This window comes from Polaromonas sp. YR568 (assembly GCF_943371715.1).
Lineage (GTDB): Bacteria > Pseudomonadota > Gammaproteobacteria > Burkholderiales > Burkholderiaceae_C > Polaromonas.
In genome coordinates this window covers 1-45,550 of sequence record NZ_CALRVW010000031.1, presented here as the reverse complement: position 1 = coordinate 45,550, position 45,550 = coordinate 1, and the positions used below count along the sequence as shown (strand labels likewise).

43 protein-coding genes and 1 tRNA gene are annotated in these 45,550 nt (G+C 64.7%); 35 read left to right on the top strand and 9 right to left on the bottom strand.

The genetic code is table 11. From position 1 onward, the window contains the following. Window positions 1-248 (bottom strand): SulP family inorganic anion transporter (locus tag AAG813_RS17635; RefSeq protein WP_341917139.1); only part of this gene is annotated, 248 nt, incomplete at its 3' end. Between the two features lie 145 nt (window positions 249-393). Between AAG813_RS17635 and AAG813_RS17630 the strand changes: the two genes are divergently transcribed. Next, on the top strand, window positions 394-2,145 hold the full coding sequence (locus AAG813_RS17630; protein WP_341917136.1) for a 7TM diverse intracellular signaling domain-containing protein: 1,752 nt from the start codon (window positions 394-396) through the stop codon (window positions 2,143-2,145). Window positions 2,146-2,312: 167 nt separating this feature from the next. Here AAG813_RS17630 and metG read toward each other — a convergent pair whose 3' ends face one another. Beyond that, window positions 2,313-4,394, bottom strand: a complete 2,082-nt coding sequence (gene metG, locus AAG813_RS17625; protein WP_341917134.1) for a methionine--tRNA ligase — start codon at window positions 4,392-4,394, stop codon at window positions 2,313-2,315. Between the two features lie 362 nt (window positions 4,395-4,756). Here metG and lon point away from each other — a divergent pair, with 362 nt between their 5' ends. From lon to AAG813_RS17600, 5 genes are all read left to right on the top strand, one after another. Beyond that, on the top strand, window positions 4,757-7,126 hold the full coding sequence (gene lon, locus AAG813_RS17620; protein WP_341917133.1) for an endopeptidase La: 2,370 nt from the start codon (window positions 4,757-4,759) through the stop codon (window positions 7,124-7,126). Window positions 7,127-7,136: 10 nt separating this feature from the next. Continuing rightward, a complete protein-coding gene (locus AAG813_RS17615) occupies window positions 7,137-7,307 on the top strand; it encodes a hypothetical protein (RefSeq protein ID WP_341917131.1) in 171 nt (56 codons plus the stop codon). Continuing rightward, window positions 7,307-9,034 carry a DNA polymerase/3'-5' exonuclease PolX gene (polX, locus tag AAG813_RS17610; protein WP_341917129.1) on the top strand — a complete coding sequence of 576 codons (1,728 nt, stop codon included), beginning with the start codon at window positions 7,307-7,309 and terminating at the stop codon, window positions 9,032-9,034. The genes AAG813_RS17615 and polX overlap by 1 nt, the downstream gene beginning before the upstream one ends. 176 nt (window positions 9,035-9,210) lie before the next feature. Continuing rightward, window positions 9,211-9,558 carry a hypothetical protein gene (locus AAG813_RS17605; RefSeq protein WP_341917127.1) on the top strand — a complete coding sequence of 116 codons (348 nt, stop codon included), beginning with the start codon at window positions 9,211-9,213 and terminating at the stop codon, window positions 9,556-9,558. Beyond that, the gene (locus AAG813_RS17600) at window positions 9,555-10,577 is read left to right on the top strand and encodes a hypothetical protein (protein WP_341917125.1); all 1,023 of its coding nucleotides are present in this window, start codon (window positions 9,555-9,557) and stop codon (window positions 10,575-10,577) included. Before AAG813_RS17605 ends, AAG813_RS17600 begins: the two co-directional genes overlap by 4 nt. A gap of 7 nt (window positions 10,578-10,584) precedes the next feature. On the opposite strand, the gene AAG813_RS17595 is transcribed toward AAG813_RS17600, so the two are convergent. Both AAG813_RS17595 and AAG813_RS17590 read right to left on the bottom strand, forming a co-directional pair. Continuing rightward, the gene (locus AAG813_RS17595) at window positions 10,585-11,052 is read right to left on the bottom strand and encodes a YbhB/YbcL family Raf kinase inhibitor-like protein (RefSeq protein WP_341917123.1); all 468 of its coding nucleotides are present in this window, start codon (window positions 11,050-11,052) and stop codon (window positions 10,585-10,587) included. A 24-nt stretch (window positions 11,053-11,076) separates the two neighbouring features. Next, window positions 11,077-11,682 (bottom strand): SagB/ThcOx family dehydrogenase, encoded by a 606-nt coding sequence (locus AAG813_RS17590; protein ID WP_341917121.1) that lies wholly within the window; start codon window positions 11,680-11,682, stop codon window positions 11,077-11,079. A 314-nt stretch (window positions 11,683-11,996) separates the two neighbouring features. Here AAG813_RS17590 and apbC point away from each other — a divergent pair, with 314 nt between their 5' ends. The 17 genes from apbC to AAG813_RS17505 all read left to right on the top strand — a co-directional run bounded on the left by apbC (window position 11,997) and on the right by AAG813_RS17505 (window position 32,863). Further along, a complete protein-coding gene (apbC, locus tag AAG813_RS17585) occupies window positions 11,997-13,088 on the top strand; it encodes an iron-sulfur cluster carrier protein ApbC (RefSeq protein ID WP_341917119.1) in 1,092 nt (363 codons plus the stop codon). 25 nt (window positions 13,089-13,113) lie between these two features. Beyond that, window positions 13,114-14,085, top strand: a complete 972-nt coding sequence (locus AAG813_RS17580; protein WP_341917117.1) for a LysR family transcriptional regulator — start codon at window positions 13,114-13,116, stop codon at window positions 14,083-14,085. Between the two features lie 41 nt (window positions 14,086-14,126). Continuing rightward, window positions 14,127-15,926, top strand: a complete 1,800-nt coding sequence (locus AAG813_RS17575; RefSeq protein WP_341917115.1) for an NADH-ubiquinone oxidoreductase-F iron-sulfur binding region domain-containing protein — start codon at window positions 14,127-14,129, stop codon at window positions 15,924-15,926. Between the two features lies 1 nt (window position 15,927). After that, window positions 15,928-18,804 carry a formate dehydrogenase subunit alpha gene (gene fdhF, locus AAG813_RS17570; protein ID WP_341917114.1) on the top strand — a complete coding sequence of 959 codons (2,877 nt, stop codon included), beginning with the start codon at window positions 15,928-15,930 and terminating at the stop codon, window positions 18,802-18,804. A 69-nt stretch (window positions 18,805-18,873) separates the two neighbouring features. Then, a complete protein-coding gene (locus tag AAG813_RS17565; RefSeq protein ID WP_341917112.1) occupies window positions 18,874-19,461 on the top strand; it encodes a DUF3305 domain-containing protein in 588 nt (195 codons plus the stop codon). Then, window positions 19,454-20,149 carry a DUF3306 domain-containing protein gene (locus AAG813_RS17560; protein WP_341917111.1) on the top strand — a complete coding sequence of 232 codons (696 nt, stop codon included), beginning with the start codon at window positions 19,454-19,456 and terminating at the stop codon, window positions 20,147-20,149. The genes AAG813_RS17565 and AAG813_RS17560 overlap by 8 nt, the downstream gene beginning before the upstream one ends. Further along, window positions 20,079-22,166 carry a 4Fe-4S binding protein gene (locus tag AAG813_RS17555; RefSeq protein ID WP_341917110.1) on the top strand — a complete coding sequence of 696 codons (2,088 nt, stop codon included), beginning with the start codon at window positions 20,079-20,081 and terminating at the stop codon, window positions 22,164-22,166. Before AAG813_RS17560 ends, AAG813_RS17555 begins: the two co-directional genes overlap by 71 nt. Before the next feature lie 9 nt (window positions 22,167-22,175). Next, on the top strand, window positions 22,176-22,796 hold the full coding sequence (locus AAG813_RS17550) for a molecular chaperone TorD family protein (RefSeq protein ID WP_341917109.1): 621 nt from the start codon (window positions 22,176-22,178) through the stop codon (window positions 22,794-22,796). A 238-nt stretch (window positions 22,797-23,034) separates the two neighbouring features. Continuing rightward, window positions 23,035-23,241: a formate dehydrogenase gene (locus AAG813_RS17545; protein ID WP_341917106.1), complete on the top strand. Its 207-nt coding sequence runs from the start codon at window positions 23,035-23,037 to the stop codon at window positions 23,239-23,241. A 31-nt stretch (window positions 23,242-23,272) separates the two neighbouring features. Then, window positions 23,273-26,248 carry a formate dehydrogenase subunit alpha gene (locus tag AAG813_RS17540; RefSeq protein ID WP_341917104.1) on the top strand — a complete coding sequence of 992 codons (2,976 nt, stop codon included), beginning with the start codon at window positions 23,273-23,275 and terminating at the stop codon, window positions 26,246-26,248. A gap of 9 nt (window positions 26,249-26,257) precedes the next feature. Further along, window positions 26,258-26,881, top strand: a complete 624-nt coding sequence (gene fdh3B, locus AAG813_RS17535) for a formate dehydrogenase FDH3 subunit beta (protein ID WP_341917101.1) — start codon at window positions 26,258-26,260, stop codon at window positions 26,879-26,881. Next, the gene (locus tag AAG813_RS17530; RefSeq protein WP_341917100.1) at window positions 26,878-27,099 is read left to right on the top strand and encodes a hypothetical protein; all 222 of its coding nucleotides are present in this window, start codon (window positions 26,878-26,880) and stop codon (window positions 27,097-27,099) included. The genes fdh3B and AAG813_RS17530 overlap by 4 nt, the downstream gene beginning before the upstream one ends. Before the next feature lie 12 nt (window positions 27,100-27,111). Continuing rightward, window positions 27,112-28,311 (top strand): formate dehydrogenase subunit gamma, encoded by a 1,200-nt coding sequence (locus AAG813_RS17525; protein ID WP_341917098.1) that lies wholly within the window; start codon window positions 27,112-27,114, stop codon window positions 28,309-28,311. A gap of 36 nt (window positions 28,312-28,347) precedes the next feature. Beyond that, window positions 28,348-28,737, top strand: coding sequence for a hypothetical protein (locus tag AAG813_RS17520; RefSeq protein WP_341917097.1), 390 nt, complete (start codon window positions 28,348-28,350; stop codon window positions 28,735-28,737). A 65-nt stretch (window positions 28,738-28,802) separates the two neighbouring features. Next, window positions 28,803-29,783: a formate dehydrogenase accessory sulfurtransferase FdhD gene (locus AAG813_RS17515; RefSeq protein WP_341917096.1), complete on the top strand. Its 981-nt coding sequence runs from the start codon at window positions 28,803-28,805 to the stop codon at window positions 29,781-29,783. Between the two features lie 117 nt (window positions 29,784-29,900). Next, a complete protein-coding gene (locus tag AAG813_RS17510) occupies window positions 29,901-32,444 on the top strand; it encodes an FtsX-like permease family protein (RefSeq protein ID WP_341917095.1) in 2,544 nt (847 codons plus the stop codon). 2 nt (window positions 32,445-32,446) lie between these two features. Next, window positions 32,447-32,863, top strand: a complete 417-nt coding sequence (locus AAG813_RS17505) for a group II truncated hemoglobin (protein ID WP_341917142.1) — start codon at window positions 32,447-32,449, stop codon at window positions 32,861-32,863. 216 nt (window positions 32,864-33,079) lie between these two features. Here AAG813_RS17505 and AAG813_RS17500 read toward each other — a convergent pair whose 3' ends face one another. Continuing rightward, window positions 33,080-33,298 (bottom strand): DUF1059 domain-containing protein, encoded by a 219-nt coding sequence (locus tag AAG813_RS17500; RefSeq protein ID WP_341917093.1) that lies wholly within the window; start codon window positions 33,296-33,298, stop codon window positions 33,080-33,082. Window positions 33,299-33,329: 31 nt separating this feature from the next. Continuing rightward, window positions 33,330-33,758, bottom strand: coding sequence for a hypothetical protein (locus AAG813_RS17495; RefSeq protein WP_341917091.1), 429 nt, complete (start codon window positions 33,756-33,758; stop codon window positions 33,330-33,332). Window positions 33,759-33,926: 168 nt separating this feature from the next. On the opposite strand from AAG813_RS17495, the gene AAG813_RS17490 reads away from it, so the two are divergent. After that, entirely contained in the window at window positions 33,927-34,772 is an 846-nt protein-coding gene (locus tag AAG813_RS17490; RefSeq protein WP_341917089.1) for a helix-turn-helix transcriptional regulator, read from the top strand. Between the two features lie 116 nt (window positions 34,773-34,888). On the opposite strand, the gene AAG813_RS17485 is transcribed toward AAG813_RS17490, so the two are convergent. Together AAG813_RS17485 and radC are read right to left on the bottom strand one after the other, a co-directional pair. After that, window positions 34,889-35,560, bottom strand: coding sequence for a Smr/MutS family protein (locus tag AAG813_RS17485; RefSeq protein WP_341917087.1), 672 nt, complete (start codon window positions 35,558-35,560; stop codon window positions 34,889-34,891). Further along, the gene (gene radC / locus AAG813_RS17480; protein ID WP_096669542.1) at window positions 35,560-36,234 is read right to left on the bottom strand and encodes a DNA repair protein RadC; all 675 of its coding nucleotides are present in this window, start codon (window positions 36,232-36,234) and stop codon (window positions 35,560-35,562) included. Before radC ends, AAG813_RS17485 begins: the two co-directional genes overlap by 1 nt. Before the next feature lie 150 nt (window positions 36,235-36,384). On the opposite strand from radC, the gene AAG813_RS17475 reads away from it, so the two are divergent. The 7 genes from AAG813_RS17475 (at window position 36,385) to AAG813_RS17445 (ending at window position 42,072) form a co-directional block, all read left to right on the top strand. Then, window positions 36,385-36,873, top strand: coding sequence for an FKBP-type peptidyl-prolyl cis-trans isomerase (locus AAG813_RS17475; protein WP_341917084.1), 489 nt, complete (start codon window positions 36,385-36,387; stop codon window positions 36,871-36,873). Beyond that, window positions 36,873-37,862 (top strand): 4-hydroxy-3-methylbut-2-enyl diphosphate reductase, encoded by a 990-nt coding sequence (gene ispH, locus AAG813_RS17470; protein WP_341917140.1) that lies wholly within the window; start codon window positions 36,873-36,875, stop codon window positions 37,860-37,862. The genes AAG813_RS17475 and ispH overlap by 1 nt, the downstream gene beginning before the upstream one ends. Before the next feature lie 7 nt (window positions 37,863-37,869). Then, on the top strand, window positions 37,870-38,811 hold the full coding sequence (locus AAG813_RS17465) for a threonine/serine dehydratase (RefSeq protein ID WP_341917082.1): 942 nt from the start codon (window positions 37,870-37,872) through the stop codon (window positions 38,809-38,811). Between the two features lie 48 nt (window positions 38,812-38,859). Beyond that, window positions 38,860-40,200 carry a serine--tRNA ligase gene (gene serS / locus AAG813_RS17460; protein ID WP_341917081.1) on the top strand — a complete coding sequence of 447 codons (1,341 nt, stop codon included), beginning with the start codon at window positions 38,860-38,862 and terminating at the stop codon, window positions 40,198-40,200. Between the two features lie 37 nt (window positions 40,201-40,237). Further along, a tRNA-Ser gene (locus tag AAG813_RS17455) sits at window positions 40,238-40,325 on the top strand. Window positions 40,326-40,463: 138 nt separating this feature from the next. Beyond that, window positions 40,464-41,333 (top strand): hypothetical protein, encoded by an 870-nt coding sequence (locus AAG813_RS17450; protein WP_341917079.1) that lies wholly within the window; start codon window positions 40,464-40,466, stop codon window positions 41,331-41,333. Window positions 41,334-41,571: 238 nt separating this feature from the next. Beyond that, the gene (locus AAG813_RS17445) at window positions 41,572-42,072 is read left to right on the top strand and encodes a hypothetical protein (protein ID WP_341917077.1); all 501 of its coding nucleotides are present in this window, start codon (window positions 41,572-41,574) and stop codon (window positions 42,070-42,072) included. Between the two features lie 33 nt (window positions 42,073-42,105). Here AAG813_RS17445 and AAG813_RS17440 read toward each other — a convergent pair whose 3' ends face one another. Next, on the bottom strand, window positions 42,106-42,330 hold the full coding sequence (locus tag AAG813_RS17440; protein WP_341917075.1) for a helix-turn-helix transcriptional regulator: 225 nt from the start codon (window positions 42,328-42,330) through the stop codon (window positions 42,106-42,108). A 180-nt stretch (window positions 42,331-42,510) separates the two neighbouring features. On the opposite strand from AAG813_RS17440, the gene AAG813_RS17435 reads away from it, so the two are divergent. From AAG813_RS17435 to AAG813_RS17420, 4 genes are all read left to right on the top strand, one after another. Next, window positions 42,511-43,647 (top strand): serine hydrolase domain-containing protein, encoded by a 1,137-nt coding sequence (locus tag AAG813_RS17435; RefSeq protein WP_341917073.1) that lies wholly within the window; start codon window positions 42,511-42,513, stop codon window positions 43,645-43,647. Between the two features lie 365 nt (window positions 43,648-44,012). Continuing rightward, window positions 44,013-44,372 (top strand): hypothetical protein, encoded by a 360-nt coding sequence (locus AAG813_RS17430; RefSeq protein WP_341917072.1) that lies wholly within the window; start codon window positions 44,013-44,015, stop codon window positions 44,370-44,372. Window position 44,373: 1 nt separating this feature from the next. Next, window positions 44,374-44,910, top strand: coding sequence for a hypothetical protein (locus AAG813_RS17425; RefSeq protein WP_341917071.1), 537 nt, complete (start codon window positions 44,374-44,376; stop codon window positions 44,908-44,910). 31 nt (window positions 44,911-44,941) lie between these two features. After that, window positions 44,942-45,259 (top strand): hypothetical protein, encoded by a 318-nt coding sequence (locus AAG813_RS17420; RefSeq protein WP_341917069.1) that lies wholly within the window; start codon window positions 44,942-44,944, stop codon window positions 45,257-45,259. The last annotated feature ends 291 nt before the right edge of the window (window positions 45,260-45,550 follow it).

The window sequence follows — 45,550 nt, the reverse complement described above, 5'->3', positions numbered from 1 at the left end:
GCCGGCCCGCCGATCTGCACGGCCGAGCCGCCCAGCAGGGCAATCAGCCCGCCGGCAATGATGGCCGTCCAGATGCCGGCCTGCGGCGACAGCCCGGAGGCAATGGCAAAGGCCATGGCCAGCGGCAGGGCCACAATGCCGACGGTCATGCCCGCGCCCAGGTCCTTGCTGAAACGTTCGCGCGTGTAGCCGCGCAGCGCTGAAAAGATGCGGGGGCGAAAAGGCGCGAGGTAGGCGGGCAAGTTCATCAGAAGACTCCAGAGTGACACGCCGGCCGGGTGCATCCTCCAACTGTGGGATGGTCAGACCGGGAGTCCCTTGTTAAAGTGGGACACGTCTTTTCTTGTTTCAAATACCTGCGGTTGTCCATCTTAAGCCGCGCACGCACGCTCCATGCCACTTTCCCCCAGCCATTGGTGTTTGTCATGTCGGGTCACGGGCCGTTCCGGCCGGGCACTGCGCGCCTTCGTCGCCTGGGTCCTGGCGGCCTGCTGGCTGGCAGCCGGTCCGCCGGTGCTGGCGCAGACCGGGTCGGCCCCGGCCTCCGGATGGCTGGGTCGGCAAGGCGAAGCGCTGGTCCTGGTGGATACCTCGGGTCAGCAGACGCTGGCGCAGGTTCAGCAGCGTTTTGCAAATGGCGAGGCCACACCGGCCAGCGCCGAGCGCATCATGCCGGCGGGCGGCGCCACCGCCCTGTGGTATCAGCTGGCCCTGCCCGCTGTCCGTGAGCCGACCCCGCTGGTGCTGGCCTTGCCGCACCCCGGCATGAACCACGTGGATTTGTACCGGCCCCAGGCCGATGGCAGCTGGCAGGTCCTGCGCTCGGGTGATTCGATCCCGGTCTCGCAATGGCCCGTGCCTTACCTGCATCCGGCGTTCGAGCTGGTGCAGCAGCCGGGCGAGGCCCGGGCCAGCTATCTGCGGGTGCAGCACAGCCATCCCATCAGCGTGCGCTGGAGCGTCTGGCCGGCGCGCGATTTCCAGGCGTCGAGCAAGCGCTGGCATTTCCTGCTGGGCGCCTATGCCGGGCTGGTGGCGCTGGTGCTGGTGATCTGTACCGTCAATGCCTATTTCTGGCGCGACGCCATCCATTTTTATTACGCGGCCTATGTGCTGGTGATCGCCTCGGGCCAGCTCTCGCTCACGGGGCTGGCCGGCGAGTATTTCTGGCCCGACAACCCCTGGTGGAATGACGTGGCGTCCAATGTGCTTCCCGTGACGGGGGCGGCGCTGGGCCACCTCTTCCTGCGCGGGCTGGTGGTCGGGCGCGGCGGCCGCTGGGCCACCCGCCTGATGCTGGTCATGGCCGGCGTGGGCGCCCTGCTGGCGCTGGGTTTCCTGTTTGTCGGGCGCAACCCGTTTTTTGCGATCTCCGGTCCCTACTACCTGGCCAGTTTCGTCGTGTATCTCGCGGTGGCGCTGTGGTACGCCTGGCGCATTCCGCGCGTCGGCCTGTGGGTGCTGGCCGGCGTGCTGGCGATGCTGGCTGGCGCCGTGTTCCCGGTCCTGCGCAACATGCAGCTGGTGCCGGTGTCCTTCATGACGCAATACGGCGCGCAGCTGGGCGTGGCCCTGGAGATCCCGCTGCTGCTGATTGCCCTGTACCTGCGCAACCGTGAACGGCGTGACAACCGGGCCCGTATCGACACCATGGACCGGATTGACCCGTTGACCGGTGCGGTCAACCACCGGGTGATGCTTGAGCGGCTGCATCAACTGCTCATTCACCAGCTGCGCGAGCCGTCTTCGGGGGCGGTGCTGCGCGTGCGCATCGGCAACATCCAGGCGCTTCGCGACGAATACGGGCTGCAGGTGGCGCAGATGGCGCTGGTGCATGCAGGTGCCTGCATCACCCAGGTGGCCCGCGAGGGCGACACCGTGGCGCGTCACCGCGAAGGCGATTTTGTGCTGATCCTCAAAGGCCGAGTCACGCGCGACCAGCTCTCGGAAATGGGGCAGCGCCTGATCGCTCGGGGCCTCGCGCCCAGCGAGCTGCTGCCACCGGGTGCGGTGCTGCAGCTCAAGGTGGCCATCGCGGCGGCGCCGTTTCAGACGGCGGGGGTGGCGCTGCTGCTGCAGGCGCTGGAGGCCGTGGTGACCGAGATGGCGGCTCGTCCGGGCAAGGCCCTGCGATTTGTCGCCTGAGCTTTAGGAAGCGCCGAACAAGTCCCCTGCGGCGCGCGATCAGCCGGGCTCGGGCGGTCTGCTACGTTGAATTTCTTGCCAATAGCCAACTATTGGCTGCGAAATCCGCCTCGCATCCCATCCCGATCCGGCTGCCGCTCATCCGCAAGGACTCCTTCAGCGCTTCCTTACCTGACGCGCATGCCGGGCTGCGCGCCGGGCAAAGGCTCGAGCACAAAGATGCCCGGCTCGGCTTTTTCATTGGCATGGCTGGCGGCCAGCACCATGCCCTCGCTGATGCCGAACTTCATCTTGCGCGGCGCCAGGTTGGCGACCATCACCGTGTGTTTGCCGATCAGGTCTGCCGGCTGGTAGCAGGAGGCGATGCCGCTGAAGACGTTGCGCAGGGTGCCTTCGCCCACGTCCAGCGTCAGCCGCAGCAGCTTGGTCGAGCCTTCGACAGCCTCGCAGTTGACGATTTTGGCAATGCGCAGGTCGATCTTGCTGAAGTCGTCGATGGTGATGGCGGGGGCAATGTCCTCGCCGCCGGGTGCTATGGATTCGATAGCTGCTGGCGCAGGCGTGTCCTGGGCTGGAGCCTCAAACAAGGCATCGAGCTGCTTGATGTCCACGCGTTGCAGCAGGTGTTTGTAGTCGCCGATCAGGTGGCCGTTGCCCAGGCCGGCAGCGGCATCGGCAAAGCCCAGTGGCCCGGTTTTCAGGAAGTTTTCCACCTCCGCACCCAGCGCCGGCAGCACCGGCTTGAGGTAAATGGTCAACAGGCGGAAAGCCTCGATACACACCGTGCAGACATCCTGCAGGCGCGTGTCCATGCCGTCCTGCTTGGCCAGTTCCCAGGGCTTGTTCTGGTCCACATAGGCGTTGACGCGGTCGGCCAGCAGCATGACTTCACGCAGGGCCTTGGCGAATTCACGGAATTCATACAGCTGCGTGATGGTGTCGCTCTGGGCGCGCAGCACCGACAGCAGCGCATCGCCGTCTGCAGATACCTCGCCGAGTTTTCCACCAAAACGCTTGGCAATGAATCCGGCGGCGCGGCTGGCGATATTGATGTATTTGCCGACCAGGTCGCTGTTGACGCGGGCCATGAAGTCGTCGGCGTTGAAGTCGATGTCCTCGTTGCGTGCATTGAGCTTGGCGGCCAGGTAGTAACGCAGCCATTCCGGGTTCATGCCCAGGCTCAGGTACTTGAGCGGATCCAGCCCGGTGCCGCGGCTCTTGCTCATCTTCTCGCCGTTGTTGACGGTCAGGAAACCGTGCACAAACACGTTGTCCGGTGTCTTGCGGCCGCTGAAATGCAGCATCGCCGGCCAGAACAGGGTGTGGAAGGTGACGATGTCCTTGCCGATGAAGTGGTACTGCTCGAGCCGCGGGTCGGCCATGTAGGCCGCGTAGTCCTCGCCGCGCTTGTCGAGCAGGTTTTTCAGCGACGCGAGGTAGCCGACCGGCGCATCGAGCCAGACATAGAAATACTTGCCCGGCGCGTCGGGGATCTCGATGCCGAAATAGGGCGCGTCGCGCGAGATGTCCCAGTCGCCCAGGCCTTCGCTCTGGCTGCCGTCGGCGTTGTCACGCACCGAGAACCATTCCCTGACCTTGTTGGCCACTTCGGGTTGCAGCTTGCCGTCCTGCGTCCACTGCTCGAGGAACTCAACGCAGCGCGGGTCGGACAGCCGGAAGAAAAAGTGCTCGGAGCTTTTGAGTACCGGCGTGGCGCCCGACAGGGCCGAGTAGGGGTTGATCAGGTCGGTCGGTGCATACACCGCGCCGCAGACCTCGCAGTTGTCACCGTACTGGTCTTTCGCACCGCATTTGGGGCACTGGCCCTTGATGAAGCGGTCCGGCAGGAACATGTTCTTTTCGACATCGAAGAACTGCTCGATGGTTTTGGTTGAAATCAGACCGGCCTTCTGGAGGTCCCGGTAGATCTGCTGGGCCAACTGGTGGTTCTCCGGTGCATCGGTCGAATGCCAATTGTCAAAGCTGATGTGAAAGCCGTCGAGGTAAGGTTTGCGTCCCGCAGCGATGTCAGCCACGAACTGCTGCGGTGTCTTGCCGGCCTTCTCGGCCGCAATCATGATGGGCGCGCCATGGGCGTCGTCAGCGCCGACAAAATTCACCGCATGGCCCTGCATCCTCTGGAAGCGCACCCAGATGTCGGCCTGGATGTACTCCATGATGTGGCCGATGTGGAAGTTGCCATTGGCGTAGGGCAGGGCGGTGGTGACAAAAAGGCGGCGCTGGGGCATGGTGGTGCTTTGGTGAGCTGTTGGAGCTTGCGGAGGCTAACCCGTGATTTTAAGTCGGACCGCCCTGCTGCGTCCGCAGCGCCCGCGTGGGACACCCCCGCCGGTGCTCGATGGGCGGGAAGCGCTTCCTTTGCTTGATGCAAGTCAACATGAAGGCCCGGTGGCCCGTTTTCTGCGCCGCAGGCCGTGGCTATACTGAAATCGGCCCTGTCTCCACCGTGGAGGCAGGTCGCCTTCCCGGGCAATGCGCTGCTGTCCGGGACACACCGGCGGAACGTTCCAACCTCCTGCCGGTGGCCAGCCGCCTGGCCTGTTGCGGCGCCAGCGTACTTGAGTGACATCCCAGCAAGACGAGGTGACCGATGGACTTGCCAGACGCCAATCCGCTGACGCTGCCCGAGGGGGTGGTTGCCCTGGTGCCGATGCGCAACGTGGTGCTGTTCCCGCACGCGCTGGTGCCTATCACCGTCGGCCGCGAAAAATCCATTGCGGCCATCGCGCATGCGCGCAGGAGCGGCACCCCGGTGGGCATCGTGCTACAGCGGGACGCCCGGGTGGATGATCCCGGCCGCGACGCCCTCTGCGATGTCGGCACCTTCGCCAAGGTCCTGCAGCACGTGGATACCGATGAAAAACTGCAGCATGCCGTCTGCCAGGGCGTGGCGCGTTTCCGGATCGAGGCCCTGGTCGAGGGTTACCCTTTTCTGGCCGCGCGCGTGCAGGCCCTTGAAGAGCCGTCCACCGTTTCCACCCAGGCGGAAGCCCTGGGGCTGCAGTTGCGCGAACGGGCCGTGGAAATCCTCTCGCTGTTGCCGGGCGCCCCGGCCGAACTGGCCCACACCCTGCAGACCGTGCGGGCGCCGTCGCACCTGGCTGACATCGTGGCCAGCCTGCTGGATACCGAAATCGCGGAAAAACAGATGCTGCTGGAAACCGTGGACTCCGAGGAGCGGCTGCAGAAAGTGCTGCAGATCCTGTCGCGGCGCATCGAGGTGTTGCGGCTGTCGCAGGAAATCGGCGAGCGCACCAAGGAGCAGATGGATGACCGCCAGCGCAAATACCTGCTGCGCGAGCAGCTCAAGACCATCCAGAAGGAGCTCGGCGAGGACGGCGACGGTGAGGATGTCGCGCGAATCGGCGAGCTGATCACCATGTCCGGCATGCCCGCCGAGGTGGAGGCGCAGGCGCGCAAGGAACTGGGGCGCCTGCAGCGCATGCCGGAAGCCTCCGGTGAACATTCGATGCTGCGCACCTATCTCGAATGGATGACCGAGCTGCCCTGGGCGGCGCCGGAACCCGCCCCGATCGACCTGGCCGAAGCACGCCGCATCCTCGAGGCGGACCATTACGGGCTGGAGCGCATCAAGCAGCGCATTGTCGAGTTTCTGGCGGTGCAAAAACTCAACCCGCAGGGGCGCGCCCCCATCCTGTGTTTTGTCGGTCCTCCCGGCGTGGGCAAGACCTCGCTCGGGCAAAGCATTGCACGCGCGCTGGACCGCCCTTTGGTGCGGGTGTCGCTGGGCGGCGTGCATGACGAAGCCGAGATCCGCGGCCATCGCCGTACCTACATAGGCGCCATGCCGGGCATGATTGTGCAGAGCCTGCGCAAGGCCGGCGCGCGCCACTGCGTGATGATGCTCGATGAAATCGACAAGGTTTCGCCGAGCGCCCAAGGCGATCCGTCCGCGGCACTGCTAGAGGTGCTGGATCCGGAACAGAACTCGACCTTCCGTGACAACTATCTGGGCGTGCCCTTCGACCTGAGCCGCGTGGTGTTCATCGCCACGGCCAATGTGATGGACCACGTGCCCGCGCCGGTGCGGGACCGCATGGAGGTGATCGACCTGCCGGGCTACACGCAGGAGGAAAAACTGCAGATCGCGCAGCGTTACCTGGTGCGGCGCCAGCGCGAAGCCACCGGCTTGCATGAAGGCCAGTGCGAGCTGACCACTGGGGCCCTGCAGGCACTCGTGGCCGACTACACCCACGAGGCCGGCGTACGCCAGCTCGAGCGCGAGATCGGGCGCGTCATGCGCCACGCCGCAGTGCAGATTGCCGATGGTTCGAAAGCGCAGGTGCGCGTCGATGCTGCCGACCTCGACGCGTTGCTGGGTCCGGCGAAATTCGAACACGAAATCGCCCTGCGCAGCAGTTTGCCGGGCGTGGCGACCGGGCTGGCCTGGACACCGGCGGGCGGCGACATCCTGTTCATCGAGGCCACCCGTGTTGCCGGCAGCGGCCGGCTGATCCTGACCGGCCAGCTTGGCGACGTGATGAAGGAAAGTGCCCAGGCCGCCCTGACGCTGGTGAAATCGCGCGCGCCGCTGCTGCGCATTGCGGCGGCCAGTTTCGATGGGGTTGACGTGCATGTGCATGTGCCGGCCGGTGCCATTCCCAAGGACGGGCCGAGTGCCGGGGTGGCCATGTTCATTGCGCTGGCGTCGATGTTCACCGACCGGGCGGTGCGCCACGAGGTGGCCATGACCGGCGAAATCAGCCTGCGCGGCCTGGTGCTGCCGGTGGGCGGCATCAAGGAAAAGGTGCTGGCGGCGCAGCGTGCCGGTGTACGAACCGTGCTGCTGCCAAGGCGCAATGAAAAGGACTTGCGCGACGTGCCCGAAACCACGCGGCAGGCCCTGTCCTTCGTCTGGCTCGATCACGTGGATGACGCCATTGCAGCGGCACTGGGCGGTGATGCGGCGCCGGGTGCAAGCGGCTTCATGCTGGTGTGAGGCCAATCCCATGCCCTGGACGGCTCAGCGTTACCCGGTGTCCATGCGCGGCTTGCCGGAGCCGGTGCGCCTCAAGGCGATAGAGGTGGCCAATGCGCTGCTCGCCGAGGGCATGGACGAAGGAAGCGCCATCCGCATTGCCATCGCCAGGGCCCGGCAGTGGGCCGCGCGCCGGATGTGATGCCAGCGCATAACGCCGACATCGCCGCGGCCCTCAACGACATCGCGGATCTGCTCGACATCGAGGGGGCGAATCCCTTTCGCATTCGTGCCTACCGCAATGCCGCCCGCACCGTCGGCGAACTGGGCCAGCCGGTGCCGGTCCTGCTGGCCCGGGGTGCCGATCTCGACGATCTCCCCGGCATCGGCCCGGACCTGGCGGGCAAGATCCGGGAGATCGCGGAAACCGGCTCCTGCGCCTTGCTCGGGCGCCTGCGCCGGGAGCTTCCGCCTGGCATCACCGAACTGCTGAGAGTGCCGGGCCTGGGGCCAAAGAAGGTGCGGGTGTTGCACCATGAACTTGGGGTTCAGACGATCGAACAGCTGCACCGGGCGGCCCGGGAGGGACGGGTGCAGGCGATTCACGGCTTCGGTCCCAAAAGCCAGCAGGCCATCCTGGAGGCGACGGCCGCGCAGCTGCAGGACGAGCGGCGCATACCGCTGTGGCGGGCGGACCAGACCGCTGCAGGGCTGCTGGCCGACCTGGCGGGCGTGCCCGGCGTGGCGCGCGCCGTGGCTGCCGGCAGCCTGCGGCGGCGGCGCGAGACGGTGGGGGATCTGGACCTGCTGGTCAGCCTGAGCGGCAGCAGTCCGGTGATTGATCGGTTTGTCAGCGGCGGGGAGGTGAGCCGGGTGCTGGCCCACGGAACGACCCGGGCCAGTGTGGTCCTCAGGAGCGGGTTGCAGGTGGATCTGCGGGCTGTGCCGGCGGAAAGTTTCGGCGCGGCGTGGGTCTACTTCACTGGCTCGAAGGCGCACAACATCGCCTTGCGTCGGCTGGCGCAGGAGCGCGGGCTGAAGATCAACGAATACGGCGTCTTCCGCGGCCGGGAGCGCCTGCCCGGCGCCACCGAGGAAGCGCTTTACCAGGCCATCGGCCTGCGGTACATCGAACCCGAGCTGCGCGAGGACCGCGGCGAAATCGAGGCAGCGCGCCAGGGCCGGCTGCCGGTGCTGGTGACCCTGGGGGACCTGGGTGGCGACCTGCACGTGCACACCCGCGAGAGTGACGGCCTGGACAGCCTGGAAGCCATGACTGCCGCGGCCCGTGCCCACGGGCTGCAGTACCTGGCCATCACCGAGCACTCGCGCCGCCTCGGTGTCGCCCGGGGCGTCGATCCGGTCCGGCTGGCGCGGCAGATCGATCGTATCGACCGGTTCAACGAACAGTCGCCGGGCTTCACGGTTCTCAAGGGTGTCGAAGTTGACATCCTCGAGGACGGTACGCTGGATCTGCCCGACACCATTCTGCAGCGGCTGGACCTGGTGGTGGGCGCGGTGCACCACCGTCTCGACCTGCCGCGCGCGAAACAGACCGCGCGGTTGCTGCGGGCGATGGACAGCCGGTATTTCACGCTGCTGGCGCACCCGGGCGGGCGCCTGATCGGCGAGCGGCCCGCCTGCGACTTCGATCTGTTGCGGGTGCTGCGCAAGGCGCGGGAGCGGGGCTGCTTCGTCGAGCTCAATGCCCAGCCGTCGCGTCTCGATCTGACCGATACGGCCTGCCAGATGGCCAGGGACGAAGGCGTGCTGGTCTGCATCAATTCGGACGCCCACAGCACGCTGGAATTCAACCACCTGGCCTGCGGCATCGACCAGGCTCGGCGCGGCTGGCTTGAAAAAGCCGATGTGCTGAACACCCGCGCGCTGCAAGACCTGCGGCCGCTGCTCGCCCGCACCATGCAATGACACCCGGGCGGCGTCGCCGGCCTGTCACCGCAGCCGGGCAACCTGCCACTTGCAGCGGTGTTGATCAACATCACGGCTGGCTTGCCAGCTGGGGCCACACTGCACAAAATGGGGCTTGCCGTCAGCGGGGCTCCGTTGCGGGCAAGTGACCCGCTGTCGCCATGGAAGGAGAATGAATGACACGCAAGACCACCACCCCGGCGGGCGCCCCGCCCCCACAGAATGAGGACGAGGACCAACCCGACGGGTTAGCCGAAGCCGCCGAACCGCCTGAGCCAGCGGGGCGGATCGTGGCCAGGCCGGACGGCTACCACTGGCTGGCGCAGGACGGCAAACAGGAGTTCGGCCCGTTCGAGACGCTGGAACTCGCGCAGCAGGACATGGATGCCGCCGACGGCGGCGAACTGGAGCCCGCCCTCAGCCTGCAGGAGGCTGAACGCGAGATCGGCATCGGCGAATGGCTGGATCCCGAGACCGGCGAGCCCGCCGAAGGCCCGTCGCCGCCCCACCCGGAAGGGCAATGACCGTGGGGCCGGCCGTGGGTCGGCAGATTGACGTCTGCAACGGCGATGCCGACGGCCTGTGCGCCTTGCTGCAATGGCGGCTGCAGCAGCCGGCGTCCGCGGTGCTGGTCACCGGGCTCAAGCGCGATATCGCGCTGCTGGAGCGGGTGCAGGCCGGGCCGGGTGACGAGGTGCTGGTGTGCGACGTGTCGCTGCAGCGCAACCGGGCGGCCCTGCTGCGCCTGCTTGCCGCGGGCGCACGGGTGCGCTACTTCGATCACCACGCGCCGTCCGATGTGCCGGACCATCCGAACCTGGAAACCCATATTGACCTCGACAGCCAGACCTGCACCAGCCTGCTGATGGACCGTTACCTCGGCGGCGCCCACCGGTCCTGGGCGCTGGTGGGAGCGTATGGCGACAACCTGACCGGCGTGGCCGACGCGCTGGCAGCGCAGACGGGCATGACCATCCAGGACCGTGAGCGCTTGCGCATGCTCGGCGAGGCCATCAATTACAACGCTTACGGTGAAGAGGAAAGCGATGTTTTCATCACGCCGACGCGCCTGTACGAGACGCTGCTGCGTTACCGCGATCCGCTCGAGCTGCTGCAACACGAGCCGATCGCGCAGCAACTCGATGGCCGGCGCCGCGAGGACCTGCGCCGGGCGGCAGACCTGCCGCCGCACTGTCAGAACGACCGAGCCCGCGCGATCCTGCTGCCGGATGCCGGCTGGAGCCGGCGCGTGATCGGCTGCCTGGCCAATGAACTCGCCCGTGCCGAGCCGGGCAGGGCGCATGCCGTGCTCAAGGCGGTGCATGGCGATGGCTACGTCGTGAGTGTGCGTGCGCCGCTGGTCGCCGCCGGTGGCGCGCGGGAACTGTGCCGCCGTTTCGGTGGCGCCGGCCGGGCCGGGGCGGCGGGTATCGACCACCTGCCGGCGCAGGAGCTGGACCGTTTCCTGGAGGCCTTTGGTGCGACCCGCTGGGGCGCAGCCTGCCGGGAGGCTGGGGCGGATCAGGCCATCGACATACCGTGAGTCGCGCTCAGGCGTGGGTCTTCTGGTAGGTGCCCACCAGTTCTGCGCTGGCCAGCACATGGCCTTGCATGGCGCGCTCGACGGCCGCCTTGGTCGGTTGCTGCAGCGCCGGCAGTGCCGTATCCAAAGCGTAGAGCTTGAAGAAGTAGCGGTGCCGGCCTATCGGCGGGCAGGGTCCGCCGTAGTCCGCCCGGTGCCAGTCGTTGAGGCCTGGGCGCGCACCGGCCGGCAAGGGCTGGCCACCTGCCGGCAAGCCGGTGCTGTCCGGCGGCAGGTCGACCAGCACCCAGTGCACCCAGGTCTGCCGCGGTGCGGCGGGGTCGGGCGCATCGGGATCGTCCACGATCAACACCAGGCTGCGCGCGGCTGGCGGGACACCCTCCCAGTGCAGCGGCGGGGCGCTGTCGTCGCCTTCGCAGGTGTGGCGCCGCGGTATCTCGCCATTCGGCGCAAAGGCGCTTGAACGCAGTTCCATGGATGTTTCCCGGTCAGGCAGGTTTCATGGCGCCGCCGGGGAACCGACGGTTTGTGCCAGGGCGATGCGCTGGGTCGGAGACAAGCCCAGGGCCGCCGCCAGCCGGCCCCGGTCGATCAGGCCGCGAACCACCGTCGCCAGACCGGTGGCCGCGCAAAACAGGTAGACATTCTGGGCAATGCAGCCAGCATCTGCGCCGGCAAGAAAATGGCGATCCTCGGCACTGGCATCGTGCATGCGGCTGAAGTCCGCCACGTAAACCAGATTCAGCGGTGCGGTGGCCACGAAGTCCTGCGTGCCGGTGGCACTGCGCAGGTCCTCGGCCTTGACCAGCAGCAACTGGTGGGACAGGGCATCGTATCGGTACGCGCCTTCGGGCAGCACGGCGTAAACGTCGATCTCCTGCCAGTTGCGGGCCGACGGTGCGGTGCGGTGGGCGCTGCCCTGCCGGTTGATGCCAAAACCGGCCCACAGCAGCGCTGACAGCGTTTCCAGGGGCAGGGCATCCGGCAGGAAGGCGCGCGAACTGCAGCGCTTCTCCAGGGCTTGCGCCAGCGTGGCGGCAGGCGGCAGGACCGGCGGCGGCAGGACCACCGTGTCGGTTTCCAGATTGAGCGGTATCGTGGACATGAAATCCTCCAGCAGGAAGCAGAACCTGTCAAAACGCGGGCCGCGCAGGGGGCCACGGAGCGGATGCCGTGAGGGCCCATGCCTTCCTTGCATCCCCAAGGCAAATCATTTTCCGCCTGTGTCCATGGCGCGCATTGAGGCAGATCAAGGCTGCACCCCGGCGAAAGCCCGCACGCATGGCCGGGTTGTCAGGTCATCGCCGGCCGGCCGGCACCTGCCCCGGCATTGGCTTAGACTTCAGCCCAACCCGCTGCCGCGCGGCGCGCCCCGGTGCGGCCGGCTTGCCACCCCAGATTCAATCGGAGACTCCCCAGATGGCTGTAGAACAACAGGCAATTTTGAACGCCCTGCAAGGCGTGCTTGACCCCAACACCGGCAAGGACTTTGTCAGCACCAAGGCGCTTAAAAACCTGCAGATCGCCGGCGGCGATGTGTCCTTTGATGTGGAACTCGGTTACCCGGCCAAAAGCCAGCTGGCCGGCATCCGCAAGCTGCTGATCGCCGCCGCCAAGGGCGTGGCGGGCGTCACCAACGTGTCGGTCAACGTCGGTTTCAAGATCGCCAGCCACAGCGTGCAGCGCGGCGTGCAACTGCTGCCCAATGTCAAGAACATCGTGGCCGTGGCCTCCGGCAAGGGCGGCGTGGGCAAAAGCACCACCGCCGTCAACCTCGCGCTGGCCCTGGCCGCTGAAGGCGCCAGCGTCGGCCTGCTCGACGCCGACATCTACGGTCCCAGCCAGCCCATGATGATGGGCATCGAGGGCCGGCCCGAAAGCGTGGACGGCAAGAACATGGAACCGATGGAAAACTACGGCATCCAGGTCATGTCCATCGGTTTCCTGGTCGCGCAGGACGAGGCCATGATCTGGCGCGGCCCGATGGCAACCCAGGCGCTCGAGCAACTGCTGCGCCAGACCAACTGGAAAGACCTGGACTACCTGATTGTCGACATGCCGCCCGGCACCGGCGACATCCAGCTCACCTTGTCCCAGCGCGTGCCCATGACCGGCGCGGTGATCGTCACCACGCCTCAGGACATCGCTCTGCTCGACGCCAAAAAAGGCATCAAGATGTTCGAGAAGGTTGGCGTGCCGATTCTGGGCATCGTCGAAAACATGGCAGTCCACGTGTGCAGCAAATGCGGCCACACCGAACACATCTTTGGCGAAGACGGCGGCAAGAAGATGGCGGCCGACTACGGCATGAGTTACCTCGGCGCGCTGCCGCTGGACATGCAGATCCGCCTGCAGGCCGACAACGGCCGGCCCACCGTGGTGGCCGACCCGGACGGCGAAGTTGCCGGCATCTACAAGGCCGTGGCGCGCCAGGTCGCCATCACGATTGCCGCCAAGGCGAAAGACTTTTCCGCCAAATTCCCGACCATCACGGTCTCGAAAAACACCTGATCTTCCCGCGGGCGGGGGGCTCACCATGAACATGCTCGCTTCGCTGCGTTATCTGGTGGCCCTCAGCGAGCACCGTCACTACGCGCGCGCCGCCCAGTCCTGTGGCATCACCCAGCCGGCGCTTTCCAACGCCCTGCGTGCGCTGGAAAAAGAGTTTGGCATCGGCATCGTCAAGCGCGGCCGCACCTACGCAGGCCTCACGCCGGAAGGCGAGCGCGTGCTGGCGACGGCGCAGCGTATGCTGCACGAACACGAACTGCTGCAGCAGGAGCTGCGCAGCAGTGCCAGCCAGCCGCAGGGCGCCCTGCAGCTGGGCGTGGTGCCGACGGCGGTGCCGGTGGCCACGCTTTTTGCGGCCGGGCTTCGCCAGCGTTACCCCGGTATCTCACCCGTGGTGCGGTCGCTGAGCTCGCAGGACATTGAACTCGGACTGGAGAACCTGTCGCTGGACCTGGGCCTGGGGTTTGTCGAACGCCTGAACCAGCGCGCCAGCCGTTTCGAGCTGCTGCCACAGTACACCGAACACTACTTCCTGGTGCGCCGCGCGGCGGCGCCTGGCCTGTCGGGCGGCGGGCTGCGCGTGGGGCCGGCCATAGGCTGGCGCGAAGCGGCGCAGCTGCCGCTGTGCCTGCTGACGCCCGACATGCACAACCGCAGTATTGTGGACAGCGCCTTTGCCGGCCTGGGGCTCGCGGTCAAGCCGGTCATGGAGACCAACTCCATCCTGGCGCTGGCGCTCAGCGTGGTCGCCGGCGAGGTCTGCAGCGTCTTGCCGGGTGCGCTGGTGGGCGCGGTCCGCAGTTATGCGGAACTCGAAGCCCTGCCGCTGGTCCAGCCGGAGGTGACCACGCCTGTCGGTTTTTTCACGCTGGCCAAGGCCAGCCCCTCGCGCGCCCTGCAAGCCGCGCTGGAATTGGCCCGGGACGCACAGTGGTTGCGCCATGCGGCGCAGCACAGCGGGGCCTTGCATTCAGATCCTGAATCAGCGCATACATGAATTCAATTTGACGCGGGCGGGCCCAGGAGCGACAGTGCGTCATGAACGCTTCACCGGTCCTTCCTGTTCCCGCCGTGGCCCTGGCCACGCTGGACGACATGCGCGAGCGCATCCGCCGCAAGAGCAAGCTCAAGGGTCGCCAGGCCGACGAGGTTTCGCTGGCCGAGGTGCGTGCGCTGATCGGCGGGCGGCCCGACGGTGGTCACCGGCGTGACCTGCTGATCGAACACCTGCACCAACTTAACGACGCCTGGCGCTGCCTGCATGAGCGCCACCTGGTGGCGCTGGCCCGGGAGATGAACATTCCCCTGGCCGAGGTGTACGAGGTCGCGAGCTTTTATCACCACTTCGAGATCGTCAAGGGCGACGGCCAGGCGCCCGGACTCACGGTTCGCGTGTGCGACGGGCTGACCTGCGAGCTGGCCGGTGCACAGGACCTGCTGGCGCGCCTGCCCGCGCTGCTGGGGCAGGAGGTGCGTGTGATTGCCGCGCCCTGCCTGGGCCGCTGCGAGCAGGCGCCGGCCGTGCTGGTGCACCAGCAGGCGTTGCCGCTGGCCACGGTCGAGGCTGTGGTTGTGATGGCAAATCAGCCTCCAGCCCAAGAGGGGAAAGCGCCAGAAGCTATTAATTTCGCAGCATCCGGGTACGCGGAAAAAAGTGTCCCGGGCTCGGCCGACGAAGTACTGCCGGCCTTCACCGACTACGCCACCTACCGCTCCCACGGGGGCTACGCACTCGCGGCGGCGCTGGTCAACGGGGAAGAAGATGCCGGGGCGGTGCTGGCCGCCATGGAAAATTCAGGCCTGCGCGGCCTGGGCGGCGCGGGGTTCCCGGCGGGGCGCAAGTGGCGCATCGTACAGGGCCAGCCCGGCCCGCGCCTGATGGCGGTCAACATCGACGAGGGCGAGCCCGGCACGTTCAAGGACCGCACCTGGCTGGAGCGTGATCCGCACCGTTTTCTGGAAGGCGTGCTGATCGCGGCGCAGGTGGTGGGAATCGAGGCCTGCTACATCTATTTGCGCGACGAGTACCACGATTGCCGCAGCATGCTGCAGGCCGAACTGGCCAAATTGCTGGCGGATCCACCGTGTCCGCTGCCCCTGATCGAGCTGCGGCGCGGTGCGGGCGCCTACATCTGCGGCGAGGAGTCGGCCATGATCGAAAGCATTGAAGGCAAACGCGGCGAGCCGCGCCTGCGCCCGCCCTACATCGCGGAAGTCGGGTTGTTCGGCCGGCCCACGCTGGAGCACAACTTCGAGACCCTGTACTGGGTGCGCGACATTGTGGAAAAAGGCCCGCAGTGGTTCAGCGGCTTCGGCCGCCGTGGCCGCAAGGGCCTGCGCTCTTTCAGTGTCAGCGGGCGCGTGAAGAACCCGGGCGTCAAGCTGGCACCGGCCGGCATCACGGTGCAGGAGCTCATCGACGAATACTGTGGCGGCATGGCCGACGGCCACCAGCTGTATGCCTACCTGCCCGGCGGCGCCTCCGGCGGCATTTTCCCGGCCAGCCATGCCAACCTGCCACTCGACTTCGACACCCTGCAGCCGCACGGCGGCTTCATCGGCTCGGCGGCCGTCATCGTGCTGGGGCAGCGCGACAAGGCCCGTGATGCAGCCCTCAACATGATGCGTTTTTTCGCCCAGGAAAGCTGTGGCCAGTGCACGCCTTGCCGCGTCGGCACGGTCAAGGCGGCGAAGTTGATGCAGGCGTCCGTGTGGGACAACGCCACGCTGGAAGATTTGAATACGGTGATGACCGATGCGTCCATTTGCGGACTCGGTCAGGCGGCGCCCAACCCGGTGCGCTGTGTCCAGAAATACTTTGCTCACGAAATCGCCTGACATGAATGCGCCAGCCAAGCCCGTTGAGGTCACGCCCCAGGTCATCCCCTTTCTGCTGGACGGCAAGTCCGTTGAGGCGTACGAGGGCGAATCCATACTGAAAGCGGCCGCGCGCAGCGGTGTCGACATTCCGCACCTTTGCTACAAGGACGGCTACCGCGCCGACGGCAACTGCCGTGCCTGTGTGGTCGAGATCAAGGGCGAACGCACCCTGGCCCCCAGCTGCTGCCGCAGCGTCACGGCCGGGATGGAGGTGCAGGCCGGCAGCGAACGCGCTGTCAGGAGCCAGAAGATGGTGCTGGAGATGCTGCTCTCCGACATGCCCGACACTGGCTACAAATGGGATGAGATCGATGAATCGCTGCAACACGGCGAACTCAGCGCGTGGGCCGCGCGCATGGATGTTGTCGTGCGACCCGAGCTGAAAGCGTTGCGCCGCGAGCAGCCGGCCGCCGATGTGTCGCACCCGGCCATGGCCGTGAACCTGGACGCCTGCATCCAGTGCAAGCGTTGCGTGACCGCCTGCCGCGAAGAGCAGGTCAACGACGTGATCGGCTACGCCCTGCGCGGATCGCACAGCGAGATCGTTTTTGACCTGGGCGACGCGATGGGCGACAGCAGCTGCGTGGCCTGCGGCGAGTGTGTGCAGGCCTGTCCGACCGGTGCCCTGATGCCCAAGACCCTGGTGGGGTCCCAGGCCGTCGATAAAAAAGTTGATTCGGTCTGCCCCTTCTGCGGCGTCGGCTGCCTGGTGACCTACAAGGTGAAAGGCAACCAAATTGTCAGTGTCGATGGCCGTGACGGACCGGCCAACCATTCGCGGCTGTGTGTCAAGGGGCGTTTTGGTTTCGACTACGCGCACAGTCCCCAGCGCCTGACCCAACCCCTGATCCGCAAGGCCGGTGTCCCCAAGGACCCGGCCGCCTTGCAACATCTGAACCGCAACACGGCGGACTGGTCGGAAGTGTTCCGCGAAGCGAGCTGGGAAGAGGCTCTGGCGCTGGCCGCCGGCCCGCTCAAACACCTGCGTGACACCCATGGCAAGAAGTCGCTGGCGGGCTTTGGCTCCGCCAAGGGCAGCAACGAAGAGGCCTACCTGTTCCAGAAACTGGTGCGCACCGGCTTCGGCTCCAACAACGTGGACCATTGCACGCGCCTGTGCCACGCGTCCAGCGTGGCGGCGCTGCTGGAGGGTGTGGGTTCGGGCGCGGTGAGCAACCAGGTCAACGACGTTGCACATTCGGATCTGATATTTGTGATCGGCTCCAACCCTTCGGCCAACCATCCCGTGGCCGCCACCTGGATGAAGAATGCCGCGCAGAAGGGCGCCAGGATCGTGCTCGCTGATCCGCGCGTCACCGATATCGGCCGGAACGCCTGGCGCACGCTGCAGTTCAAGGCCGACACCGACGTGGCCATGCTCAATGCACTGATCCACACGGTGATCGAGGAGGGCCTGGTGGACCAGGACTTCATCGACAGGCGTGCCAGCAATTACGAAGCGCTCCGGGAAAACGTCAAGGGCTACAGCCCCGAGGCGATGGCGCCGGTGTGCGGGATCCCCGCCGCCACCCTGCGCGAGGTTGCCCGCGCGTTTGCCAAGGCCAAAGCCGCCATGATTCTGTGGGGCATGGGCATCAGCCAGCATGTCCACGGTACCGACAACGCGCGTTGCCTGATCGCCCTGGCCACCGTGACCGGGCAGATCGGCAAGCCCGGCTCCGGCCTGCACCCGCTGCGCGGCCAGAACAACGTGCAGGGTGCCAGCGACGCGGGCCTGATTCCCATGATGTTTCCCAACTACCAGCGGGTGGACAACGCAGCCGCGCACCAATGGTTCGAGAACTTCTGGAATGCGAAACTCGACGAAAAACCCGGTTACACCGTGGTTGAAATCATGCACAAGGCGCTGGCGCCCGACAGCGACCCGCACAAGGTGCGCGGCATGTACATCATGGGCGAAAACCCGGCCATGAGCGACCCCGACCTGAACCACGCGCGCCATGCGCTGGCCAGCCTGCAGCATCTGGTGGTGCAGGACATCTTCATGACCGAGACTGCGTGGCTGGCCGATGTGGTGCTGCCCGCCACCGCCTGGCCTGAAAAGACCGGCACCGTCACCAACACCGACCGCATGGTGCAGATGGGCAGGCAGGCGGTCGAGGCGCCCGGTGAGGCAAGACCCGACCTGTGGATCATCCAGCAACTCGCCAGCCGCATGGGGCTGAACTGGCATTACGCAGGTGCGCAGGATGGCGTGGCCGCTGTCTACGAGGAGATGCGTCAGGCCATGCACACCGCGATTGCGGGCATCAGCTGGGAGCGGCTGCAGCGCGAATCCAGCGTGACCTACCCCTGCCTGAGCGAAGACGATCCGGGGGCGCCCACCGTGTTCATCGACCACTTTGCCACCGACGACGGGCGCGTACATCTGGTCCCGGCCGACATCATTCCTGCCAACGAACGGCCCGACGCCGACTACCCGTTTGTGCTGATCACCGGCCGCCAGCTCGAGCACTGGCACACCGGCAGCATGACGCGGCGCACCTCCGTGCTCGATGCCATCGAACCCCTGGCCACAGCCTCGCTGTGTGGTGCCGACTTGCTGGCGCTGGGGCTGGCACCGGGCGATGTGATCACCGTGCAATCGCGGCGCGGGGCGGTCGCCCTTCATGTGCGGCGCGACGACGGCATGCCGCAGGGGGCGGTGTTCATTCCGTTCGCCTATTACGAAGCCGCGGCCAACCTGATGACCAACGCTGCGCTGGACCCATTCGGAAAAATTCCGGAATTCAAGTACTGCGCCGTGGCAATTCATCGCGGCGGGCAGCTGGCAGGGGCGGCAGGCTACGGCCCCGCTGCTGCCGGAGGTCTTTGACCTTCCAGGCTGTGGGTGACAAAAGAGTTGTGCCGAAAATGGGCATGAAGACAGCCGTACACTGCGGGCATGTCTGAATTTGTCCTGCAGCTTCCCGGTGCCGATACGGCCATTCGCCGTCCCTGTGTGGCGGTGGCCGTGGTCATGCGCCGCGAGCGCATCGACAACCGCTGGCAGCCCTGGCGCTGGTCGCTGGCCGACATCGTGCCGCACGAGGAAGGTTTTGGCGCGCAGCCGCGCCTGCTGCTCAAGGACGATCAGGAAGAGCGCTGGTTGCATCCCGGTTTCAAGGTCGAGCTGTTCACCGATGACGCTGAAGGTTATTACCTCAACGTCACCACGCCCCAGCCCTGCTTCTGGGTGGTCTGGCGGATGGAGGAAGAGGCGGCGCTGGCCGACGAGCCGGTGGCCGTGCCGCAGACCGTGACCCTGAGTTACCACGACGCCGGTCGCTGGCTGGACGCGCAGGAAACCGTGGAACAGGTGGCGGCGCCGCGTGATGTGGTCGAGTGGGTGCAGACTTTTGTCGATGCCCATTACGTGCTGGAGGCCAAGCGCCGCCAGCGCCCGCAAAGCTTCAAGCCGCTGCAGGACCGGTTTGGCAACCCCGCGCGCGTGAGCACCGACAAGAAGTTCGGCGGGGGCGGCCATGGCTGAAGAAACTCCCGGCTTCCTGGGCCGGTGGGCGCGGCGCAAGACGGACGCCCTGCAGGGCAAACCGCTGGACGAACCGGCGCCTGCCGCAGCCCCGCCCGTGAAGGCAGACGCTGCCCGGGCCGGAACGTCAGTCCCCGTTGCCGCCGTGCCGGCTCCGGCCGATGCTGCCGCGCCAGCCGAAAGAAAGCTGCCGACGCTGGAAGACGCGCAGCTGCTGACCAGGGACTCCGATTTCAAGCCCTTCATGGCCGGCGATGTCGGGCCCGAGGTGCGCAACGCCGCGATGAAAAAGCTGTTTGCCGATCCGCATTTCAATGTGATGGACGGCCTGGATATCTACATCGACGACTATTCCAAAGCCGATCCCATTCCCGAGTCCATGCTCCGGCAGATGACGAGCGCCAAGTTTCTCAATCTGTTTGAGGACCAGGAACAGGAAGAGAAAGAGGGCGGGACGGCTGCGCAGGCACCTTCTCCACGGGAAACTGCGAATACCCCCACGGACGAAACCGTGGCACAGTCCCACGAAGGCCCGGGCCTGCCCGATCCGGCCATTTCCCCAGAACATTCCAGCCAACCCGAGCCGCAGCCTGGCTCCGGCGCCAGCCAAGAAAACCATGCCTACACTGATCTGCGACTGCAACCAGACCATGCCGCTCCAGCCCCAGACGCTGGGCACGGCACTTGACGAAAAACTGACCCTGCATTCGGCGTTGTGCCGCCGGGAGGCCGGCGCCTTCCAGAAAGCGGTCCAGTCCGGCGACGACGTGGTGGTGGCCTGCACCCAGGAGACCCGGCTTTTTGCGGAACTGGCGCAGCAGACCGAAGGCGCGACCTCGGTCATCAAGTTCGTCAACATCCGCGAGACCGGCGGCTGGAGCCGGGACGCCGCCAAGGCCAGCCCGAAAATTGCGGCCCTGCTCGCGGTGGCCCACCTGCCGGATGCCGAACCCGTGGCGACCGTGACCTACAAAAGCGCGGGTCGTGTGCTCATCATCGGTGAGCTCGATGCGGCGGAGCGCGCCGCCGGCTTGCTGTCGGACGCGCTGGACGTCACGTTGTTCAGTCTGGGGACGGGCCGCGATGGTGGTTTGCAGGAGCGGCGTTACCCGGTGCTGGCCGGGAAGATCCAGCGCCTGACGGGCTGGCTGGGCGCTTTCGAACTCCATTGGCAGCGCAACAACGCGATTGACCTCGACCTGTGCACGCGCTGCAACGCCTGTCTGGCGGTCTGCCCCGAAGGCGCCATCGGTTTCGACTACCAGATCGACAACGCCCTGTGCAAGTCGCACCGGGCCTGCGTCAAGGCTTGCGGTGTGGCCGGAGCGATTGATTTCGGCCGCGCGCCCGAGGCCTTGAGCGAAAAATTCGATCTGGTGCTGGACCTGCGTGCGACACCGGCCTTCACGCAACATGCCTTGCCCCAAGGGTATTTCTGCTGGGATGGCCAGGACAGCCGCACCCTGCTGCAGCTGCGTTCGCTGGTGGGCGAGTTCGAAAAGCCCAAGTTCTTCAACTACAAGCAAAAACTCTGCGCCCACAGCCGCAACGAAAAAACCGGCTGCACGGCCTGTATCGATGTCTGCTCGGCCTCGGCGATCAGCAGCGAGCGCGACCGGCAGCAGATCGTGGTGAATCCGAACCTGTGTGTGGGCTGCGGTGCCTGCACCACGGTCTGTCCGAGCGGGGCCCTGACGTTCGCCTACCCGCGTCCCGGGGAGCAGGGCGCGAAGATCAAGACCCTGCTGGGCACCTATGCGCGTACCGGCGGCAAGCAGGCGGCCCTGCTGCTGCACAGCCAGGAAGCGGGTACGCGGCTGTTGGGTGACCTGGGTCGCATGGCGCGGCTCGATCCGGCCACGCATGGCGTGCCGGCGCGCGTTTTGCCGCTGGCCTTGTGGCACACGGTGTCGGTGGGACTGGAATTGTGGCTCTCGGCCATCGCCCATGGCGCATCCCAGGTGTGGGTCCTGATGACGGACGAGGAGGCGCCGCAGTACCGCGAGGCCGTGCGCGAGCAGATGGACGTGGCGCAGGCCATCCTCAGCGGTCTCGGTTACCAAGGGGAACACTTCCGTATCCTCGAAGCCCGGGATGCACGTGATCTGGCCGCGCTCGACGCCGAGCTGCAGGCGGCGCCAGCGCAGGGGGTGGCCCAAACGGCCGGCTTTGCCGTGCAGGCCGACAAGCGAGCCACCCTGGAGCTGGCACTGGACCACCTGATAACGCAGGCCACGGCCAGGCCCGAGGCGATTGCGCTGCCGTCTGCCGGCTCGCCACTGGGCACGCTGGTCATCAACAAGGACGCCTGCACCTTGTGCCTGAGCTGCGTCAGCGCCTGCCCGGCCAGCGCGCTGCAGGACAACCCGGAGCGGCCCCAGCTCAAATTCATCGAGAAAAACTGCGTGCAATGCGGCCTCTGCGCGACGACCTGTCCGGAAAACGCCATCACCCTGCAGCCGCGCCTGCTGCTCACGCCGCAGCGCAAGGAGGCACGTGTGCTCAACGAGAGCCAGCCCTACCAGTGCATACGCTGCGCCAAGCCGTTCGGCACCCTCAAGGCGATCGAGTCCATGCTGGGCAAGCTGGCCGGCCATGCGATGTTCCAGGGCGCGGCTGCCGAACGCCTGAAAATGTGCAGCGACTGCCGCGTGATTGACATCTACTCGGCAGACAACGAAATCAAGATCACGGACATTCGCTAAATCCATCCCATGACCCAGCCCGCCCAACTCGTACCGTCCACGCTGGACGAAGAAACCGCCCGCGCCGAAGTGTATGGGCTGCTGGCCGCGCTGTACTACGCGCCACCGCCGGCGGACCTGCTGGGCAATCTGCGGGTGGCCGTGACCGAAGCACCTGCGGCCGGTGCCTTGCTGGAAGCCTCGTGGGCTGAACTGGTCGGCGCCGCCCGCAGGTTGTCGGACGGGGAGATCGCCCGGGAATACGAGGCGCTGTTTGGCGGCGTCGGCAAGCCCGAGGTCTACCTGTTCGGCTCCCATTACCTCAGCGGGTTCCTCAACGAGAAGCCGTTGGCGGCGCTGCGCACCGACCTGGAAGCGCTGGGCCTGGCGCGCGACGAAGCCATGCCCGAAACCGAAGACCATATCGCCTACCTGTGCGAGGTCATGCGTTACCTGATTGCGGGCGACGATGTGGCGGTCGCCAATCTGACGCGTCAGCGCGAGTTTTTTGCACGCCACCTGCAGCCCTGGGCAACAACCCTGTGCGATGCGGTCAGTGCCCATCCGAAGGCGGATTTCTACCGCGGCCTGGCCGGATTCACGCACACGTTTCTCAGTGTCGAAACCCAGGGCTTTGACATGCTGACCTGAGCATGCCGGGCCAATCCCTAGGCACGACGCACCCTCCCCGCGCAGCGGTTTTCTCAAATTGCGACACTTTTTCCTGATTAGTGCAGTCACGGTAAAAACTAAGATGCCCTATCGTTTTCCCCTAGGTGTTGCATTTGGCCTGATCGGCCCGTTGTCGCATACGCAGGTCTGACGTAAAGTAGGCAAGTCAGTAAGTATGCAAACCAGTTCATAACAGCAAGCTTCCTTGGAGACCACTATGCAGGACAGCCAGCCAAAACCCTCGCGCCGGGGTTTCTTCTTCGGCGCTGCCGCTACCGGCGCTGTTGCCGCCGTGGCGGTCGCCCTGCCCGGGGTACAAGCACCCGAGGCGGCCCTCCAGGAGCCCAAGCCTGCGCCTGAAAAAGGCGGCGGCTACAGCCTGTCTGATCACGTCAAGCGTTACTACCAGACCGCGCGTCTCTGATTCTTCCCGTCCCCCTCTTACGGAGAGCTCCATGCTGCTCACGAAAAAAAATCACGGTGTCCATGGCGATACGGCGCAGCGCGCCGGATCGGCTCGTTTTGTACAAAGCCTGTCGCGCGGACTGTCGAATGCGCTGCCCACCATGGACCGCCGCGCCTTCCTGCGCCGCTCGGGCCTGGGAGTCGGCGTCGGTCTGGCGGCGACCCAGCTGACGCTGGTCAAGAAAGCCAAGGCTGCGGCGCCTGGCGCGGGAGACGGCAGCGGAAAAATCGAGGTCAAGCGCACGGTCTGCACCCATTGTTCGGTCGGCTGTGCGGTCGATGCGGTCGTCGAAAACGGCGTCTGGGTCCGGCAGGAACCGGTGTTCGACTCGCCGATCAACCTCGGCGCGCATTGCGCCAAGGGGGCCGCGCTGCGCGAACATGGCCATGGCGAATACCGCCTGCGCTATCCGATGAAGCTGGTGGGCGGCAAGTACGAGCGCATCAGCTGGGACACCGCCCTCAATGAGATCACCGCCCGCATGCTGGAGTTGCGCAAGGCCAGCGGCCCTGATTCGGTGTATTGGGTCGGATCGTCTAAGCACAACAACGAGCAGGCCTACCTGATGCGCAAGTTCGTGAGCTTCTGGGGCAGCAACAACTGCGACCACCAGGCGCGCATTTGCCATTCCACCACGGTAGCTGGCGTTGCCAACACATGGGGCTACGGCGCCATGACCAATTCGTACAACGACATGCAAAACAGCAAGTGCGCGTTGTACATCGGCTCCAACGCCGCCGAAGCCCACCCAGTCAGCCTGCTGCACATGCTGCATTCCAAGGAAACCGGCTGCAAGATGATCGTCGTGGACCCGCGTTTCACGCGCACCGCAGCCAAGGCCGACGAGTACATCCGCATCCGTTCCGGCTCGGACATTCCGTTCCTGTTCGGCATGCTGTATCACATCTTCAAGAACGGCTGGGAGGACACCAAGTACATCAACGACCGTGTCTACGGCATGGACAAGGTCAAGGAAGACGTGCTCGCGAAGTGGACGCCGGACAAGGTCGAGGAAGCCTGCGGCGTGCCCGAGGCGCGCGTGTACATGGCCGCCGAGATGATGGCCAAAAACCGGCCGTCCACCATTGTCTGGTGCATGGGGCAGACGCAGCACACCATCGGCAACGCCATGGTTCGCGCCTCCTGCATCCTGCAGCTGGCACTTGGCAATGTCGGTGTCTCCGGTGGCGGCACCAATATTTTCCGCGGCCATGACAACGTGCAGGGCGCGACCGACGTCGGCCCCAACCCGGATTCGCTGCCAGGTTATTACGGCCTGGCCGAAGGTTCCTGGAAACATTTCGCCAAGACCTGGGGCGTGGACTTCGAATGGATCAAGGGGCGTTATGCCTCGCCCGCCATGATGGGCAAACCCGGCATCACGGTGTCGCGCTGGATCGACGGCGTGATGGAGAAAAACGAATTCATCGACCAGGACTCCAACCTTCGTGGCGTGGTGTTCTGGGGCCATGCGCCCAACTCCCAGACCCGCGGTCTGGAAATGAAACGCGCCATGGACAAGCTCGACCTGCTCGTGGTGATTGATCCCTATCCCTCGGCCACAGCCGCCATGGCGGCCATGCCGGGCAATGCTGAAGACCTCAATCCCAACCGTGCCGTCTATTTGCTGCCAGCGGCGACCCAGTTCGAGACCAGCGGCTCCGTGACGGCTTCGAACCGCTCGCTGCAATGGCGCGAAAAGGTCATCGAACCTCTGTGGGAGAGCCGCAGCGACCACATGATCATGCACCAGCTGGCCGAGAAGCTGGGCTTCGCCAAGGAACTGTCGAAGAACTACAAGATGCAGAAGGTCAAGGGCATGGACGAACCCGTGCCGGAAGACATCCTGCGCGAGATCAACAAGTGTGTCTGGACCATTGGCTACACCGGGCAAAGCCCGGAGCGCCTGAAGGCCCACATGCGCAACATGCACATGTTCGACGTCAAGACACTCAAGTCCAAAGGCGGCAAGGACAAGGAAACGGGCTACGACACGACCGGTGACTATTTCGGTCTGCCATGGCCCTGTTTCGGAACCCCGGAAATGAAACACCCCGGTTCCCCCAACCTCTACGACACCTCCAAACACGTGATGGACGGCGGCGGCAACTTCCGCGCCAACTTCGGTGTCGAGAAGGACGGCAAGAACCTGCTCGCGGAAGACGGCTCGTACTCCAAAGGCGCCGACATCCAGACCGGCTACCCGGAACTTGACCACCTGCTGCTCAAGAAGCTCGGCTGGTGGGACGAGCTGACCGAGCCGGAGAAGGCCGCGGCGGAAGGCAAGAACTGGAAGACCGATTCTTCAGGCGGAATGATCCGGGTGTTCATGCAGGGCCACGGCTGCCATCCCTTCGGCAATGCCAAGGCGCGTGCGGTGGTCTGGAACTTCCCGGACGCGATTCCGCAGCACCGCGAGCCACTCTACGGCAACCGGCCCGACCTCATGGCCAAGTACCCGACGCATGACGACAAGAAGGCCTTCTGGCGCCTGCCGACGCTTTACAAAACCATCCAGCAGAAAAACATCGCCGACAAGGTGCACGAAAAATTCCCGCTGATCATGACCTCGGGCCGTCTTGTGGAGTACGAGGGCGGTGGCGAGGAAACCCGCTCCAACCCCTGGCTGGCCGAGCTGCAACAGGAAATGTTCATCGAGATCAATCCCAAGGTGGCTGCCGAAAAGGGCATCCGCAACGGTGAACGGGCCTGGGTCAGCACCCCGACAGGTGCACGCCTGAATGTCCAGGCGCTGGTGACGGAGCGTGTCGGACCTGACACCGTGTTCCTGCCTTTCCACTTTTCCGGACGCTGGCAGGGCGCCGACATGCTGGCCTATTACCCCAAGGGCGCTGCCCCTGTGGTGCGCGGCGAAGCGGTCAATACCGCGACCACCTACGGTTATGACAGCGTGACGATGATGCAGGAAACCAAGACGACGGTCTGCAACGTCGAGAAGGCATAAGGAGACACCATGGCACGCATGAAATTTGTTTGTGACGCGGAGCGCTGCATCGAGTGCAACGGTTGCGTTACTGCCTGCAAGAACGAAAACGAAGTCCCATGGGGCGTCAACCGCCGCCGTGTCGTGACGCTCAACGACGGTGTTCCCGGTGAAAAGTCCATTTCGGTGGCCTGCATGCATTGCAGCGACGCTCCCTGCATGGCCGTTTGCCCGGTCAACTGCTTTTACCGCACCGACGAGGGTGTGGTCTTGCACGACAAGGATGTCTGCATCGGCTGCGGCTACTGCTCCTATGCCTGCCCGTTTGGCGCGCCCCAGTTCCCTTCCCAGGGCACCTTTGGCGTGCGCGGCAAGATGGACAAGTGCACCTTCTGTGCGGGCGGTCCCGAGGCCAATGGCAGCCAGGCCGAATTTGAAAAATACGGCCGCAACCGGCTCGCCGAAGGCAAGCTGCCCGCCTGCGCCGAACAGTGCTCGACCAAGGCGCTGCTCGCCGGTGATGGCGATGTGGTTGCCGACATCTTCCGCACCCGTGTCGTGCAGCGCGGCAAGGGCGCCGAAGTGTGGGGCTGGGGCACGGCCTACGGTTCCAGGCAGGCGGGCCAGCCTCCCGTGCAAGGAGCCAAATCATGATGCGCCTCACATTGCTCACAGCTGCCGTCATGGCGCTTGCCGCTTGCGGCGACAAGCCGCAGTCCGCGGGCGGCGTCAAAAGCGACACGGCTGCGTTCCAGGGCACCAGCAATGCCTTCAATGCCCCGGGCTGGAAAGCCGGCGACAAGACTGCCTGGGAGCAGCAGCTCAAGACCCGCGCGCAGGCCGGCCAGAACGAATACAACCGCGTGAAATAACAGGGAGTTCACATGCAACGCCCATCGCGATTCCTGGCAGCACTCTTTCTTGCAGCGTCTGGCTGGTCGGCCACGGTATTGGCGCAACCCGCGGCCACGCCGGCTTCGGCGCCGGCTGCAGCAGCGGCTCCGGCCGCAGCGGCACCCGCAGGCGGCATCCAGAGCGCCAACATCTTCGAGGTCAAACCCGAGGCAAGCGCTGATCCCAAATACGCCGAGCAGACCAATGGCGAGCGCGCCAGGGTGCAGCCAGGCAACAACGCGCCCATGTGGCGCCAGGTTGGTTCAGGCCTGACGGGTTACAGCAGCCTCCCCAAAAGCGAGGCGCCCGAGGCCGGCAACCTGATCCAGCCCTTTGTGCAATACCCCGGCTCGCTGCTGACCAATGCCGGAGAGGCCTGGCGCCAGGTGCGCAACAACTGGCTGATTCCCTACGGTGGCGCGCTGCTGCTGATCGTGGTGGGTGCGATCGCGCTGTTTTACTTTGGCAAGGGCCGGATCAACCTGCACGGTGCTGAAACCGGCCGCAAGATCGAGCGTTTCACGCCGTTTGAGCGATCTGCCCATTGGGCCAACGCGATTGCTTTCTGCATTCTTGCGATCTCCGGGATCGTCATGGCTTTCGGCAAGTTCTTCCTGTTGCCGGTCATGGGGTTGACCCTGTTCGGCTGGTTGACCTATCTGCTCAAGAACATGCACAACTTTGCCGGCCCGCTGTTTGCCGTGTCCCTGGTGATCGTGTTTTTCACGTTTGTCCGCGACAACATGCCCAGCCGCGGCGATATCGGCTGGCTGCTCAAGGGCGGAGGCTTGCTGTCCGGCAAGGAAGTGCCATCGCACCGCTTCAACGCAGGCGAAAAACTGGTGTTCTGGGGCGGCGTGTTTTTCCTCGGCATCATCGTGGTGGCCTCGGGGCTGGTGCTCGACAAGCTGATTCCCGGCCTGATCTATGTTCGCGACACCATGCAGGTGGCGCACATGGTGCATGCCGTGGCGACGGTGCTGATGATGGCAATGTTCATCGGCCACATCTACATTGGCACCATCGGCATGCAGGGTGCCTACGACGGCATGAAAACCGGCTATGTGGACGAGACCTGGGCCAGGGAGCACCACGAGTACTGGTATGACGACGTCAAGGCCGGCAAGATTCCGGCGCAGCGCAGCGAACCTGCGTCACCGAGCCAGACCGCCCAGGCCCAGGGTCTGTGAACCGGCCCTAGATCAGATCTGAATAGCGAGGATTCCATGAAAAAAATTCTTATTGCCGCCTTGTTTGCCAGCATGTCCACCGTGGTGCTGGCCAAGCTGCCCCCGGTCAGTGATGAGGCCAAGGCCAAGGCCGCCGAGGCCGCCGCCAGGGCCGCTTGGGCCGGCAAGGTCGATGGCTACCTGTTGTGCAAATCCATGGACAAGGTGGCTGCCAGTTATTTCAAGACGGCCAAGGCGGCTGGCAAGGAAACCAAGCCACCTGTGGCCACGCCAGCCTGCGCAGACCCGGGGGCCTTCAGCTACACCCCTGCAGAGGTGGCCAAGCCCCTGGAGGCATCGGGCGCGCATTCTCCGGCAGCGACCGCCACCAGCCCGCCAAGCAGCAAGACCCCTGCGGCAGCCATTGCCCCCGAAAAGAAATCCTGAGTACCGACACATCGCAAAAAGGCCGGCCCCGCAAGGTGTCGGCCTTTTTGTTGTAGTCTCCAATCATGCCTCTGCCCTACCTGACCCAGGCCCGAGCGCCGCTCACCTGCGACATCGACGCTGTCAACGAATACGGTGATCCGCTCCAGATCGCCATTCCCGCCGAACGCGCCCTGACGGTGTATGTCGACAAGCGCGAGTTGGTGACCTTGATGACGCTGGGTGCCCACCCCGAGCTGCTGGTGCTGGGTTACCTGCGCAACCAGCGGCTGGTCAGGGACGCCGCGGACATTGAGTCCATCACGGTGGACTGGGATGTTGGGGCTGCCGCGGTCAGGACGCGCCATGGCATCGCGGATATCGAGGAAAAAACCGCACGCAAGGTGGTGACCACCGGCTGCGGGCAGGGCAGTGTGTTCGGCGGCCTGATGGACGAGGTGGACCAGATCGAACTGCCGGCCCATGCCTGCATCACCCAGGCCCAGCTGTACAGCCTGGTCAACACCATCCGTCTCAAGGAAACCACCTACAAGTCAGCCGGATCCGTGCACGCGTGCGCGCTGTTTTCGCTGGCGACCGCGGAGCCGGACATGCTGCTGTTTGTCGAGGATGTGGGGCGGCACAACGCCATTGACACCATTGCGGGCTGGATGGCCATGAACATGGCCCCCACGCTTGTCGCTTCGCGTACTGCGCTGCCCCCCGAGGGGGCCGCTGCGCCTGCGGACTGGCAAAGCCAGATCCGCGGCCCTGGCTGGTCTGGATCCGAAGTCCCCACACTCTCACCCGAGCCTTCTGGACTGGTGTTTTACACCACCGGGCGGCTCACCAGCGAAATGGTCATCAAGTCGGCGCAAATGGGGGTGCCGATTGTGGTTTCGCGCAGCGGCATCACACAGATGGGCCACCAGGTGGCGCAGGCTGTCGGGCTGTGCGCCATCGGCCGCGCGACCAACCGGCGTTTTGTCTGTTATGCCCAGCCCGGGCGGCTCAAGTTGCAGCCAGACCTCGCCGGCCCCAGGCTCCGGGCGCCAGAGACGGCGTGATGGCCTGATGGCGGTGCGGCGTTCCCGCAAGCCCAGCGACCCGCTGGAGCGCCCCGGCTGTCTGCCGGCAGAATCCGACGGACGCCGGGGCTGTGGACTTTGCGTTATGGTCAGGTCATGAATTTCCTTTTCCTCAAACTCGGCTGGCGCACGCTGTTGCGCGACTTGCGCGCCGGAGAACTGCGGCTGCTGATTGTTGCGGTGACGCTGGCCGTCGCAGCCCTGACGGCCGTCGGTTTTTTTGCAGACCGCCTCAAGGGGGGCCTGCAGCGCGATGCCCGCCAGTTGCTCGGCGGCGATGCGGTGTTGCGCAGCGACGGCATGACCCCCGAGGTGTTCATCGCCAAGGCGCGCAGCCTGGGCCTGCAGGCAACCTCGACCGTGACTTTCCCGACCATGGGCCGGGCGCGCGAGGAAGACGGCGGTGCCAGCAAACTCGTGGCTTTCAAGGCCGTGCCCGAGGGCTATCCCTTGCGCGGCACCCTGCAGGTTGCCCCCAGCCCCGAGGCGGCCGGCGCGGCCACGCGCGAGATTCCCGCCCCCGGCACGGCCTGGGCCGACGCCTCGCTGCTTGATGCGCTGGGCCTGCGCATCGGCCAGACCCTGCTGATGGGCGACGCACGCTTCACCTTGGCGCGGGTGATCGTCCAGGAGCCGGACCGCGGCGGCGGTTTTGCCAATTTTTCGCCGCGCGTGATGATCAACAGCGCCGACCTCGCGGCCACCGGCCTGATCCAGCCGGCCAGCCGGACCAACTACCGCTTTGCCATTGCCGGCAGCGACGCCGCGGTGAAAACCTATGTCGAGTGGGCCACGCAGGAGATCAAGAAGGCCGAATGGCGCGGTGTGCGCATCGAGTCGCTGGAAAGCGGCAGCCCCGAGATGCGCCAGACGCTGGACCGTGCCGAAAAATTCCTCAACCTGGTGGCCTTGCTGGCGGCCCTGCTGAGCGCCGTGGCCGTGGCCATCGTGGCACGCGGCTTCGCCGCCAAACACCTGGACGACTGCGCCATGCTGCGCGTGCTGGGCCAGCCGCAACGCACCATCGCGCTGGCCTACACCTTTGAATTCGTGCTGGCCGGCATGGCTGCCAGCGCCCTCGGCGTGCTGATCGGTTTTGCCGTGCACTATGGCTTTGTGCTGCTGCTGGCCGGCCTGGTCGAAACAGCGCTGCCCGCGCCTACCCTGTGGCCCGTGGCTTTCGGCATGGGCATGGGGCTGACCCTGCTGCTCGCTTTTGGCCTGCCGCCGGTGCTGCAGCTGGCCCAGGTGCCGCCGCTGCGCGTGATCCGCCGTGATGTCGGCAACCTGCGGCCGGCCTCGCTGGCGGTGCTGCTGGTCGGGGTGCTCGGTTTTGCGGCCCTGCTGGTGGCGGCCAGCAGCGACCTCAAGCTCGGCATGATTGCCGTCGGCGGATTCGTCGGGGCGGTGGCGGTGTTTGCCGTGGCCAGTTTCGCCGCGGTCAAGCTGCTGCGCGCCAGCGTCAATGAGGCCACCGCGCCGCGCTGGCTGGTGCTGGCCACGCGCCAGCTGTCGGCGCGACCGGTGTATGCCGTGGTGCAGGTCAGCGCGCTGGCGGTCGGCCTGCTGGCGCTGATGCTGCTGGTGCTGCTGCGCACCGACTTGATCAGCAGCTGGCGCCGCGCCACACCGCCTGACGCGCCGAACCGCTTTGTCATCAATGTGCAGCCCGAGCAGGGCGCTGCCTTCCAGCAGGCCTTGCGCGATGGCGGCGTCACCAGGTTTGACTGGTACCCCATGATTCGTGGCCGCCTCGTGGCGATCAACGGCAAGGCGGTGGCGCCGGAAGACTTCGAGGACGACCGCGCCAAGCGCCTGGTGGACCGCGAGTTCAACCTGTCCCATGCCGCGCAGCAACCCTCGCACAACCAGGTGGTGGCCGGCCGCTGGACGGCCGATGAGGCCGGCGCCATCAGCGTCGAGGACGGGCTGGCGAAAACGCTGGGCCTGAAACTGGGCGACAGTCTGCGTTTCGACATCGGCGGCCAGCTCAGCGAGGCCAAAATCACCAGCCTGCGCAAGGTCGACTGGGGCTCCATGCGGGTCAACTTTTTCGTGATGTACCCGGTGGCGACGATGCCGGACGTGCCGGTGTCCTACATCAGCGCCTTCCGCGCGCCCGAACGTGTGGCCACGCCGGACGGGGTGAAGCCGCGCAGCTTTGACAACGAACTGGTCAAGGCCTTTCCCAACATCACCAACGTCGACATGAGCAGCACCATCGCCCAGGTGCAGCGCGTGCTGGACCAGGTGATACGCGCCGTGGAGTACCTGTTTGGTTTCACGCTGGCGGCCGGCCTGGTGGTGCTGTTCGCAGCCATCACCGCGACGCGCGAGGAGCGTGCGCTCGAGTTCGCCATCATGCGTGCCGTCGGTGCGCGCGCCTCGCTGCTGCGCCAGGTGCAGCGCGCCGAGCTCGCCGGCGTCGGCCTGCTGGCCGGCTTCCTCGCGTCCATCGTCGCACTGGCGGTGGGCTGGGGCCTGGCGCGTTTTGTGTTCGATTTCAGCTGGACCGGCTCCTGGACCGTGCCGCTGCTGGGCAGCCTCGCCGGCGCCGTGCTGGCGATGGCCGCGGGTTGGTGGGGCCTGCGCTCCGTGCTCAACACGCCGGTTGTGGAAACGTTACGCAAGGCCCAATGAGCATGAACATCGAAGAAAAACGACCGGGTACACCGCCGTTCGACACCCCCTTTGACTGGATAGGCGGCGAAGAGCGGGTGAAGGCGCTGGTGGACCGTTTTTACGACCTGATGGACCTGGAGCCCGGCTACGCAGCGCTACGCGCGGCACACGGCAGCCATCTGGTCAAGGCGCGCCAGCACCTGTTCTGGTTCCTGTGCGGCTGGCTGGGCGGGCCGCAGCACTACACCGAGCGTTTTGGCCACCCCAAGCTGCGCCTGCGCCACATGCCTTTTGTCATCGGCATCCTCGAGCGCGACCAGTGGCTGGCCTGCATGGACCAGGCCATGGGCGAGACCGGTATCGATGAAGAACTGCGCGCCAGGCTACGCACCTCGTTTTTTCAGACCGCCGACTGGATGCGGAACACGCCGGCCTGAGCCTGCCCCGAGGGCAGGCTGTGGGGTAGTTGCTATAAATTCAGTAGCTGCTTGCGCAGGCCCTGTTAGGGCTGCAGGCCTGTTTTCCTTGAAAATCTGGCGAGTGACCAGTCTTCGAGATGGTCTGGCGGCCCATACTTTGAATGAAATACGCCTTCAGCCCTTTCTGGACGGGTGCAGTCAGCTACCAAATAAATAGCAAATCAGCGCCAGTCGTTACGCCGTCTGGGCTTGCTTCGGCTTGAGCGGCGGCGTGCCCTGCTTGAACATGGACGTCAGCTGCTTGCGCAGATCCGGCGAGTCGGTGTGGCCATGCACGGCCACCGCATGCTGCACGGCGGCTTCAAGCAATTCCTTGTCGTTGTCGGCCGACAGCGCGACGCTGCAGTTCATGGTGCTGGGGAATTCGCGGCAATCAATGTATTGGCGGGACATGATGGCTCCTTTCAGGGTCGGGCTTCAAAGATCAGGTTGAACGGTGTCTGGCTGGCGCGCCTGAAACGGCGGGAGCCGCCTTGCGTGACGACATCGCGCAAGCGGGCCTCGCCGGCCTGGGCAGCCAGACACAGTCCCACCTCCTGCGAACGTGAAGCGGGCGTGCAGATAAAAGTGAAAGTGGAAACGGAAAAAAGGCCGGGCCCACCGGGGTCAGGTTGTCTTCGAGCTCGTAACGGACGTAAGCACTTGCAGCCTGGGCTGACCACCATTCGCGCAGATAACGCGGGGCGGTGTGGGTCCGGCTGGCCAGTTCCACCGCCGTCGCAGGGCCTTTGGCTAAAACCTCGTACAAGCCGAACTGGTCGCCAGCCACAGTGGTGGCGGCATGCGTCAGCGCGCCGAAATCGCTCACAAACTGCTCCACGAATATGTTGAGTTTCCCTTCGTCGATGGCCATCATTTTCTCTTTGTTGCGTTTTTCCGGCGGCCGGGTATCCTCCGGCGAAAGCGGCTTCTATACTGAATTTGAACCACCCGGGAACTGCCCGCCATGCCATCGTGAAGCTGTCCCAGCCCCGTGCCAATACGCAGCAATGCGTATGGACGAACTCCATGGAGCCGCGCCATGAACCACCTCACCCGCAACGATTTCGCCAGCGCCTTGCAGGTGCTGGCGCAGATCGAGGCGCAGGCGGTGGACGTCGAGAGCTTCGCGCGCGCGACGGTGCTGGCGCTCAATGCCTACGTGGCCTCCGAACTGACCACGCTGCTGGACTGCGACCTGTTCACCGGCCATCGCCAGGTCATGGGCCTGACCGGTGTGAGGGTGGGTGCCGACGAGATCGCGTGTTTCGACCGGCATTTTTTCGAGCACCCGCTGGTGCTGCACCATGGCATGGACGGCGGGCTACAGGCGCGGCGCATCTCCGACCTGGTGAGCCGGCACGACTTTCAGCGCAGCGCGCTGTATGGCGACTATTACCAGCGCATCGGGTTGGAATACACCATCGCGGTACCGCTGTTCCATGATCACCGGCGCCTGGTCAGCGTGGTGCTGAACCGGCGCGGCCTCGACTTCAATGAACGGGACCGCGAGCGGCTGGAGTTGTTGCGTCCGCACCTGGCCTTTTTGTACCGGCACGCGCGCCAGGCGCCGGCCCTGCAGACGGGCGCAACGCCGCCGCCCGTGGCCAGGCCGGCCGCCGACGTCAGCGCGCCGGGCCTGACCCTGCGCGAGGAAGATGTGATGCACTGGCTGGCCTGCGGAAAGACCGATGCAGAGATCGCGGCATTGCTGTCGATCAGCCCGCGCACGGTACAAAAACACCTGGAGCACATCTATGTGAAGCTGGGCGTCGAAACCCGGACCGCTGCGGTGATGCGGGCGCTGGCCGCCGCCGACCACGATAGCCACGTGCTCCCAACAGTGGGAGGGCCGGCGCGGTCCCCGTTACCGCGACAGGCCGGGTAGGCCGGCAAATGGTTTTCCGGCGCAAACACCCGCTGAAAATTTATGGAAAAAATGGCTCTGGACCTTGCTGGATGATCGAAGACTGCTATTAAATAAATAGCAAATTGCCCAGCGACTCAACTCTGCGCCAGCAGCACCACCAGCGCGCCGGCGCCGCCCTCGGCCGGCCGCGCCTGCACAAAGGCGATCACTTCCTGCTTCTGGATCAACCAGCTTTGCACCCGGCCCTTGAGCACCGGCGTCTTGCCGGGCGAACCCAGGCCCTTGCCGTGCACCACCCGCACGCAGCGCATGCCGGCCTTGTGCGCTTCGCGAATGAAGGCCGCCAGGGTGTCGCGCGCATCCTCGCGGCGCAGGCCGTGCAGGTCGAGCTGGCGCTGGATGCTCCAGCCGCCGCGGCGCAGCTTGCGCACCACGTCCGGCCCCATGCCCGGACGGCGAAAACTCAGTGCATCGTCGGTGTCGAGCAGGGTTTCCACATCAAATTCGTCGGAGATCGCCTCGCGCATGACGGCCAGCTCGTCGCGTTGCTGCTGCACCGGAATCGGCGCGGGCTGGGCCGGCGGCAGATGCGCCCGGTGGCCCGGATGGCCGGGCCGGTGCCTGGCCGGCAGCGCCTTGACCGGGCCGATGGCGTGCGAGAAAAGCTCTTTTTCGGCCTTCGCTGTCGCGGCGGCAGCCGCGCGCGCCGCCTTGAGGTCGGCTGCCTGCCGGGCCCGGGTTTCTATCTCGAGCTTGACGGCTTTCAGGCCCTTCAGGTCCTTGATGGCCGGTGGTCGGGCCGCCATCAGAGCAGCCCCCGTTCCGCCATCGAGATCGCCTGCGTGCTGGTCACGACAAAATGGTCCAGCACCCGCACGTCCACCAGGGCCAGCGCGGCTTTCAGCGTCTGGGTCAGCGCTTCGTCGGCCCGCGAGGGTTTGGCTTCACCGCTCGGGTGGTTGTGCGCCAGCACCACGCTGCCGGCGTGCAGCGCCAGCGCCCGCACCACCACCTCGCGCGGGTAGACGCTGGTTTGTGTCAGCGTGCCGCGAAACAGCTCTTCCAGCGCAATCAGCCGGTGCTGGCTGTCGAGAAACAGCACCGCAAAAATTTCGTGGGGCCGGCTGCCCAGCTGCAGCTGCAGGTAGTCGCGCACCGCCTGCGGCGTGGTGAACAGCGGCTTGTCCTGCAGCTCCTGCGCCAGCGCGCGGCGCGCGAGTTCCAGCACGGCCACCAGTTCGGCGCGTTTGGCCGGTCCCAGGCCCTTGATGCTGTTGAGGGCTTGGTGGCCGGTGTGCAGCAGGCCGGCCACGCCGCCGAAAGTGTCCACCAACTCCTGGCCCATTTGCAGCGCGTTTTTGCCGGGAATGCCGCTGCGCAGCAGCAGCGCCAGCAACTCGGCGTCGCTGAGCGCGCCGGGGCCGCGGGCCAGCAGCTTTTCGCGGGGGCGAGCGTCCTCGGGCAGGTCTTTCAGGAGCATGGTGGCCCTATCGGTCAAGCAGGCAAAACGTCATCACAGGGGCAGTATCAGGGGTAAAACGGTCGGCTTGGTCGGGGTGGGCCGCACTTTCTACAATAGGGGCAGTTTACAAACAGTTGGCGGCCCGCCGGGCCGGCACCCGAAAGTCCTATGTCCACCGTGGAAACACCCGCTCCCGCCCTCGTCCAGCCCGGTTCCTTCCTGACCCTGCACTACCGCATGGCCGGGCCGTCCACGGACGGACAACCGGGCGCCGACATCATCAACACCTTCGCCGGCAAGCCCGCCACGCTGAGCCTGGGCGCCGGCGAGCTGTCGCCCGCGATCGAGCAGCGCCTGCTGGGCCTGCGCGAAGGCACACGCACCAGCTTCGAACTGGCGGCCGGCGAGGCTTTTGGCGAGCGCAACCCCGAGCTGGTGCAGTGGGTGGCACGCAAGCTGCTCAATGAACTGGGCGACCCGCACGAGCAGTACAAGGTCGGCGACGTGGTGCAGTTCCCCACGCCCGACGGCATGGGCCAGTACGCCGGCAGCGTGCAGCAGGTCAAGGCCGATGGCGACGCCGTGCAGTTTGACTTCAACCACCCGCTGGCCGGCCAGCCGGTGGTGTTTGAAGTCCAGGTGATTGGTGTCCTGTGATCGATAAAACAAAACCTCAGGAAATCATCCTCGCCGAGCCGCGCGGTTTCTGTGCCGGCGTGGACCGCGCGATTGAAATCGTCGAGCGTGCGCTCGGCAAGTTCGGTGCCCCGATTTATGTGCGCCACGAAATCGTGCACAACACCTACGTTGTCAACGAGCTCAAGCAAAAAGGCGCGATTTTCATCGAGGACCTCGACGATGTGCCAGTTGGCGCCACACTGGTGTTCAGCGCCCACGGCGTCAGCAAGGCCACCGAGCGCGAGGCCGAAGCGCGCGGCTTCCGGATCTTCGACGCCACTTGCCCGCTGGTGACCAAGGTGCATGTGGAAGTGGCCAAGCTCAATAAGGAAGGCTACGAGTTCATCATGATCGGCCACAAGGGCCACCCCGAGGTCGAGGGCACCATGGGCCAGCTCGACAGTGGCATCCACCTGGTCGAAGACGTGGCCGACGTGGCGCGCATCCAGCCGGGGCAGACCGAAAAACTCGCGGTGGTCACGCAGACCACGCTCAGTGTGGACGACGCGGCCGACATCAGCGCCGCCGTGAAGGCGCGTTTTCCGAACGTGCGCGCGCCCAAGCAGCAGGACATCTGTTACGCCACGCAGAACCGGCAGGATGCCGTCAAGATCATGAGCCCGCAGGTGGACATCCTGATCGTGGTCGGCAGCCCGACCAGTTCCAACAGCAACCGCCTGCGCGAGCTGGCCGCCAAGCTGGGCACCGAGGCCTACATGGTGGACGACGCCACCGAACTCAGGCCGGAATGGTTTGAAGGCAAAAGCCGCGTCGGTCTGACCGCCGGGGCGTCGGCGCCCGAAATCCTGGTCAAGCAGGTGATCGACCGCATCAAGGCGCTGGGCGCGGTGTCGGTGCGCAAGATGGCCGGCATCGAGGAAACCATCAAGTTTCCGCTACCCAAGGGGCTCAAGCTGGACGGCCCCGCGCTGGACGCCATCGGCAGCGACCTGCATGCCGAGTCCTAGGTCCAGTATGCCAGATCGCTATCAAATTGAGAGCTGCCAGCGCAGGTTTCAAGAGGGCTACAGCCACTTTATTCGTCAAACCCCGGTGTGGAAGCTGCCCGGCAAGGCCCTCGGCGTGGATTGCGCTGAAGTCTGGCTCAAGCTCGAGCAGTTGCAGACCAGCGGCAGCTTCAAGGCGCGCGGCATGCTCAACCGCCTGCTGTCCAACCCCATCCCGTCCAGCGGCGTGATTGTGGCGTCAGGCGGCAACGCCGGCATTGCCACCGCCGCCGCCGCGCGGGAACTCGGTGTGCGCTGCGAGGTGTTTGTGCCCGAAGTGTCCAGCCCGGCCAAACGCGCCAAGCTGGCCGCATTGGGCGCCGAGGTGGTGGTCACCGGTGCGGCGTATTCGGAAGCGCTGCAGGCCTGCCTGGCGCGCCAGCAGCAAACCGGTGCATTGCTGACCCATGCCTACGACCAGCCCGAGGTGGTGGTGGGCGCCGGCACCCTGGCGCTGGAGATCGAGCAGCAGGCCGGTCTGCCCGACGCCGTGCTGGTCAGTGTGGGTGGCGGCGGCCTGATCGCCGGCATCGCCAGCTGGTTCGAGCAGCGCTCCCGTGTTGTGGCGCTGGAGCCCGAACTCGCGCCCACCCTGTTCCGGGCGCGCGAAGCCGGGCAGCCGGTCGATGTGAGCGTCGGCGGCATTGCCGCCGATTCCCTGGGCGCCAAACGCATTGGTGATCTCGGTTGGGCGGCCACCCAGGCGCATGTGTGTGATGCGCTGCTGCTCAGCGACGACGCCATCCGGGCCGCCCAGCTGTGGCTGTGGCGGGAGCTCAGGCTGGCGGTGGAGCCGGCGGCGGCCTTGCCGCTGGCGGCGCTGCACAGCGGCGCCTATCTGCCGCGGCCGGACGAAAAAGTCTGCCTGATCATCTGCGGCGCCAACCTCGACCCGGCCAGCCTGAACTGAACCCCGCCCCGGTGGCCGGCCTGCCGCGGCACAAAATACAATGAGCCCATGCTAGACATCAACCTGCTCCGTAAAGACCTGCCCTCGGCCATCGCCCGGCTGGAAACCCGCAAAAGCCCGCAAGCCTTCCTCAACGTGGAAGCCTTCCAGTCGCTGGAGGCCGAGCGCAAGGCGCTGCAGATCAGGACAGAAGAGCTGCAGAACCAGCGCAACACCCTGTCCAAGCAGATCGGCCAGCTCAAGTCCAAGGGTGAAGACGCCAGCGCCGTGATGGCGCAGGTTAGCAACTCCAAGGCCGAGCTGGAGACCTCCAGCGTCCGGCTCGAACAGATCCAGGGCGAGATGCAGGCCCTGTTGCTGTCCGTGCCCAACCTGCCGCATGAAAGCGTCCCGCACGGTGCCGGCGAGGCCGGCAACGTCGAGGTGCGCAGATGGACGCCGGTTGAAGGCCTGGGTGGTGAGCCACCCGCGTATGCCTTCGAAGTGAAAGACCATGTGGACCTGGGCCAGCCGCTGGGGCTGGACTTTGAATTGGGCACCAAGCTCACCGGCTCGCGTTTTACCGTCATGAAAGGCCAGCTGGCCCGCATGCACCGTGCGCTGTCGCAGTTCATGCTCGACGTGCAGACGGCCGAACACGGCTACACCGAGTGCTACACGCCCTACATCGTCAACGCCGACTCGCTGCGCGGCACCGGCCAATTGCCCAAGTTTGAAGAAGACCTGTTTGCCGCAAAGAAGGGCGGGCAGGAAGGTGCGGCCGAAGCCGAAAGCACGGCGCTGTACCTGATTCCCACCAGCGAAGTGCCGCTGACCAACTTTGTGCGCGACGAGGTGCTGCCCGAGGCGCAACTGCCGCTCATGTTCACTGCACATACACCCTGTTTCCGGTCAGAGGCCGGCAGCTACGGCCGCGACACCCGCGGCATGATCCGCCAGCACCAGTTCGACAAGGTCGAGATGGTGCAGATCGTGCACCCCGACCACAGCTACGACGCCCTCGAGGCCATGACCGGCCACGCCGAAGCCATCCTGCAAAAGCTCGGCCTGCCTTACCGCGTGATGCTGCTGTGCACCGGCGACATGGGTTTCGGCGCCAGCAAAACCTACGACCTCGAGGTCTGGCTGCCGGGCCAGAACGCCTACCGCGAAATCAGCTCCGTCTCCAACTGCGAAGCCTTCCAGGCCCGCCGCCTGCAGGCCCGCTTCAAGAACGCGCAGGGCAAAAACGAATTTGTGCACACCCTCAATGGCTCCGGCCTGGCCGTGGGCCGCACGCTGGTCGCGGTGCTGGAAAATTATCAGCGCGAAGACGGCAGCGTTGCGGTGCCGGCTGCCTTGCAGCCCTACATGGGCGGCATCACGGTGTTGGCACCGGCCGCCCACTGAGAGGTTCGCCGGCCTGATAGAATTGCGGCTCGATTTAGGAGAGGTGGCAGAGTGGCCGAATGTACCTGACTCGAAATCAGGCGTACCGCAAGGTACCGTGGGTTCGAATCCCACCCTCTCCGCCAGTTATGCTTGTAAGTTGTTGATTAATAAAAGGTTTTTACTTTATCATTCTTTAACCATCAAAGCAACTATCAAAGCCGCTGTAAATTTACAGCGGCTTTTTTATTGCCCATAATCATTCGCGGGGGGAGGGGGCTGCAATGAGCGATGACAGCGAAACTGCTAAGACTGCAGCTAAAGATGCCGTCCAACGCAAGATTGGTCGAAACCTACTTCTCTATCAGCAGATCGAGGGACATCTGAAATTTGTACTGGCGAACGCGCGGGCTTCGGGTACCTTGAACGAGCTGGCTCAGTTCAGGGAGGATCGAAGTCGCAAGATCACAAAGCAAATGCTGGGGCTGCTGGTTGAACAGTTTCTAGATGACATCCTGTCGGATGAGGCTGAGAGCTCGGCGGAACCCACGCAACTGGACAAGCCTTGGATGTCTTTTTCATTTCGGCTCCAGGTGGACCAAGAGGAACGTGAGCTTCATCGAAAGAACTGGGAGCTGATGGTCGAGCAGCGCAACCACCTCGTCCATCATTTTCTTGATCGAATGGCGCCCAACACGCTCGAAGCTTTTCTCGAAGCGGACACGTTTCTTGAGGAGCAATATCAGAAAGCGTTGCCTACTTTCCATGTGTTCTCGGGATTTTCGCGAGCTCTGCAAGAAACAATGCGCGATCTATCCGCTTTCTTGAGCTCGGACGAAGGCAAGGAGCAGTTTCGCTCCCTACTGAGTGACCATCGCACGATTGAAGCGCTTTTGATGGACGTTGCCGCTCAGCGGGCGCGATCTGACGGTTGGACCTATCTTGCGCAGCTAGGGGAGGAGTTAAGAAAAAACAATGTCGATCTGCTGCTTGATCTCAAGAAAAGGCACGGTTCTTTAACACTAAAGGCGCTACTCGCTGCAGAGGGCCTGGTCGATATCAAGGATGAGCCACTCTCCGACGGAAGGTTTCGTTCGCTCTACAAGGTTAGAGAAAACAGCGGCGAATTTCTCGCTGCCTGCAAAGTCATTTAGCCGAAAAATCGTTGATATAGGCGGTATGATGAATCGTCAAATCGCGGTTTTCGCACGCCGAATAGCCAGATTTGACACAGCGCGCACCGCAGCGCCAGCAAGAACGCGAACCGAGCTCCAACGCTCACGTCTCGCACTCTGAATTCCCTCTTCGCTTTCCAGCCCAGATCGTTCAAACGATTCCAGGCCGGCCGCTGCATTGCGTTTTCTTCTTAACAAACGCACAGGAACTACAGATATGGCATCGACAAACTCCAAGGGCGCCTTGCCCGCCGGATTCACCTCACCCTTCACGCTAATACTCCAGCAGGACAGATTTGACGATCTACTCGCCTGCGTCGCCATCCTGACCGGCAAGCCAATGGCCGATGTACGCAAACTGGCCGAGCAGTTCGGACTGCCCAAAACCGGACCCTACTGGGCGGACATCGACATGACCGCCAAGCTGCTTATGAACCTTGGCAACCTGGTCGCCACCAAGTACAAGGAATTCACCTCCTTTGCAGCCCTGCCCGATGTCGCAATACTCTTAGTTGATTACTCCGAGGCAACTGAAATAGGACGCCATCTAATATGGCATCACATCCGGGGCACAAAGGATCAGCAGGCCTTTTCCTACGTGATTGACCCGGCCTTACACATTTCCGCGCCACAGCAAATGACCACCGAATTCGGACACCTCAAGCCCGCATGGTACGTCGAGGTCACTGCCGCCAAGGCTGGCGGCAAGGCTAAGTAAACCCGAAGAGACGGCCCATCGCTGGCGCGTGCATCAGGAATGCTTGACCTTGCGGGGTGGCAGTTCGTCCAACAGGGCGGCTGCCGGCAACCCTAGCGCGTTGGCGATGCGCCAGATGTTGAACAGCGACACATTGCGCTCGCCGCGCTCCACCGAGCCCAGGTAATTCGGATGCAGGCCGGCGGCTTCGGCCACCGCCTCGATGGTCAAGAGCCGGTCATGCCGCAGTTCCCGCAATGCCGTGCCGAATGCCGCCAAGAGGCGAGCTTGCTCGCGTTTGGTTGCAGCGTCTAGCGGCTGGGGAGTGGAAACAGGGGCACGCGGCATGCCCTGCAGTGTTCAAAAAATCACACTAAGAGTACACAACCTATGAGTTTTGTCTATGGCAAACTCAGCTTGTAACCAAACGCAAAGTGTTCTAACTGGAGTATGTTCACCATGAACAAAAAGTTGTTGGCATTGATTTGCCTCGTTGCCGGAAGCGCCTGCGCGCAGATTCTGCCGAGCCAGGGCACCACCCCATCGGCGCCGGACGATTGGCTCTTGAGCCCCGGGCCAGCTTGGTACTACCGGGCATCCCCGTCGCCGACGCCCCGGGAGCTTGTCTACCGCAAGCCCACCCCGGCCGAAGACGAGGTGGTACGTAAGGCGCAGTCCTTGCTGCCCAACAGCGCAGGTAAAGCCATGGCATTGGTGTCAGGCAACGAGGTGGTTTGGTATGGCTTTAAGCCGCCCGCCTCACGCTCGCGCTTCTTCCATGGCTTCAGCATGGGTAAGACCGTGACCGCCATGGCGGTCGGTAAAGCCATCTGCCAAGGCAAACTCAAGCTCGATACCGTGACCGCGGATGTGCTGCCCGAGCTGAAAAACACCGACCTGGGCGCGGCCACGGTGCGTGACTTGCTGCGGATGAGTTCGGGGACTTGGGAAGGCAACAAGGACAGCACGGTGTGGTCGAAGGAGGAACGCGAAGCGATTGACACCAAGCGATCCAATTGGTTGACGTTTCTGGCGACATCGCGCGCAGGCACCGCTGAGAAAAGTGTCTTCGGCAAACGCAAGCCGGGCTCCGATTATGCGTACCACAGCACCGACCCGCTGGCCCTGGGCCTGCTGCTGGGGCGCGCTACGGGCACCACCTATGCCAAATGGGTCGAGCAAGAAGTCCTGCATGCCGCCGGCACGGCCTCGCCCGCGGTCGTGGGGCAAGACCATACCGAACTGGGGCAGGGCGATGGCACGGTGCGCATGACCTTTGAAGACTGGCTCAGGTTCGCCATGTGGGTGAAGGAAAGCCAGACCGCTAGCGGCTGTTTCGGCGATTTCGTGCGCGAGGCGACCAAGACCCAGATTACTGACCGGGCCAAGATGGGCCGTATCGGCTTTCTAGGCTATGGCTACCTCACCTGGATCGGCACCTTGCCCACCAATAACAGCTACTGGGCCGTGGGCTACGGCGGTCAGCGGATAGGCTGGAACCCTGACAACAACCGAATGCTGATTGCGTTCAGCAATGTCGAGAACTACATGGATGAGATCTACAAGCTCTATGGAGATTGGGCTCGGTTGCCCTGATATACGAAGCAATGCGGCCCAGGCTGAGCCGCAATGCCGCAATGCCGCAATGCCGCAATGCCGCAATGCCGCAGTTCGCGAGGCCGCGGTGACTGACGCTCTGACAGTCATCGAGGCCAGCCGCAACCCCTGACCTGACCGGACCGGGCCCAACACCCGGTTGCCCACCCGTCAGTCCCCTCCGGCTTAGTTCGATTAGAGCCGGCTCCTCCAAGCACGCAACTCGCGCCCACCCAGGCGCGGGTGGCGTGCTTTCGCATTTCCACATCCCGGGCTTGCCCACAAGCCGCCGGTTTGTCATTTCAGATTCTTAACCGCACGTCAGACCGAAAGGCTGGCGTGCGTTGCCATGGAAGAAGCAAAGTATGACTCCCCCGAAACGATACCCCGCCACCCAGGCCGTTGATGCGGCGCAGGTGGCGCATTTGAAGAAAGCGGGCAAGCCGCTGTTTGAACTGGGCATGGTCTACGGCACGCCCTCCGTGCTCAAGCACCTCGAAGCGCACGGCCTGTATCCCAACGCCCTGCTCGGCGCACATTGCCACGGCGACTATGGGCTGGTGGACGAAGACGACTGGAAAGCCAATGACCGGGCGGTCGTCGATGGCAGCCGCATTCTCTCGTCGTACACAGTCGAAGGCGAGCGCGTATGGATCATCACCGAATCTGTCAACGAGCAGGGCGTGCGACCAAGCACGACATTGCTCAAGCCCAGTGAATACTAGTATGGACCGCCTCTTCAATCTCTTGACGCCCTCCCGCCGCGCGGTGCTGCTGGGCGGCGGCGCCATGGTTCTGGCTCCAACGGTCGATGCGTTTCGGCAACCCGCTCCGTCAGGCGTGGTCGAGGAGCAGGCAGCCTGGCAGCGGATTCACCGCGTCACGGACCGGCGAAATGTCGATGGCTATGTGGGCTTTGACTATGAAGACCTTGAACTGATCCTGGGCACCGGCCCCGTTCGCGCGGTCGAAGCCGTGGGGGTGGGCGAGGCGCGCGCCTTTGATGCGGTGGAACAGGTCATTGATCGATGCAGCCTGAATGTTACGGAGCCCATCGCCTCCGGCCTGCTCATCATCGCGGCGCCCCGGGACGGCTGGTACAGCATGGAGTCGCACCGGGCCTTTGCGATGTTTGTACGCACTTGCGCGCAATCGCCGCCCTTGCGAAGCGGACTTTACGCGCTGGGCGTCTACCGCGATGCGGCGCTGAACGACGCCTTCAGGGTGACGCTCATATTCGCCGCCGCAGACCGGGAGCGCTGAGATGGCAAGCCGGCTGGAAGCGATTCGACCCATGCGCGATCTGCTGCATCGCCTTCCCAAACTCCCGTTGAACTTCAACCATGAGATCGACTTTGCCGCTGCCGATCCGGAGTTGCTCGTGGCCCTCGCTGAGGATGCGGAAATGCTGATGCGCTCGATGCACAACGGGGTAGGCGCCATCGGCCAGCTCTTGGCGAACTCCGCCGTCATGGTGGAAGACGGCACCATTAGCGCCGATTGCCTGGAGGCGCTTGGCTTCACCATGTCGCAGTTGGCTGATATGGCCTCCGGTTGCATGGTCCTCGCGGGCCACTGTCGCCGCGAAACCGCCGACTACAACCCACTGTAAGCCGCCCAACGTCGCAGGCTACCACCCCAACGCGACCAGGCGATGCGTAGCGCGACGTCCGCACGCAAACCGCCGCTACGACCTCCCAAACACCCAAAACGCGGCAGCACGCGCTGCGAAGTCACCTCTGGAAGAAGCATGAATGTTGATTTTCGAGTAATTTTGACCCCTTTGATCTGAGTTTTTTCATCGAATTTTGACCCCTTGAATACAGTTCCCTGCTTAACTTTTAGGCAGGGGGATCAAGGAGTGATCAAAGTGGGAACATTGGCAAAAATCCGGCGGCTACAC

Excerpts from the sequence above, each read along its gene's own strand:
- AAG813_RS17630 (WP_341917136.1), top strand. The coding sequence starts at position 394 with ATGCCACTTTCCCCCAGCCATTGGTGTTTGTCATGTCGGGTCACGGGC.
- metG (WP_341917134.1), bottom strand. The coding sequence starts at position 4,394 with ATGCCCCAGCGCCGCCTTTTTGTCACCACCGCCCTGCCCTACGCCAAT.
- lon (WP_341917133.1), top strand. The coding sequence starts at position 4,757 with ATGGACTTGCCAGACGCCAATCCGCTGACGCTGCCCGAGGGGGTGGTT.
- AAG813_RS17615 (WP_341917131.1), top strand. The coding sequence starts at position 7,137 with ATGCCCTGGACGGCTCAGCGTTACCCGGTGTCCATGCGCGGCTTGCCG.
- polX (WP_341917129.1), top strand. The coding sequence starts at position 7,307 with ATGCCAGCGCATAACGCCGACATCGCCGCGGCCCTCAACGACATCGCG.
- AAG813_RS17605 (WP_341917127.1), top strand. The coding sequence starts at position 9,211 with ATGACACGCAAGACCACCACCCCGGCGGGCGCCCCGCCCCCACAGAAT.
- AAG813_RS17600 (WP_341917125.1), top strand. The coding sequence starts at position 9,555 with ATGACCGTGGGGCCGGCCGTGGGTCGGCAGATTGACGTCTGCAACGGC.
- AAG813_RS17595 (WP_341917123.1), bottom strand. The coding sequence starts at position 11,052 with ATGGAACTGCGTTCAAGCGCCTTTGCGCCGAATGGCGAGATACCGCGG.
- AAG813_RS17590 (WP_341917121.1), bottom strand. The coding sequence starts at position 11,682 with ATGTCCACGATACCGCTCAATCTGGAAACCGACACGGTGGTCCTGCCG.
- apbC (WP_341917119.1), top strand. The coding sequence starts at position 11,997 with ATGGCTGTAGAACAACAGGCAATTTTGAACGCCCTGCAAGGCGTGCTT.
- AAG813_RS17580 (WP_341917117.1), top strand. The coding sequence starts at position 13,114 with ATGAACATGCTCGCTTCGCTGCGTTATCTGGTGGCCCTCAGCGAGCAC.
- AAG813_RS17575 (WP_341917115.1), top strand. The coding sequence starts at position 14,127 with ATGAACGCTTCACCGGTCCTTCCTGTTCCCGCCGTGGCCCTGGCCACG.
- fdhF (WP_341917114.1), top strand. The coding sequence starts at position 15,928 with ATGAATGCGCCAGCCAAGCCCGTTGAGGTCACGCCCCAGGTCATCCCC.
- AAG813_RS17565 (WP_341917112.1), top strand. The coding sequence starts at position 18,874 with ATGTCTGAATTTGTCCTGCAGCTTCCCGGTGCCGATACGGCCATTCGC.
- AAG813_RS17560 (WP_341917111.1), top strand. The coding sequence starts at position 19,454 with ATGGCTGAAGAAACTCCCGGCTTCCTGGGCCGGTGGGCGCGGCGCAAG.
- AAG813_RS17555 (WP_341917110.1), top strand. The coding sequence starts at position 20,079 with ATGCCTACACTGATCTGCGACTGCAACCAGACCATGCCGCTCCAGCCC.
- AAG813_RS17550 (WP_341917109.1), top strand. The coding sequence starts at position 22,176 with ATGACCCAGCCCGCCCAACTCGTACCGTCCACGCTGGACGAAGAAACC.
- AAG813_RS17545 (WP_341917106.1), top strand. The coding sequence starts at position 23,035 with ATGCAGGACAGCCAGCCAAAACCCTCGCGCCGGGGTTTCTTCTTCGGC.
- AAG813_RS17540 (WP_341917104.1), top strand. The coding sequence starts at position 23,273 with ATGCTGCTCACGAAAAAAAATCACGGTGTCCATGGCGATACGGCGCAG.
- fdh3B (WP_341917101.1), top strand. The coding sequence starts at position 26,258 with ATGGCACGCATGAAATTTGTTTGTGACGCGGAGCGCTGCATCGAGTGC.
- AAG813_RS17530 (WP_341917100.1), top strand. The coding sequence starts at position 26,878 with ATGATGCGCCTCACATTGCTCACAGCTGCCGTCATGGCGCTTGCCGCT.
- AAG813_RS17525 (WP_341917098.1), top strand. The coding sequence starts at position 27,112 with ATGCAACGCCCATCGCGATTCCTGGCAGCACTCTTTCTTGCAGCGTCT.
- AAG813_RS17520 (WP_341917097.1), top strand. The coding sequence starts at position 28,348 with ATGAAAAAAATTCTTATTGCCGCCTTGTTTGCCAGCATGTCCACCGTG.
- AAG813_RS17515 (WP_341917096.1), top strand. The coding sequence starts at position 28,803 with ATGCCTCTGCCCTACCTGACCCAGGCCCGAGCGCCGCTCACCTGCGAC.
- AAG813_RS17510 (WP_341917095.1), top strand. The coding sequence starts at position 29,901 with ATGAATTTCCTTTTCCTCAAACTCGGCTGGCGCACGCTGTTGCGCGAC.
- AAG813_RS17505 (WP_341917142.1), top strand. The coding sequence starts at position 32,447 with ATGAACATCGAAGAAAAACGACCGGGTACACCGCCGTTCGACACCCCC.
- AAG813_RS17500 (WP_341917093.1), bottom strand. The coding sequence starts at position 33,298 with ATGTCCCGCCAATACATTGATTGCCGCGAATTCCCCAGCACCATGAAC.
- AAG813_RS17495 (WP_341917091.1), bottom strand. The coding sequence starts at position 33,758 with ATGGCCATCGACGAAGGGAAACTCAACATATTCGTGGAGCAGTTTGTG.
- AAG813_RS17490 (WP_341917089.1), top strand. The coding sequence starts at position 33,927 with ATGAACCACCTCACCCGCAACGATTTCGCCAGCGCCTTGCAGGTGCTG.
- AAG813_RS17485 (WP_341917087.1), bottom strand. The coding sequence starts at position 35,560 with ATGGCGGCCCGACCACCGGCCATCAAGGACCTGAAGGGCCTGAAAGCC.
- radC (WP_096669542.1), bottom strand. The coding sequence starts at position 36,234 with ATGCTCCTGAAAGACCTGCCCGAGGACGCTCGCCCCCGCGAAAAGCTG.
- AAG813_RS17475 (WP_341917084.1), top strand. The coding sequence starts at position 36,385 with ATGTCCACCGTGGAAACACCCGCTCCCGCCCTCGTCCAGCCCGGTTCC.
- AAG813_RS17465 (WP_341917082.1), top strand. The coding sequence starts at position 37,870 with ATGCCAGATCGCTATCAAATTGAGAGCTGCCAGCGCAGGTTTCAAGAG.
- serS (WP_341917081.1), top strand. The coding sequence starts at position 38,860 with ATGCTAGACATCAACCTGCTCCGTAAAGACCTGCCCTCGGCCATCGCC.
- AAG813_RS17450 (WP_341917079.1), top strand. The coding sequence starts at position 40,464 with ATGAGCGATGACAGCGAAACTGCTAAGACTGCAGCTAAAGATGCCGTC.
- AAG813_RS17445 (WP_341917077.1), top strand. The coding sequence starts at position 41,572 with ATGGCATCGACAAACTCCAAGGGCGCCTTGCCCGCCGGATTCACCTCA.
- AAG813_RS17435 (WP_341917073.1), top strand. The coding sequence starts at position 42,511 with ATGAACAAAAAGTTGTTGGCATTGATTTGCCTCGTTGCCGGAAGCGCC.
- AAG813_RS17430 (WP_341917072.1), top strand. The coding sequence starts at position 44,013 with ATGACTCCCCCGAAACGATACCCCGCCACCCAGGCCGTTGATGCGGCG.
- AAG813_RS17425 (WP_341917071.1), top strand. The coding sequence starts at position 44,374 with ATGGACCGCCTCTTCAATCTCTTGACGCCCTCCCGCCGCGCGGTGCTG.
- AAG813_RS17420 (WP_341917069.1), top strand. The coding sequence starts at position 44,942 with ATGCGCGATCTGCTGCATCGCCTTCCCAAACTCCCGTTGAACTTCAAC.